The sequence below is a fragment of the Cellvibrio fontiphilus genome, from assembly GCF_042646205.1.
Taxonomy (GTDB): Bacteria; Pseudomonadota; Gammaproteobacteria; order Pseudomonadales; family Cellvibrionaceae; genus Cellvibrio; species Cellvibrio fontiphilus_A.
On record NZ_JBHRTF010000015.1, the window covers coordinates 1 to 57,671 of the forward strand.

A 57,671-nucleotide genomic window follows, 5' to 3' on the forward strand; every position below is an offset into this window, starting at 1 on the left:
CATTTGAGCCTCGGGATGAAAACTCCGGAAGAAATGCATGAAAAAGCCAGCTCTTTGTAGGAGCTGGCTTAAACAAAAACCGTCAACTTATTTTAGGACGGGACATCGATTAGCTGTCAATAAGTTTGTTGCAGTGCAATCGCAGCCAGAAAGATTACGAAGTTCTACTAGCCTGCATATGCAGGGCCAAAACCAAAACTCCAAATCAACACGGTAATTGCCATCAGCGCGACAAACATTACCAGCCCGATGGTGAGGATGGAGCTGGCATACACAAACCCTTCGTCTTCCGGGATTTTCATAAAAATAGGGATGCCGGTGTAAAGCAAGTAGACGGTATAAAACACGGCTCCTATGCCCACCAACATAACCAGAATAACGTTGGGATAAAGCGCACATAGCCCCGCCACAAACAGAGGGGTTGCAGTATAGGCGGCAAATACAATCGAACGGGCAAGGCCAGGCGATGAATCATAAGTGCGCGACATCCAATCGATAAATGCGCCCATAACCCCAACGCCAGCCAATAGCGCCAGGTACATTAAACTACTCATGATCAAGGCGCTGGATTCGGTAAGTGTTACCGGATCACCATTACCCACCACCCAGCCAACTTTGGTGGTGCCTATATACATGGAAACCGGAGGGATTAACGCCAGAAATAACACATGGGCAAAATACAAATGGGAAACCGATTCTTGGGTATCGCGAATTTCTTCCCATTCTTTATGAGGATGGGTAAACAGCCCTGCAACATGAGAAATCATACTTTCCTCCAGCAACTCTGCGACAGTTATTCACTATTAAAATCTTGAGCATTTGTGTGGCGTATAAAAACATTAGTCTCACAATTTCAGTATATAGCCTTAATAGAAACGCCTCCTCCGCCTTACTAGATCAAATACTGTTAAAAAAATTATCAGAGATAACCGCGTCATACAGCGACTGATATTTCTCTTCTAACACACCGCCTTATAAAAATTTATACAGCTAAAAAACTACTATCAATTCTGCAGCATCACATTCATATCGGCGGCCAGCTCCGCCACCGCAAAGGGCGGCGCAAAGCTGCCCGCGTATTCCCCCTGAGGGTTGACGATAAACACCCGGGTAGAGTGATTGACCTGATAGTGCTCACCACTGCCCTGCGGCATATCGATGCCCCAAGGGACTCTTAATAATTTACCGTCAATAATGGCAGAGCGATCATAGGCGGCACCAAAAAATTGCGCAGTTCGCGCCAGCTCTGCATTAGCGCCGCTCAGCGCGATAATATCGGGGTGGAAAAAATTCACGTAATCGCCCAACTTTTCCAGGCTGTCGCGCTCCGGGTCGACACTGATAAATACGATTTGCAGGCCAGAACTATCGCCCACCTCACGCAATAATTTTCCTAACTTTTGCAATTCCAGCGGGCAAATATCCGGGCAGGAGGTAAAACCAAAAAAAATGAGCGACCATCGCCCGCGCCAGAGTTCCGGTGTCAGTGGCTTGCCCTCTTGGTTGCGCAAATCCAATGCGGGGATTTTTTTGGCAGATGGTAATAATTGTGCGTATTCATAGCCAGGCGGCGTTTGGCGGCTGGCAACATAAATGCCTAGCACCAGGCCAAATACAATAACGGCAAGGTAAAGCAAGTGGTGGGGCGACCATAGGCCGCGAGTTTTATTGCTCATCGGCAGCCTTTTTTACCGGAACACGCAGAGTCAACTGCGTACTGTCAGAAAAATCAAAAACGATATTGACACTGTCATTGAGGCGCAGCGGTGTTTTGGCTCCCACCAACATCAAATGCAAACCGCCGGGTGTTAACTGCAATTCGCTCTGCGCAGGAATATAAAGTGTATCGCGATGGTCCATATAAACCTTGTCGCCCTCGCGTCGGGTTTGATGCATCATCACCTGCGCACAACAATCTGCGGTCACTGCCACAATCACTTTTTCCTCCTGCGCGCGATTGTGAAAATCCATATAAGCAGCATTAACCGCGGCTCCCGGCGGCGCTAATTTAATCCAGGCATTGGTAACCAATAATGAATCCGCTGCATCAGCCTGAGCAAAAGCAATTGCCAGCGATAAAAAAAACCAACCAAAAGAAAAAACAATACCCCGCTTAAATAGCCGGTTAAAAAACCTTGCTCGCAATAAATAGTTAATTCGCAATAAATGGTTAATTGGCAAAGTACGCAAGCACATAATGGTCCACCAATAGCGCCACGAATAGCAGCATTAAATGCACAATAGAAAAACGGAAGGTTGCAATGGCGGCATTGGCATCCGGCGAGAATTTCAACCGCCATGCATGGCGAATAAAAACACCGTTTAAATACAAACTTGCCAGCAGGTAAACCACGCCTGCCATACCGATTAAGTAGGGCAACCAACAGACGGCCATCAATAAAAAGGTGTAGAGCAGAATAAGCGTTTTAGTAAATTCTATGCCGTGAGTGACCGGTAACATGGGAATATTTGCTTTGGCATAATCATTCACGCGATGTATAGCCAAGGCCCAAAAATGTGGTGGAGTCCAGGCAAATACAATCATCATCAACAGCAGCGCTTCGCTGGTTACACTGCCAGTAATTGCCGTCCAACCCAACACTGGCGGCAATGCACCGGCGACACCACCAATCACAATATTCTGTGGTGTAGCGCGTTTGAGTAGCAGCGTATACACCACCGCGTAACCAAATAATCCCAACAACGTTAAATAGGCTGTCAGCGGGTTAACCGCCAAAAGCAGCAATAAAAAACCGGCAACCGCAAGCACACAGGCAAAAATAATGGCCTGCTGATTGGTTAGCCGGCCTTTGGGCAGAGGGCGCATATAAGTGCGCGCCATTTGCGCATCAATTTTTTGATCGAGTATGTGATTAAACGCGGCGGCAGCACCGGACACCATGGCGATGCCAATACTCGCCGTTGTTATTAACCAAAGGTCGGGCAACCCAGGCGACGCTAACATCATGCCCACCCCCGCCGTTAGCACGAGCAGTGCAACTACCTTGGGTTTGGTTAACTGATAGTAAGCGCGCGCGTAGCTATTAATGTCCGCGCGCCAACTAACACTCGGCGATATATTTTTGATTGTGGCCATAAACCTTCTCCGGATTACGCAAAACCATTTGCCGTAAAAATACCAAGAGCAACATCAACAAATTAGCGGCGACCAGGTTGTGCGCTACCGCGTTCCACAGCGGCACCAGCGCAACAATATTGATCAAGCCCAAGGTGATTTGTAACAGTAATAAAAAACCCATGGCGAGCACCAAGCGCTGCATCACTCGCGTTTGTGCATTGCGCCAGCACACGCATAAAAAACTTCCCAACACCAACAGCGTCACAATCGCACCTATGCGATGCAATACATGAATACTCATGCGCGCCTCATAAGGCAAGACGCCATATTCATAAGTCTCATGCCCAAGCGGTAAATGAAATACTTGTGCGAACGAAAAACGCTCCTGCCAACCCGGCTCACAAAACGGCAATTGATTGCACACCGCGGCGGCGTAATTTGTGGATGTCCAACCACCCAAGGCAATTTGCGCAATAACCACCAGCAAGCTAACCACACCAAATCCTATCCATTTAGCCAAGGCCGGCTCAGCCAATGTTTTGGCAGCAACGGCAGATGATGATTGAGCCTCCCAACTTATTTCAGCGCGCAATAATGCAAGTAAACACAACAGGGTGAATCCACCCAATAAATGAGCCAGCACAATCAGCGGCAACAAATTTAATGTCACCGTCCACATGCCTAATGCCGCTTGGAAAATGACCAACAACAATAACGAAGATGCCAAGATGCGATAGCGCTTTAACCAATGACTGGCGATAAAAATAGCCAGCACGGCAAGGCCCAATACACCAGCGATATAACGATGCAACATTTCATTGCGCGCCTTGTAAGGATCAACTTCTAGATGCGGATATTTTTCCTGGGCATCGGCAATGTGATGATCCAATACCGGTGCGTGAAATTTCCCATAACAACCGGGCCAATCCGGGCAGCCTAACCCCGCATCGGTCAAACGGGTGTAGGCGCCCAGGGCGATAACGGCGAGCGTCAACACCAGGGTAAAATTCACCAACGCCGAAAATATTTTCATGTTCCGCTCCTGTCGTAATTCATTAAACGCAACAGGTCGGTGCGAATATCCTTGGCAATATGCTGCATTTGTTGCGCATCTTCACTGACGGGATAACGCAATAGCGCAAGTCCATCGCGATTAACAATGACAATTTGGTTTTGTAATTGCTGCGCAAGAATATTTTTTTCCAACCAATGGAGCGCAGAAAATTCATGTAACCCTTGGGGTGTTTGTGGTGCCATCACCAAGGGCTGAATTTGCAATTGTTTGCGCCCAAGGCCGGTATAGAGTTGCTGCAGGCTATACAACGCTTGTTGGCAGGCTTGGGCACAAGTTTCAGGGGCGACATAAACCAAGCGCCAGGCAGCGGCATTGGCTTCTGCATTTGGCAACAGCTCGATTTCATGCTCCAGCCAATAACCTTTATTGACCGCGTGGTGACTAAACCAACCCATCGCCAAACTAAGTTTGGCAGCTGCAAGTGGAACCAAGGCGCAAAGTAAAAATAAACTGAAAAATTTACGGCTGGTCATGACTCAGCTCCTTGGTTGAACTGGCGGCCAAACTGATCACTACCACCGCGAATGCCAATAAACCCCATTGCAATGCATAAGCCTGATGCCGCTCTGGAGGCAAAATCACCGGTTCATAGTGCACAACAAAAGGCGATTGCTGTTGCTGAAAAATAACTCCCGACGTATTTAACACCGGCAAATATGCAGCCAGGTTTTTTGCATCCAACTGTTGAATACGCATAGGCCAGGTGCCTTTATCTTCAATATTAGTTCCCAATAACAAACCCGTGGGTTTTGTGCGAAAAATTCCTTCAATAATCAATGAGGCAGGAATATGAACCCGGGGTAATTCTTCACGCCGTGCAGGTGCAGCGACCCACCCCAAATTAACCAACACTGTCGAAGAGTTGTTATGCACATCGCTATGACTGGAGGTTTTTTTTACAACAATTGGCGATGCAACTTCCTCTACGGCAACAATGACATCGTAACCAATGCGACCATCAACTAATTGATTATCCAGCAGCCAGACCATTGGGCTAATCCAGCGCGCAGAAAACTTCAGGGAAACACCATCCAGTTCTTGGATATCAAATGCAGTCAATTGGTTAAACGCAAAGGGGCCAGCAGAATTCCACTGGGCAATACGCTCCAGCGTTTGTTTCTTTTCACTCGCACGCGACAATTGCCACAGCGACAATGACATCAGAAATGCCGTAGCCAGCAAACTTACAACAACCCAGTGCCAGCGAATTACCCAATAGCGATTGAAGGCTATAATTGTCATACCTCCACTCCTGCATAGGATTTATTATGTTCATTAAAATTGTGCTGATCGTTTTACTGGCGCTGGTGGTTATTAGTCTATTTCAAGCTTTATTTGTCATGATCAAAAACGATGATAAAGCGCCGCAGATGTCGAAATTTTTAGGGCGACGCCTATTTTTCTCTGTAGCTGTTGTATTGCTGCTTATTATTCTGTTACTAACCGGTGTAATCACACCACACCCACGGCCTTATTAAGGCTGCACTTTATTGTGTAATACACCAGCAATAGCACGCACAAAAAATGTTCCTGTTCTTAGGGGCATTTTTATACAACTTTATAAAACATACACAAACACAAACAAGTTAAGCCAGACCACATCCACAAAGTGCCAATACCAGGCTGCGGCCTGAAAACCAAAATGACGCTCGGGGGTAAAATGGCCTTTGATTAAAATGCGTAAAAATATAATGAGTAAAAAAATTGTTCCCAAGGTAACGTGTAAACCATGAAAACCGGTCAGCAGAAAAAAGGTATTGCCGTACACACCAGAATCCAAACGCAAACCTAAATCATTATAGGCATGCATATATTCGTATCCCTGCAAGGATAAAAATAATACCCCCAGCACTATAGTTAACATCATAAAAAAGCCGAGCTGGGTATGTTTATTGTTTTCAATACCTATATGGGCAATTTGCAGGGTAATAGAAGAGGCCAATAAGATCAGGGTGTTGTACAGGGGAATCCCCTCCCAAGGCATAGCGTTGGTCTCCAACCCGCCTGGTGTTTTTTCCAACGGCCAGATAGCTTCAAAATCCGGCCAGAGAATTTCTCCCGTCATCACGTTATTTCCTGCTCCATCCAGCCAAGGTACAGAAATAATACGGGCATAAAAAAGTGCGCCAAAAAAAGCGCCAAAAAACATTACCTCTGAAAAAATAAACCAACTCATACCCTGGCGAAAGGAGCGATCCATCTGCGAACTATAAAGTCCAGCCATGGATTCATCGATAACATTTTTAAACCAGCCAAATAACATATAACACAGGAGTGCAAGACCAATGATAAGTAAATAGCCGCCTGCACCATGCTGATCTTTAGCCAGGTCATTCACCAGCAAGGCAGCTCCAATGCCAATAGTAAATAAGGATATAGCCCCAACAATTGGCCAGACACTCTGCTCGGGAACATAGTAACGCTCATGATCAATTTTCATCGTGAATTCTCCTATCGGCCATGCGAACTAGCGCCCGACTAGCTGTGGGGTATTTTTATATAAGCGGTACGAAAGCGTGATGGTGGAAAAATGCGCAGGCAATTTTGGATCCACATAAAATTGCACTGGCATCGCCCTGCGCTCATGCGCATCCAAGGGTTGCTCGGTAAAACAAAAACATTCGATTTTAATAAAATATTTTGCTGCCTCACCCGGCGATACTGAAGGTACCGCCCGCCCTACCATCGCCATATCGGTAGGGTTCTCCACCATAAAATTAATGACTTGTACCTGCCCTGGGTGAATGCTGATATGCGCCACCTCTGGAGCAAACGACCAGGGAATTGCGTCGTCGCGATTTGCTAAAAACTCCACTTTAATAGTGCGTGTCTCATCCACCGCGGCACGGGTTACCGCAGGCTGGTTGCTGGTTTTACCGTTAATACCTGTAATTTCACAAAACACATCGTAGAGCGGCACCAAGGCATAGCCAAATGCAAACATAGCGATGCATATAATGACTAACCTGCGCACTAATCTAGTGTTGGAAACCATGCGCCCTCCCCACCCCTGGCAAAGAATTCGCCGTTTTATTTCACCTGCGGTGGTGTTTGAAAGGTGTGGTAGGGCGCAGGCGATGGCACTTCCCACTCCAACCCCTGAGCCCCCTCCCACACCCTGTCAGTAGCCTTTTCACCTTTGCCTCGCATACAGCGCACCACCATCCATACAAAAATTAATTGCGATAAACCAAAGAGGAATCCACCAATACTGATAAAGGCGTTCATATCGGCAAATTGCAGCGCATAATCAGGAATGCGCCGCGGCATCCCCGCCAGGCCAACAAAATGCATGGGGAAAAACAGCATGTTGACGGAAATAATTGAACACCAAAAATGGAGCTGGCCAATTTTTTCGCTGTACATCACACCAGTCCATTTTGGAATCCAATAATAAACACCGGAGATAATGCCAAACACAGCTCCCGTCACCAGCACATAGTGGAAATGCGCCACAACAAAATAGGTGTCGTGATATTGGAAATCCGCTGGCACTATCGCCAACATCAAACCGGACAGCCCACCAATAGTGAAGAGCACTATAAAGGCGAGCGCAAACATCATAGGCACTTCAAATGTCATAGCACCGCGCCACATAGTCGCCACCCAATTAAATACTTTTACACCCGTGGGAACGGCAATCAGCATGGTGGCATACATAAAAAATAATTCTGCAGCGACAGGCATGCCTGTGGTGAACATGTGGTGCGCCCACACAATAAATGACAAGAGCGCAATGCTCGCGGTTGCAATCACCATTGATTCATAACCAAACAGAGGCTTGCGGGCAAAAGTAGGGATAATGCTGGAGACTATGCCAAAGGCCGGCAGAATCATGATGTACACTTCGGGGTGACCAAAGAACCAGAAAATATGCTGGAACATGACTGGATCGCCACCACCGGCAGCATCAAAAAAGCTGGTGCCAAAATATTTATCCGTTAGCACCATAGTCACTACGCCAGCCAGCACCGGCATTACTGCAATTAATAAAAATGCAGTGATTAACCAGGTCCACACAAATAGCGGGAGCTTCATCCAGGTCATGCCCGGTGCACGCAAATTAAAAATAGTAACAATGACATTCATCGCCCCCATGATGGAGGAAATCCCCATCAAATGAACCGAGAAGACAAAAAAAGCAGTGCTGTCACTACTATAAGTAGTCGAGAGCGGCGCATAAAAAGTCCAACCTGCTGCTGGCGCTCCGCCTTCCATAAAAAAAGTCGATAACAAAATCGTAAAGGCAAATGGCAGTATCCAAAAACTCCAATTGTTCATGCGTGGCAATGCCATGTCAGGCGCACCAATCATGAGAGGGATCATCCAATTCGCCAAACCGACAAATGCCGGCATAACTGCACCAAATACCATTACCAATCCATGCACAGTGGTTAGTTGGTTAAAAAAATGGGGATCAACGAATTGCAGGCCGGGCTGAAATAATTCAGCGCGAATCATCATTGCCAAAATACCACCCGTAAACAGCATTAATAGCGAAAACAATAAATACAAGGTGCCAATATCTTTGTGATTGGTGGTGAATAACCAACGGCTAATTCCACGCGGCTTGTGATCATGCGAATCATGGGAATGATCTGCATGCTGCTGATGTGAACTGATATTTTCTCTGCTCATTATTATTCTCCTGCCTTAACAGCGGCGATATCCGCAGCTTGTACCAATTCACCGGTATTGTTGCCCCAGGCATTGCGCTCATAGGTGATAACCGCAGCCAATTCACTATTGGTCAGCTGCTTGGCAAATGCTTGCATGGCAGTTCCCGCTTTGCCATTAACAACAATTTGAATATGCGCGGGAATGTCAGTAGTTGCCATGATGCTGCCCTTAAGTGCGGGAATAACGCCGGGCAATCCCTCACCGGAAATTTGATGGCAGGCGGCGCAATGTGTCTCATAGGTTTTTTGGCCGAGGCTCATCAACTCATCCATGGTTAAATTACCGCGCGCCAATTCAGCTGCTTTTTCCTGAGCCTGACGCTCCAACTCCTGCGCGACCCATTGGTCAAAATCTTCCGGGCTACGCACATCCACAACGATTGGCATAAAAGCATGATCTTTTCCGCATAGCTCTGCGCACTGCCCGCGGTAAATACCTGGCTTATCTACTTTGGTCCAGGTTTCGTTGATAAAACCCGGGTTCGCATCTTTTTTAACGGCAAAAGCAGGCACCCACCAGGAGTGAATAACATCATCGGCAGTCACTAAAAAACGAATTTTTTTACCCGTCGGCAACACCAAAGGTTTATCTACATCACGCAGATAGAGATCGGTTTTTTCAGCTTGATTATTGATAGCTTCACGCGGAGTAGCGAGCAGGGAATAAAACTCTATAGGATATTCCAAATATTTATAATGCCACTTCCATTGCGAACCGGTAATTAATACGGTGAGATCCGCCTCAGAGGTGTCTTCCATTGCAATCAAGGTTTTACTGGCAGGAATAGCCATGGCAATCAAAATAAGAACGGGAATAGCCGTCCAAATAATTTCTATTTTCAGACTGCCATGAAATTGGGCAGGCGCTGCGCCTTTTGATTTGCGATGATGCAGGATAGACCAAAACATCAAACCAAAAACAATCGCGGCAATCGCACAACAAATATAAAAAATTATCATGTGCAGGTTATAAACCTGACCACTGATGTCAGTTACGCCGGAAGTCATATTGTATTTTGCTTCTAGCGCAAACAATTGTTGGGCAAAGGAAAGAAGCACAACAACCAATGGGTATCGAACAAAACGCAGGCTGGATGGGCAATGTTTCACTGCACAACTCCTTTATCACGAGGGTTAGCGTTTTTTATTAAAACAACCACGAAACATTTAAATTAACGACATCCACTAGACCAACTAGATCCAGAAATAATTGATGAACAAGAGCGTCCAGCATGTGAAAGCCGGAAAACCAAGGGCTGAACGCCCGAGCCATTTTTAGTGTTCAACAATTAATAGACGCTGGGCCATAACCCAACACAGGAATCAGGTGTTCATAACCAAAGAGGTGCGACCTGACAACAGAAAAGCCAACTGGCAAAAACGGGGGGAGGTATATTTGGCCGCCATGTCAACGGCAACCTCCCTAACTACACAGCCAGAACACAGGACGAACCAGAACCAACTACCGGTCACCTCAATTCCACGGCCTTTGGGTGCATTTTTAAATTAAAAATAACTGACAAAAAATAGCCACCCGGCAAATTAACTATAAACCCAAGGCTATAAAACGCAAGAAATAAAATAAAAACAAAAAAACATGTAAAAAGTATTTTTTATATAACAAAAAGCCAGCTTATCCATAAGCTGGCTTCCGGAGTGCTCCACATAAAATATTGAGACTAACGCACAAACACTAATTAAAAACGAATTGTGCCGCCGACCAATAAACTGTTTTCAAACTCACCATCCACATAACTCAGCTCAAGGCTGGCTTTATCGGTAAAGAAATTGCGTGCGCGGACAAAATAGTCAGTATCAGCATTGTCAGCAACAGATGAATCGTAAGATGTATTCACAAAACCTGCACCAAGACTCAGATGACGATCAATATAATAATCAGCAGACATAGTGATTGTGTCATCAGCCCACCCCAGTTTGGATTTTTCGTAACTTGCCTCAAGATTCAAGGCCTGCTCACCACGCAAGGGCAATACATATTTGCCGTTGATATTCCATTCATCATTGACATCAATATCTTCGGTAAATTCTGACCAAACCAACAAGCCTTCAATTGGCGCTACGCCGGCTTTTACAAACCAGGCGGATTCCCAATCATAGGATTGGCCCAGCGAAGCTGGCGCTTTGGATTTTACTTCTGCAACGCCCGCACCCAGAAAAAAGATTGTATTGGGAATGTAAAAATCTGCACCGATTACTCGCCCGTACAAATCAGATTTTTCACCGCCAAATTTGTATTCTTCTGTGCCTAACTGCAGGTAAACATTGCTGGCTTTTTCAATAAATGCCGCTTCTGCCAATGGATGCTCACTGGTATTGACTGGCGCAAAATAATATTTCCCTTCAAGGCCAATAAATTTTCCCTCGCCGTTTGAGTCGGCATAATCAATATCTTCATAAGCCGCCGACACTTCTGCTTGATAGTTTGCGGCCAGCGCAAGGGGCGCGCCAACAAGGCCGACAGCAGCAACAATACTGGAGAGTAATTTCATTTTCATAATCTATCCTCTGATAATCACAGCGGCATCTACATTGATGCACAAACTCATACTAGCGATAGAAAATTGAACGAAAACTGAATGTACATTTTTTTACGATTGATAAATGGCGTGAATATTTAGAGACGGAAATAGCTATTTTTTTGAATTTTTTACTATCCACTAATAAAAAATAGGAATAGTTTTTTCAGATGAAACTCAGGCAAGGCAGTTGCATGAAAAATATACACCATCTTCAAGGCGCAGTGCAGTTAGCTCACCACCCCAGACACATCCGGTATCCAGTGCAAAAATATTTTTGGTATTAGCCTTGCCCTCCAAAGCAGCCCAATGGCCAAAAATAATTTTATCATTGCGCATTTTTCGCCCTGCCAATGAAAACCAGGGAGCAAAACCTGTTGGCGCTGCATCTGCACTTTCTTTGGTTTGCAATTCCAATTCACCTTCTGCCGAACAAAAGCGCATACGGGTAAAGTAATTAGTAATTAAACGTAAACGCTCTGCACCTTCAAGGCTATCTTTCCAACGCGAAGGCGTATTGCCGTACATATTTTCCAATAATAATTCCGGTGTTTCACTTTGCAATACTGCTTCGACTTCACGCGAGCGCGCCAGGGCATCAGCCAATGTCCATTGCGGTGGGATGCCCGCATGTACCATAGTGAAATTTAATTCAGCATCGTGATGCACCAGTTTTTGCTGGCGCAACCAATAAACCAAATCGGCACGATCCGGCGCAATTAATAATTGCTCCAGAGTATCGTTTTTACCCGGTTTACGCAGGCCGTAATAGACCGCAATAAAATGCAGATCATGATTGCCTAATACCAAGGTAATAGCGTCGCGTAGTTTATATAACAAGCGCAATGTGGCGAGCGAATCCGGGCCGCGATTAATAACATCGCCGGCGATCCATAATTTATCGCGCGCTGGATTAAATTCGATTTTTTTTAGCAGGCATTGCAAAGGCTCAAGGCAGCCCTGAATGTCGCCAATTGCATATGTCGCCATAATTGTTACCGCTTAATGAATAGCATGGGGAGGGACTAACGCAAACAGGGGAATTTCGGCATCAAAGGTTTCACCGGTTTCAGTGCGCATTTGATAACTACCTTGCATTAACCCGGTTTCCGTTTCCAAAATAACGCCACTGGTGTAGGTGTAACTATCCCCCGGGTTGATGTGCGGCTGCTCACCAACAACACCTACACCCTGCACTTCCTGCCGCTTTTCATTGGCGTCGGTAATCAACCAATGGCGACTGATAAGTTGCGCAGGAACATCGCCCTGGTTTGCAATAGTAATGGTGTAGGCATACACGTAGCGGTTCACCAGCGGTTGGGATTGCGCGGCGATATAAGTGGTTTTTACCGATACCTGAATGGCGGACATCTTATTCATCACTGTGTTTTATGGCAGCGTTTGTGGCGAGATTGCCCAATAAATTACTCATCGCTACATACTCAGCCAAACTAATTTCTTCCGGGCGCATCCCCAAATCAACAGGTAAGGACTCCATTTGTTCAGCGGTTAATAATTGTTTAAGCGAATTGCGCAGGGTTTTACGGCGCTGTTGAAAAGCGACATTTACCAGGGTTTCCAAGGTTTTTATATTGTCTGCCACATGCGGTAACTGTGCATAAGGTGTGAGGCGGACAATCGCGGAATCCACTTTGGGTGCAGGATCAAATGATGTGGGAGGCACATCAAATAAATCCTCCACGGCGCAATAATACTGCACCATTATTCCCAAGCGACCATAGGCTCCATCGCCCGGTTGCGCCGCCATGCGTTTGACCACTTCCTTTTGCAACATAAAGTGCATGTCCTGCACTTTATTGGCATAGGTCAGCAAATGAAAAATAAGCGGCGTAGATATGTTGTACGGCAAATTGCCCACGATACGTAGCGGCTGGTCGTTTTTAATCAGCTGATTAAAATCAAATTGCAACGCATCTGCCTGGAATAATTGAAAGTTTGGATGACGCTCAAATTTTACTTTTAACCAGGGCACCAAATCGCGGTCGAGTTCAATCACGGTTAGATTATCGCAACTATCGGCAAGTAGCTGGGTAATAGCGCCTTTGCCGGGACCAATCTCGACAATCTGATCATTTTTTTGCGGATGAATAGAACGCACTATGTCACGGATAATGCCGTGATCGATCAAAAAGTTTTGACCAAACCGTTTGCGCGCTTTGTGTTGGGATTCCTGCAAAATATTTTTGCTCATATAAAAAAATTACTCATCAAACTTTCAAAAATTTAGCGCGCCTGTTTTGCTTGCACCATGGCCACTGCGTAAGCGAGAGCAGTGTGCAAACTGCCGGAGTCGGCCTTACCGCTGGCAGCCAGATCCAGCGCCGTGCCGTGATCAACCGAGGTGCGGATAATCGGCAACCCCAAGGTGACATTTACTGCCTGACCGAACCCTTTGTATTTGAGCACCGGCAAGCCCTGGTCATGATACATGGCGAGCACCGCATCGGCGTTGCCCAGATACTTTGGCGTGAACAGGGTATCTGCCGGCAGCGGGCCGATCAGGTTCATACCCGCTGCGCGCAGCTGCTCCAGCACCGGCTCGATCACCTCAATTTCCTCGCGCCCCAAATGCCCACCCTCACCGGCGTGGGGGTTCAACCCGCACACCAGGATACGCGGCTGTTTTATACCAAACTGCTGTTGCAGGTCGCGGTGGAGTATTTCTGTAATTTGGGTAAGTTCGTCCCTGGTTATTGCGGCTGCAACATCTTTCAGCGGTAAATGTGTTGTTGCCAGCGCAACACGCAGACCTTCGGTGGCCAACATCATCACCACTTTTTTCGTTGCCGTTTTGTCGGCAAGGTATTCGGTGTGCCCGCTAAACGGAATGCCCGCATCGTTAATCACACTTTTTTGCACCGGGCCAGTCACCAACGCCGCAAAATCGCCAGCCATACAACCGGCGATAGCCGCATCCAGAGTCTGCAAAATATAGGGGGCATTACGCACCTCCAAATGGCCGGCCTGAGCCTCTACCGCCAACGCAATTGGCAGCACCGGCAACTCACCTGCAGGGCTGGGGCGCGGCTTATCTTGCAGATTCACCAGCCGCAACTGCAGTGGCAGCCCTAGCTGCGCGGCCCTCGCCTGCAGCAGTGCAGGGTCTGCAATCGCCACTATTTCATGTTGTTGCGGCTGTTGTGCCAATACAACCGCCAGATCAGGGCCTATACCTGCGGGTTCGCCGGGCGTGAGGGCGATGCGAAAACAGCTTGCCATATTGATGTGCACCTGAAAAATCGATGTAGAAACTATTGGGATTGGAAATATGTTTGCGCAAAAAGCACAGCGGCTGAAAACAAAATTGCACCAGGCAATTCCATTTTCAGCCGCAGGATATACCGGCGTACCGCAGCTGCGGCAGGCTATCTAGAGCTTGATTTCAACATAAGCCTCTTCGCGAATTTGCGTCAGCCAAAGTTGGAATTCCTCGTCAAAGCGACGCGCACGCAATACGTTAGCGGCTTGATTGCGCTTCATTTTATCACTCATGTCCTCTTTGCGACGCTCAAGCACCTGCAATATGTGCCAGCCAAATTGGCTTTTAAACGGGCGACTGATACCGTTGATTGGAGTATTTTTCATCGCCTCTTCAAACTCAGCGACAAACATGCCCGGCATAGACCAACCCAGGTCGCCGCCATTTAACATAGAGCCGGTATCTTCCGAATTATCGCGCGCGAGTTTGGCAAAATCTTCACCTTTTTCGATGCGCGCTTTCAGCTCCAGAAGTTTCTGGCGCGCTTGGGCGTCATCCATGATTTCCGAGGTTTTCACCAGAATGTGGCGCGCGTGGGTTTGCTCAACTAGTTGTTCACCGCCACCACGCTGCTCGATATTTTTGAGGATATGGAAACCTGCACCACTGCGGAATGGTTTGGACACCTGACCGGGAGCCAAACTCAACATTTGGTTACCAAACAATTCCGGCAATTGTGCGAGCTTGCGCCAACCTATATCGCCGCCTTGAAGCGCGGCCTGATCATTCGAATAGCTGATTGCCATTTGCGCAAAATCGCTACCGCCTTGCAGTTTCTGGTAAATATCATTGGCTTGTTTTTCCGCTTCAGCAACCGCATCGGCATCAGCACTGCTGGATACGGCAATCAGAATATGACCAATGCGGTAGTCGGGCGAAGTTGCGTACTTGCCATCGCTGGAAGAGAGGAAGTTGGTGATGTCCTGATCGGTAACTTTAATGCGACTGTTTACTACGCCTTGTTGCAAGTTACTGATGGTCAGCTCGTTACGCAATTGCTTGCGCAGGCCGTCCAACTTAAGCCCCTGGCGCTGCAGGTCAGCCTCTAACTGGGCGAGACTAATCTGGTTTTTTTGCAATATGCGTTCAATCGCCTGATCGATTTCGGATTCTTCGATCTTAATTTCGTAGCGCTCCGCCAGGGCGAGTTCAATACGCTCGATAATCAGTTGCTCAAGAATCTGTTTGTTAAGCACATCCTCAGGCGGCAGCTGCTGATACTGGCCGCGCAAGCGCTCCATAATCGAGGCTTTGCGGTCATTCAGTTCACTTTCCAGCACTACGTCCTGATCGACAATGGCCACCACGCGATCCAGAGAAACAGAGCCGGTCTGTGCCAGGCCAAGCTGACTGCCCATTAATAAAAGGCTGCCCAACATCATGCTCAAGCCCAGAAAGTTTTGACGCTTACTCATAAATTCAATCACTGTTTTATTGTAAAGAAGCTTCACGCTCGCGATAGCCATACATAGCATCATCGAGCAGGTTACTAATACGCTGACTTATTGTGCCAAAACCACGCAGTTGCACTTCGATAAAAACACCGCGGTCATAGTCATCGCTATTAAGGTTTTCCATAAAATCATCGCTGAAATCAAAATCTACCCACTGACGCGCCAGCAAGCGGACTCTGTAACAACAATCGGTATATTCGAGCCCGGCAAAGGTGTCGAGTTCCGCGTCATAGGTAAAATCATAATTGGCCCGGGCAATAACTGCCCATTGATTATTGAGCGGCCAAAGGCTGGTGACATCCAGCTGATTCAGGGTAGCGCCTGTCGCGGTATTGATATCCAAAGGACTCAGGGACACAGGATCGCGGCTGTAGCGATAGCCAACATTCAAAATCCGGTATTGCTCATCGACATAATGCAAACTACTACTGAAGGAGTTCACTTTTTCCGTCTGATGATCGTAAAGCAGATCATTGGTTAAACGCAGGTGTTCGCCAATTTGCGCACTCAACTCACCCGCGATAGCAGAGTTGGTTCGGGTGTTGGCGTAAGCATCCCGAGTATTGAGAATACTGACGCGGCGGTCATCAAAATAGGTCACCTGCCCAATACTCATACGCAAGCGCTCAACCCCGGAGTCAGACTCCACCAGGCGACTGGTCACCCCCAGGGTAAGGTGATTGGCATCATCAATCCGATCACCGCCAGAGAAGCGGGTATCGCGAAACAATTGGTTGTAGGTGAACACTATGTCTGAAGTATCGAAGTTGACATAGCTTGCATCTGTCGTCAGGCCGTAGAGCGATGATTGGTCTTCATAATCGCGGTAGAGATAATAGGCGCGCGGCTCCAATGTCTGGGTAAAATCGGTAGCAAACAGGCTTTTATCCCGCTCAAAGAACAACCCGGAATCCAGACTGACCTGGGGTGCGACAAATTGTGGCTCACTGTCCGCTTGCGCACGCAGGTTGTCCGCTTCCAGTTGATAGCTGAGCGTTTTAACGCCGGCTCCGGGCCGGATAAAACCGGCAGAATATTGTTTATCCCAGACTAACCCGTAATTGGTGCGCAGGCGCTCGCCGACAATCAAGTCACCCAATCGCGCCGCATTGGCTGGATCATCGCTAAAGTAGCGATTCATCGAGAAATGCGTGAACTCATTTTCCAGCGTTAATACCCAGTCATCCAGGCGATAGTTGCCATCAGCACTCAGCCGCGGCAACTCGCGGTAGGGCAACTGCCGGTCAGTGAGCAGGCGGAACTCCTCTGCCTTGGCCCCCAAGCGCCAGTTTTCGCTGCGGTAACTGGCGGCAAATGTTTGGCGTATAAATGCCTGGCGATTGATATCTACCGCGCCTCTGTCCACGTCGCGAATATAGTCGGTATCGCTAACATCGGTGTAATCGATCAGGGTAGACCAGGGCTGGTTGCGCCCGCCGGTTTGAGCCAAATTTAACTGCCAGCGATCCTGTCCACGATAGGGATAAGCGTCCGCCTCAGTGAGTTCGCCCGACTCAATCTGGCTCTGCAAACGCTCACTGAAACCACCGCGATCATTGTTTAACCCGCTGCCACTCAGCACTGTGTCAAAGTAAAGCGACTTGTGGCGAAATTCGCTCTGGAGCATATAGCCGTGATCGGCCAGATAGCGCGGCACAAAAGTAGCGTCATAATTGGGCGCAATATTCCAGTAAAAAGGCACTGAGAACTCATCAATGCCTTCGCCGGTATCCAGCCCGACAGAGGGAAACAAAAACCCGGTTAAACGATCAGGGCCGATGGGAAAGCGAAAATAAGGCGCATAGGCGACAGGTATATCTTTCACCTTCAGGCGCATGTGCTTTGCCGTACCGTAATGTTTGTCGTTATGCAGGGTGATATTCGAGCCTTCAATCAGCCAGGTATTGTCGCCCGGCTCACAACTGGTAAAGGTTCCCTGATTGAGGCTGATGATTTGGTCGCCAAACTTTTGCAGATTTTCGGCGCGCCCCTGAACGCGGGTTTCATAGAGTACGAATCTGGCGTTATCGAGCCGTGCGTTACCGGTCTGGGTATCAACATAAGCACTATCGGCACGCAGCAACAAACCCGGCTCACGCACCTGAATATTGCCCTTTAATTCAGCTTCACGGCTCACCTTGTCGAACATAAAAGTATCGGCGTAAAACGAGCGGCGCCCTTGGGTCAAGCGCACATTGTCACGCATGATAAATTTGGTCTGCTTTTCTGATTCTGAATAGTCCGCAGTGCCCAAGATGCTGGCTTTTTCAGGGTCAAGTTCCGACTCGGCGTCATCGCGGGGCGGTGCTATATAGGCGCCACAACAAGCGGCAGGAACCAATGCTTTCTGCTCCTCCGTCAGCTCCTCGATAGGCACCCAATCCAGTTCGCGCAACTTGTCATTGGGGTCAGGCTTTGCTGTTTTTTTATCGACAATATTGGGGACCGTGCCGGTCAGTTCACCCTGTGCAAACCCTGGCGAGGCGAATGATAAAAGCATGCCGGCGCAAGGCGCGGCAATAAGAAGCGCAAGGCGGGAGCGAGAGAAATGACGAGGCAATTTCTGGTTGGAGTAATTCGAGGTTGGAGCCATTTACCGCGGTCTCGTATACGTGGCGCGGCCGGCGCCACCTAAAAATTGCAGCGATTCTACTGTAAAGCCGCTGCACAGGGAATGAATTGGGGGAAATCAGCGGGCTGGGGTAGAATCCGTGAATTGTCATTCAACCTGCAGATACACCATGCCATCAACCCACACCAACCCGCTAGAGACAATCGATTCAGCGCAAGATTCCCGCACCCTGGCGCTCGCCCACTGGGTGTCGCAACAAATAAGCAGCTTGGCTGCCACCCCCAGATTACGTAGTTTGGGAAGTGATGCCGGATTTCGCCGCTATTTTCGCTTTGACGGCGGCCAGAATTTGCTCGCAGTCGATGCGCCACCCGCCACGGAGGATAGCGCTCAATTTATCGCTATCGCCGACTTTATCGCTCGCCAGGGTGTGCGCAGCCCGCGCATCATCGCCGCCGATGCAAAACAGGGCTTTTTATTGGTAGAGGATTTTGGCGATCAACTACTCTTTAACATCGTTAACCCGGACAACGCTAACAATCTCTACCAGCAAGCAATGCAAAACCTGCTGCAACTGCAACGCAGCGTCGACAACCCTGCACTTATACCGCGTTATGACCGCAGCTTGCTGCGCCGCGAACTGGAACTATTCAGCGACTGGTTTGCCCGGCAACTCCTGGCTTACCCGCTGGCACCGAATGAATTGGCACTGCTGGATCACACTTTCACCCTGCTGGAAAATCTGGCGCTCAGCCAACCCCAGGTTTTTGTGCATCGCGATTACCACGCACGCAACCTGATTCTTTGCCGCGATGGCGACCTGGGCGTCATTGACTTCCAGGGGGCGCTCTGGGGGGGCATTACCTATGATCTGGTATCGCTCCTGCGCGACTGTTATCTACGCTGGCCAGCGGCGCAAGTCAAAGATTGGGCACTGAGCTATCACCAACAAGCCATCGCCACCGGGCTTATTCCCGCTGACACTAGCCCCAGCCTGTTTATGCAGTGGTTCGACTGGCTGGGATTACAGCGGCATATCAAAGTACTGGGCATATTTGCGCGATTAAACCTGCGCGACAACAAACGGGGCTACCTGAAGGATTTACCTTTAGTTATACGCTACACCCTTGAGGTTGCTGACGCCTACCCTGAATTGCAGGACTTTGCCGCCTGGTTTAGGGCCAGGCTGCTCCCGCTGGCGACGAGCCAGCCTTGGTACAGTGATTATGCAACAGCCGGAGAGCATCAATGAAAGCAATGATCCTCGCGGCAGGCTTAGGCAATCGCATGCGCCCGCTTACCGACCACACCCCCAAACCCCTGCTAAAGGTAGGCGACAGGTCGCTGATAGAACATCATTTGTTAAACCTCTGCCGCGCGGGGGTAAAGGATGTGGTTATCAACCTGGCTTATTTAGGCGAGAAGATCCGCCAACATCTCGGCGATGGCAGCGCCTTTGGACTGACAATTCACTACTCACCGGAACCTGAGCCACTGGAAACCGGTGGCGCCATTCTCCATGCCTCCAAATTGCTGGGAGATGAGCCATTCCTGCTTATCAATGGCGATGTCTGGTGCGATCTGGATTTGGGCGAGTTCTGCGCGCGCGGAATGGCAGGAAAAAAAGCAGGTCATTTACTGCTGGTACCCAACCCCGACTTTCATCCGCGCGGTGACTTTGCCCTATCCGACCAAGGACTAGTGCTAGATTCCACTGCCGAGACCACCACGAGCAGATTCACCTTTGCCGGCATCAGCTACCTGAGCCCCGCGCTAATCACCAACTACCCAAACAAGCGGCAAAAATTCCCCCTGGTAGAGGCCTTCCGCCATGCGATTAGCAACAATTTGCTCAGTGGTGAAGTGTTTTATGGGAACTGGAGCGATGTAGGAACACCGGAACGACTTACTGCGCTCAACAACCAGCTTAAGCAGAACAATCAACCAAGACGGGTTTAGCTGGAGGTCTGGCCCTGACTGAACAAAAAATGCTATGTTTGGTTGACAAACCAAGCGGACACGGCATAATGTCGCGTCCTTGAATTTAGACCCTTTTTCGATAGTTTTATCCAGAATTTATATATAGGAGCACTAAGGTGGCAAACTCACCCCAAGCCAAAAAACGCGCGCGTCAAAATGAAAAAGCTCGCAAGCACAACGCAAGCATGCGCTCTATGGGGCGTACTTACCTCAAGAAAGTGCTGAGCGCCATTCAAACTGGTGACAAAGCTGCAGCGACTGCCGCTTACACCTCTGCTGTTGCAGTAATCGACCGCATTGCTGACAAAGGCCTGATCCACAAAAATAAGGCAGCTCGCCACAAGAGCCGTCTGAACGCCAAGATAAAAGCAATGGCTGCCTAATCCAGACTAGGTGCCATTCAAAAAAACCGGCTTATGCCGGTTTTTTTTCGTCCTTAATTTGTTCAAACAACTCCCATACTGCACATAAAGCGCTCGCTCCACTCTATACACTGCTATCAAAACAGATTATCTTCGGCAGCAACTTTTTACTGGAACAAGAATCCCGCGCCATACTGAGAAGCTGCGGGGAGGCGCAGTAGAGAATAGTCATCACAAAGATGACATAGCTCGCCAAGCCTGCCTGCAGAGTGCACATACTAATAATGGAGATACGCTATGCTGCCACGCGAACACTATCTGAAACAGACCTTTCAGGATGCAGTGAACTTTCCCGAAGGATTTGAAAAAGGTGGGTTGTCCGACATACAAGCACGCCTGGTGCGCAAACACGGCGCATTGATAAATGCCATAACCCAGGAAGAGGTCTCTGACCCAACTGCCGATGATCTTCACATACTAAAAGTAGTCGCCAACCAGAGTGTACCCAAAAGCCCTATAGAGCAGGCCTGGGTGAAATATCTGTCAATTGTTAAAACGCGCCAAGCCTCAGCGCCAGCCAAAACCAGTAAACCTAAAGCGACAAAAGCAAAAGCTGCTGAACCTGAACCTGTTGTCGAGCCCGCCGCCAAACCCGCCAAGAAAACCAAAAAAACAGAGGCCAGCTAGGGCGACTGCTTTAAAGGAAAAATCGATCAGCAGCGCAACCGATTTATACCGGGCGCTGCTTGATGACCAGTAGCTTAACCAGCCCTGCGTATACACCCAGAACTGGATCAACCAGCTACTGCCGGCAAAACCACCTCCAAATGATACTCACGCCCCGCTTCAATATTTCGCACGCAGTTATCGGCTAAGCGCTCACCGTTACAACTCAGCATTAATTGATCCACATCGCCACGGCTAATCACCAGATAAAAAGTGGCGCCGCGGAATTCTCGACGGGCTTTTGCCTGTGCCCAATTCGATGGTATTTGCGGCGCAACCCGCAGCCCCTGCTCGCAGCCTTGCAGCCCGAATAATCCCTCCACCAAACAGCGATACACCCAGGACACCGTACCGGTATTAAATAACTGCGACGAACGCCCCGCCGTGCGCGGATATTGGTGATAGGCGCCGCGATAATAATTGGGGATATACACGGGTAACTGGCCGCGCTGCAGGTAATCCGCCTCGCTGGGGCCGGGAATCATCTGCCGCAATAATTTATACGCCTTGTCTGCATGCGCGGGGCTCTGCTCAGCAATGGCAAATAAACTGTAGATATAAAACACCGCCGCGTGGTTATAGACCGAGCCATTTTCCGCCGAGCCTGGATGTTTTTGGGTAACCCTACCAACATCGTCACGCATAGCCGTATAGGCTGGCGCCAACATGGCGACACCATAGGGCGTTTCCAATTGCTGCTCTATTGCGGCGATCATTTTTGCGCGCTGCTCTTCGTTGGCGGCACCACCGAGAATCGCCCAGCTTTGCGGGTTTAAAAAAATGCGCCCTTCGTCATCTTTACTAACACCAAATACCACATCGTCATCGGTGATACCGCGCCCAAACCACTCACCATCCCACAGGTATTGATTAACCGCCGCATTAATTTCCCGCGCGCCCGCACTGAATTCATCGCGCAACTTTTCCTGTGCTTTTTTGCTACAGACTTCTGCCCACAAATTCAGTGCATAAGCCGTGGCGACCGACAACCAACCCGATACACCTTTGCCCTTATAACCCACCATATTCATAGGGTCACACCAATCGCCCTGGGCGATGAAACTCAAGCCGCGATAATCGCGCGCGTGCAACAACCAACGCATGGCATTGCTGATACGCTCAAATACCGACAGGGTTTTGCCATCGTGCCCGACAACCAATTCATCCAACAACGCATAATCATTGGTTTCATCCAGATAGGTTTTTAAACATACCGGCAACCACACGCAGTGATCGGTATGGGGAATCTGGTTGATGTATTTAAGCTCCGCCTCTTCACTCAGTAAAATTCCATCGGGCATTGCGCCTGATGCTTCCTGCTGACTGAGTGCATGTAAAAACGCCGCGCGGGTAACCTGTGGTTTGATAAACGTCATACCCATATTGTCCTGCAAATAATTGCGGGTTTGTGGGTCGGTAGTCAGGCGATTAACGTCGCCGTGATAAAACACCTGGCGCGGCAACCAGTGATTCACAAAATTATTTAATTCAGCGTCGGGAGTTTCAATCTGCAAGCAGCCGCTACCACTGGCCACATAAGCAGCATATTCGGCTTTTGCTTTGGCAAAAGCCTGCGCAGTTAAATAAGTCGCACGTATTTTTTTTATTTCATCCTCATCAAACGCAGGGCCAAAAATAAACCGGTAGTTTTCTGCAGCTCCTGCGGCTAATTCCAAACGATATTGCAACACCGCGGCCGGTGTTTCATAGCGCGCATCACCACCTTGCAATAGCTCTGCTTGCAATGCCGATGGATTATGTAGCCCGCCTTCGCCCTCAAAAGTTTCCTGCTTTGCCTCCCACGCCGCGGGTATTTTTTCGTGCAGGAAAAATGTTTTGTCTTTAAAGAATTTATTTTTAAAGTGATCGGCTACTTTTTGATAGGGCGTGACACAACTAGCGACTATTCCCCCCAAATCTGCACGGTACTCCGCCGACTGATTCATCCATGACATATAGCCAACCGGGAAATAGGGATAAACACTAATACGTCGCGCGCGCGATGAGCGGTTGGTGACTTTCACTTCCCACAATTCAACAACATCCGCTACCGGTAGCGAAAGCGTTAATTCAATTTCAATGCCTAGTGCTTGTAACGTCCAACACAAATCGCTCTTACCCACCGAGAAGCAGTAAGCCTCATAGCTAGCGCGCACTGGCTCATAGGGCGCAGAAAAAATCTCACCAGTCTCTTCATCTTTCACATAAAAAAAACGACCGGGGTGATGCGCATAATAAGGCTGCTCCGGCTGCATAAAGGTTTTTGCTTCCAGGTTGGGCGCATAGGCATATTTGGCCGGCTCTGGCTGCATAAATTGGGCAACCGCGTAACCGCGACAGGTGGCCTGAATCATCATGCGCTGATTCCATAAAAAGCCTGCAGCGCGCGGCATGGCTGTCGGTGAAAATAACTCATAACGCTGCCCCTGCTCGGCAGGCTGCAATAACGGCGTGGACATAAATCCCTCCAAAAAAGCGCAACAAATAAAAGGCATATTGGTTGGTTAACACTGCAGTTAACCAACCCAAAAAATTAACGGGAATCCGCTGTGCGCTGATTCAAATCGCTTTGAATACGCGCAAGCATGGCGTTGGTGAGCGGATAAAAACTGATAATCGCAGCGGCAATCAGCGCAATTACACCGGGAATAATGGTTTGCAGCAGCGCGATGCCGGTTTGCGATGCATCGGACTGCGCCTCTTTGGCGACATAACCAATAGCGGCCAAAACCCACAGCATTACCGCTGAACCCAGCGCACCACCCAACTTTTGCGCAAAGGTTGCAGCAGAAAAGGTCATACCGGTGGCGCGTCGCCCGGTTTTCCACTCGGTGTAATCGGCCGAATCCGCATACATAGACCAAGCCAGTGGCGATTTAGGCCCCAGCGCCAAACTGATTAAAATATTCAGCACAAAAATAACCGAGACATAATGCGGCGGAATAAAATACATGAGGATGGAAAGTACACCGACTATCGACATTAACAACATGAGCAGTTTGGTTTTGTCGATGTATTTGGTAAGTAGCGGAGTAATGGCTGCACCAACACCCAAGGCTATGCCCTGTACAAATAAATAATCCGAAATTAATTCAGGGCGCTGCAAATAATATTTTAGGTAGTAATAACTGGAGCCACCGCGCAAAGTGATGGTCATCATAATTACAATTGCCAAAGCAATTAAAATTAACCAGGGGCGATTGTCGAGCAAATCTTTAATATCGCTCAGCGGTGAGGTTTTTTGTTGTGGCGGCGGCGCAATGCGCTCGCGGGTGGAAAAAAAGGTAATCGCAAATGCGATGGCAGCAACACAGCCATAAAGCGCCATAGTGAGCTGCCAACCCAACTCCTCATCACCTGCACCTAAATATTCCACCAAGGGCAGGGTGAATTTATTCACCAGCGTTGTACCGGCAAAGGCGGCGATAAAACGAAAACTGATGAGCGTGTTGCGCTCCTGCGGGTGCGCTGTCATCACGCCGGAGAGCGACGAATAGGGCGTACTTAAAATGGTGTAACACAACATCATTAACGAATAAGTGATGTAGGCGTAAATAATTTTGCCATTCTCACTTAATTCCGGGGTGCTGAAAGTAATCACGGCGGCGCCCGCCATAGGCACACCGGCAAAAAGCAAATAGGGGCGAAACTTTCCCCAGCGGGTTTTGGTTCTATCCGCCACCGCTCCCATAATCGGGTCAGTAATCGCATCCACAATTTTGGTAACCAAAAACATAGTGCCCGCTGCAGCCGCAGGAATGCCAAACACATCGGTATAAAACACCGCTAAAAAAGAAGCGATGCTGGCCCAATACAAATTGAAACCTAAATCGCCCAATGCAAAACCCATTTTTTCGCGCAGTGAGAGCTGCGCCAAGCGATCATTTGTTGAAGTGTTCATAGACATTCCCGGTGCTGGTTATTAGTTTTTGTAAAAAATTAACGGTTGGTGGAATCGCGCTGCTTGATCACAAATCCCATGTCGATTTGGGTGTGTTCCGGCGGCTGTTGGTTAAGTGATTGGATAATTAATTCCGCCGCTTTCACGCCCATCTCGTAACGCCCTACTGCCACACTGGTGAGCGATGGGTTTACAAACGCCGCAGCTTCAATATCGTTAAAACCACAGATCGCCAATTGTTTGGGGATGGCAATATTCATGCGCTGCGCTTCAAACAGCGCGCCCAGCGCAAGGTCATCGTTAGCACAAAAAACAGCGTCAATTCGCCCCTCGTTGGCCGCAATCAAACTTTTAAATAAGGCGCCGCCCAAGGCGATGGAAGATGGCTCTGGCGAAGTGGCGACCAAGCTTGGCTCAAACAAATTGCGCTCGCTGAGCGCCTGGGTATAACCGCGAATCCGCTGCTGTACCCGCGGGTCCATACGCGCGCCGATAAAACCTATGCGGCTATAACCCTTGCCGAGCAGATGCGCGACCACATCGGCCCCGGCCAGATGGTGGGAAAAACCAATATTCATATCGATGGGGTTGCTGAGCAGCTCCATGATCTGCACCGTGGGGATACGCGATTTACGCAGCAATTGGTCGCAGGCCGGGGTCTGGTCGCCACCGGTGATGATCAGCCCCTCGGGCGATTGACTCAGCAGGGTGCGCACCATCTTCTCCTCCTCAAGCGGGGAGTAATGAGTATCCACCAGCAGCACCTTGTAACCCGCCGCACCCATAACTTTGTAGATACCGCGCAGTACATCGGTAAACACCACGTTGCTCAGGGAGGGAATAGCAACCCCGATAATGCCCGAGCGCGCCGATGCCAGGGAGCTGGCGTGTTGGTTGGGAATGTAGCCCAGCTCGTCGATGGCTTTCTGCACCTTGAGCTTTACCGCGTCGGACACCTTTTCGGGCTGATTGATAACTCGTGATACAGTGATAGGACTAACAGCGGCTATTCGCGCCACATCGACCAGGGTAATTTTGCCGTCGGAACCGCTTTTTTTAGCTTTTTTCATGGTTTTTAGTGCTTTTTGGTTGGTTGTTTTGGTTGATTAGTGTTTATTTTTTTATACCCTATCACGATCAAAATGATTGCGCTATCATTTGCTTGCAAGGTTAGACTGTCATTCACCCGACGCTCAGGAAGATTCAATGCACTCGCCCAGCCACATCCAGCCCAGCAATCCGGACGCCAGCACTCATCTGATTATTCTGATGGGGGTATCGGGCAGTGGAAAATCCACCTTGGCGCAAGCGCTCGCCAAGCACTATGGCTACGAGTATCTGGATGGCGATGACTTCCACAGTCAGGAGGCGCGCAATCGCATGGCGCAGGGCCTGCCGCTGGACGATGCTATGCGCCTGCCCTGGGTGATGAGGATGCGCGATTATTTCAGCGCCGCGGCCAACCAAGGCAAACACGCCACCCTCGCCTTCTCTGGTCTGCGTCGCGCCCATCGCGATGAATTGCGCAAGGCCGGGCGCAAAACACTGTTCCTGTTCCTGCATGGCGACATAGGCACTATTCAACAGCGAGTGGATAACCGCGCCGGGCATTTTATGGCGCCGAGTTTGGTCAATAGCCAATTTGAAAGTTTGGAGCGCCCCTGCAACGAGGCCGATGTGGTAGAAATTGATGTGCGCGCCCCGTTTGCCGAGGTATTACAGCAGGCGATTGCGGTGATTGATCGCCAACTGCTGACTGAAGCCCTCCCCCTACCCGCCTAAGCCAGGCGTTTAACTACAGCCCAACGACTAATTGCGGCCAACACAGAAAGCTTGCATTCGCCCCCACGCAGTAGAGAATAGGAACTTCTGGCAGCTGGTTAAATCCAAACTCCGGTAATACCCGAAAAAGATTTAACCCAATCGCTGAATTAAAATCCTGTTTACTTACATGGAGTGGCCTATGTCAGCCAAACTTTCGCTTGTTAGCAGCTTACTCATCGGCGTTCTCGCGCTCTCCGCCTGTGCCGGTAAAACCCAATACCGCAGCGCCTGCGCATCCGAAGTGGACGCTGCCTGGACTGAACTTTCCATTGCCGATGCGGAAGGATTTAGCGGTACCGTCAGCTACAGCAAGGCTCTGGGTTTAATCACCAGCGCGCGCACCATGCAAACCGTAGAGAATTTTGATAACTGTTATCGACACGCCAAAGACGCGCGTTTTTATATTCGCGAATCACGCAAAGGCCAGTAGTGATTATTTTTAACCAGTAACCATTATTTTTTAACACGGGAAAATTCACTGGCGGGTTTTCACCCCAATCAACCCAGTGAATTTTCACCAACCCACATTTTAGTTAGGGCGCCAGATTCAAAGCGCGACGAATTTTTTCCCAACTCACATATTTAAAATTTTGCGGCGCTTCCGGCATTACTTTATGGCCGTCCTGCACCACCAGCATCCCCTCTGCAAACAAACCGCCCAAATTGCTGCTGGTCACTTCCAGTCCATCGGTTTCAGAAACACCATCAATATTTTTGCCCGCATCCAAAGCGATGCGCACAATACCGCGCAGGCTATAGGGCGCTGTCGCATCCATCACTACAAAACTGTTGTTGCCCTGGCTGGAAACCACTAAGTAAGACTCGGTTTTGCCCGCGTAAACACCAATGCCTTCAATATCAGCCACCAGCAGATCTCCGGCACCAAGAATTTTTTCTACTGAAGTGCCTGCATCGGGTTCCGCACCAATGGTCCAGAGTGCAACATCTTCCTCGCCAACAAATAACCGCTGGTTGTTGTCATCTGCTACACAGCCCTCGGGTTGGCTTTCCACAAAAAAGCGGCGCTTGAGCTCGCCTTGCCACTGTACTTTATTTGTTTGAGAGACAGTATTTTTTTGGACGACATCCTGTGTGGTGCGCAACTGGATTTGCTGGAACTCACCGCTTTTATCGTTGGGGATAGCATAGAGTGCCGCCTCACCTTGTGCGTTTTTGACCGGTGACTGATAAAGACAAAAACCATAAATCTCTTTCATGTCGGTGGCGACACTGCCAGAGAAGGTCAGTTTTCCGCTGCGCGGGTCTATGGTGTAAATGGATAAACTGTTGTCATCGCGATTAGTCGCCACCGCAATATCAACGATTTTTTTACCCAGACGCACACCGTAACGCACATCCACATTATTCAATCGACCAGTATTAAAATGCTGCACCTCGCGGCCCTGCAAATCGTACACAAATAAACCCTGCTGTTTATTGGTGCCCAACACCAAACTTTTGTGTGGACGTTTTTTATTTACCCAAATCGCCGGGTCATCGGCTGCATCGCCAAACCGCAACATAGGTTCTGTTTGCACATCGGCCGTAACACTGACTATCGGATGTGCAGGCGATTTTTGCGCGGCTACTGACCAAGGCAATTGCAACAAATGGTTTCCGGTTTTTTCGTCATTTACCGCAACGGCTACCATTTTTTTATCCGCGTGATAAACCGCTTTAATTACTTCGGGTTCATCGGTTTGCGGCAAATCAACCAATGGCTGTGCGCTAAACTGTGCGCCCGCTGTTTTATAGACAGCCAATTGTTTTTGCTCCGCAATCGCGGCAACTAAACCCTGGGGAATAACCGCGAGCGATTCCACACTGCCCGACAATTTTCCAAAAGGTTGCTGCATATCTACGACAACGCGGCCCGGCGATGACTCCTCACTGGCACCCTGCGCCCAAATACCTACACCCTCTTCGGCAATAAATAATAAATCCTGGGCATCGTCCACAGCGCAGGCTTTGCTGTTGGGTGCTATGGGCACACGGCGCAACAATTTTGCATCCGCCTTGCCCTGCGCATCTACCACCAACCAATGCTCCGCGCTGCCGCGCTCATCAATTAAATACAGCGATAAATGCTCACCGCCTGCATGACTCAAACAAATATTTTCGATTTTAAACCCAGGAATAGGCACTCGCAGTAATTCACGCAGCTCGCCGCTGGCTGTATTTAACATCACTAATCCGGGTTGCTGCTCAGGTAAAAAAACCGTGGCGGCAATTAATACCGATTCACTTTTTCCGCGCGCCGTTATTGTGACCGGATAGCGCCAATCCAATAATTCGGCAGACTGGTTTAGCTGCGCCAGTAATGCGCCCTTATCATCGCGCCAATGAATTTGCTGATCACCCAAGGTTAAATAACCCGGCTGTTGATTTTTTTGTAAAGGCAAAGGGGCAACCAGCTCTGCTGCAAAAGCCAAGGGTTTTATTACCTCCGCCTGCACCGAAGCACAGGCAGTAAATAACAGGCCAAGGCTTACCGCGGCGGCGCCTCTGCAAAAAACATTTTTGTTCATAAAAATTCTCACCTTAAATACCACGCCAAAACTGCATACCTTGAACTGCACACTTGGAACTGCATACCTAGAACTGCATAAAAGTCACACCCAATTTATAAGTCGCACCATAGCGTTCATATTGGGCGTTGTATTGCGGTTTGTTAACGTAGGAGTAATAAACCTCATCGGTTAAATTCAGTGCTTCAAAATGCAGCTTGATGCTATCGGTCAAGAAATAGCGCAGGGAAAAATCCAGTTGGACTTGATCATCCACATAGGTGTCGTAGTTAGCGTCCATTGGCTCTAATACTTCCAACAAATAATTGGATTTATAATTAGCCGATACACGCATACTGATGCGATCAGATTCATAACCCAGCATCAGGTTCGCCGAGCGATCCGATTGACTTGGCAGGGGGATATCACGCGCAACAAAATCACCATCCTCATAGCCGCCAATTTCTGCAGTTGAATCTACCAGGGTGGCATTGGCACCAATTAACAAACCATCCCAAGGTGCCGGTAATTGAGTAAATTGTTTGGAGGCCGCCAATTCAATACCGGTGAGTTCTGCAGTGGCACCATTCACAAAAGTTAAGGCTTTATTAAATTGCTCGTAACCGGCAGTGCCACCCAAATCTGTTTGATAGGCAAAATTTTCTATCTCTTTATAAAAGATGAATGCGGAAATAACACTGGCGACACCCGGGTAGTGCTCAATACCTAAATCGATGTTACTGGCTTCCAGTGACTTTAATTCCGGGTTACCAAATTCCGCCTCAATATCGCCATCGTCCTCTTCAATCAAACGACCGGGAGACAATTGTGCAAAACCGGGGCGCACCACGGAATTGGTCCAGGCGGCGCGCACCTGGGTTTTATCGTCAATACTGTAGCGAATGTGCAAGGCAGGCAAAAAATAATCATCGGAGTTTTCAAACTGCTGCGCCGTTTCAGTTTCGCTCTCTGCATTAAAGGAGAAACCACTTGCACTGAAATCGGTTTTTTCGTAACGCACACCCGTGAGCAAGCGCCAGGCGTTGATATCAATGCGACCCATGAGGTAAGCCGCTGAGGTATCTTCACTGATGTCATAGTCGCCAATAGCTGATTCTTCGGCATCCACTTCCGCGTCATTTATGGCATTTTTTACTGCGCGCGAATCAATGCTTGGGCCAAATTGACCTAATGTGTAGTCCACCGCGGCGCCAGAAAAGTTGGTAAGTGAAGTGTCACCAGCAAAATCTTCTGCGACCCACAGGTTAATATCATTTTCTTTATTACGTGTTTGATGTTTAGCACCAAACTTAAGTTGTGCCGGGTTAACACCTAACTCCAGTTCGCGAGTGAAATCCACATTCACTGCAGCGCTATCATCATTGGTATTGGTACTGCCCAATTCAACTTCATCCAGTTTGTAACTGGATGCTTGATAATATTCAGCCGGTGCTGACAGCCCGATTTTTTTAGTGTTGTTAAACGCAAGTTCAAACACTTCATCGGCAATAACATCATCGTCAATCGTAAATACTGCACCGGCAATATTCTGTGGTTCATCCTCGCTGGATTCACTGTAAGCAACGCGATAATCCACTATCCATTTATCCAATCGCGTTTGGCCACCCAGGGCCGAGGAGAGAATTTTTTGCGTTTCAGTGCGATCTTTTAATTCTCGCTGCACCTCAGCAACGAGAGTGTCACCGGCACTTGCGGCCTCATCAAATTCGATCACATTGGCCAAGCGAATTTCCGCATCGGTGTATTCGCTGTAAAGGTTGCGCCAATACAAATCGGTATCTTCCGTCGGTTTATAATCCAGATTAAACGTTAATCCCGAGCGCTCACGTGTAATGCGATAATCGCGTTGTTCCATTTCTTCCAGGCGCGCTTCGTCTTCATCAAAATCCCAGGCGCCGCCAGTTTCCACGTTGTCGGAACCAAATTCGCGCTTAAAAGAACTCACGCCAAAAGCAACACCCAGATTTTTTTCACTATTGCCAAGGCTAAACTGATTACTCGCTGTAGCCGCGAGCTTGGGGCTGTACTCTTCGGTATTTTCATCAAAACTGCCTTCTGCAGTGAATTGATAAAAAAATCCATCGCGGTCAAACGCGGAGAGACTTTGCACATCAATACTGCCACCGAGGGAATTGGCATCCATATCCGGCGTTAAACTTTTTGTGACGGTCAAATTCTCCAGTAGATCAGACGGGATTACATCCAGCGCTACTGCACGGCGATCTGCATCTGGCCCGGGCACACCCACGCCGTTAATAGTGACGGCGTTGTAGTCCGGACTCATGCCTCGCACACGCACATAGCGGCCTTCACCCTGATCGCGCTCAATCGACAAACCCGGCAAACGCTGCAGGGATTCAGACACATTAGTATCGGGAAATTGGCCAATCGCATCAGCCGAAACCGAGGTAATAATATTATCGGCGCTGCGCTGTTTATTCAGCGCCTTATTCATACCCGCCGCTTGACCAATAACAATTACATTCTCCACCAAACCGGAAACACCTTGTAATTGAAAGTTGGCGCGCGTGGTTTTTAAATCGGTCACCGTGATTCTGCGCGAGATATTATCGGCACCAATGTAACTCGTCTCCAGGGTATATTCGCCCGGTTTTACATCCACAAAAATAAAACGGCCATCGCGCTGACTAGTCGCTTCGCGTTTTAATTCCTTAATGCGTACCTTTGCGCCCTCCAGTGCTATGCCTTTTTCTGTTGCACTGACTTGCCCCTCAATACGGCCATCGGCAAACGCCGGTAATGACATACCAGCAATAACCAAAGCCAAACAGCTTTTCTTAAACAAGCTGCCTTTTTTAAATAGATGGTTTGATTTTTTGTTCACAATAAGCTCCCCAAGCGAGTGATTAAATTCCACTGCGCCAAACTAGGGCGGCTCTGTGACACATCTGTTACCAATTTAACAAAGCCACATAAACCCCCTGAGCTGATTTGCCTCCCAGCAGTATTTTTATGCTATGGCCAGGTTTTTTATCACGCTCAACATATTCACAAAACCGTCATACTTTTTTGTTAAGGGTGTTAGCCAATTTTAATTGCTGGATTCAATCACTATGCTTGGCCTACACAAATGGAAACTGCTTTTTCTGGCGCTGGCTGCCAACATGGCACTGGTCGGCAGCCTTATCAGCGGCGAAATAAAACCTGCCGCGCAATGGAATTGGCTTGACATTATTAGCGAAGGTGGGCTTGCACTACTCGCACTCAGCTGGCTCTTACTCATTTTGCACAGCCGTCCTTCCGGGCGGGTGACGCAGTACCTGAGCTTGGGGTTAAGTGCTATTTTTATCGCCGGCTTGCAGGACTGGCTGGATGAGTTTATTTATTTCCCGGATAACGCGCTGTGGGATCATTGGGTGGAATCGGGCTTTATGCCTATAGGTTTAATACTATTAACCCTGGGCATTTATCACTGGCACAAAGAGCAGCTGTTAATTACCGAACAATTGCGCAAGCGTGAGCGTTTATTTCGCGAACATCGCGGCTTGGATTCCACCACCAATTTAAGCGGCGCCACATATTTGCGTCAGCAGTTGGAATATGAGCTGAACAAAAATCCGCAGCAAAACCCTTTGGCACTGGTATTTATTGATATAGATAATTTTTCACAGATCAATCGCCATTACGGTAAACGCGAGGGCGATAGTTTATTGCACGCGCTGGGCGAATTATTGCTACTCAATATTCGCCATAACGACTTACTTTGCCGCTATGCGGGCGACCGTTTTGCGCTGTTACTGCCCAACACCGGCCGGCTAATGGCCACCAGCATTGCCAATGAACTATCCCAAGCGGTGCGCCACTTTGCATTCAAATCCCAACAGCAACAAAACAGTATTTTTCATTCCGTTAGCATTGGCATAGCCTTTAGCGAATCAGCCAACACAGAAAAAGATACTGCAGCAAAAGATCCTATTGTAAAAAACACTATTGCAAAAGGTAGCACCACAAAAGACAGTGCAGAAAATTTGATTAGCCGCGCCACACAATCACTATTGCAGGCCAAACAAATACGCGACCAACAAACACGACATGCCGCGTAATATGAACAGCAGCTCTTTACCAACTAACTGCTTGCCCGCCGTTTATTTACCCCAGCCCTACTATGAGCGGGACAGCGCGATTATTCGCTCAGCTTGGTGGGCGGCAGGGTTGATTGACTTGGCACAAAGCTGCGCACTGCCCGAACATAAAATGCTGCGTCACACCGGTATTTTTCATGAAGATATAATTCAACAACAGCACAGTATTTGCCCTGAACAGTTGCTGCAGCTAATCCACAACATAATAAAATATTCAGGGCAAAATGATCTGAGCTTTTTATTTGGCCATCAACTTTTACCGGGGAATATTCCCCACCTTTCGCACAAGCTAAACGCAGCGAATAACCTCAGCGAATTAATTGACTGCCTTGTACAAGATCAAATGTTATTTAGCCCGCTTCTGAATCTGAGGCTCTGCTATGAAGGTGATGAATTAGTAATTTATTGGCAGGACGCCTGCGGCGCTGATGACTGCTTTGTGTTTTTATTGGAAGCACTCTGCACCGCTATTAGCAGTTTTAGCCGTTGGCTGAACGGCGAGCGCCACCCCTGGAAATTTTATTTTGCCCACAAAGCGCCTGGCTATATTGAACAGTACGAAGTACACCTGCAGGGCGAAATTCACTTTGAATGCCAGCGTAACGCCATGGCAATTCAACGCGATTATTGTTTTCAACCCTGGCAGAAAAAATCAAACTACCGTTCACCAAGCACAGCTGACGCTGACGCTGACGAATGTTATTTTCATTTATCCCAACAACCTCAACCCGAAGGACAAAAAGGCTTTCTCACAGAAGTCTACAACTACCTGCACCACAATATTAGCCACACCCCCAACCTGGAAAAAACTGCCGCCGACTTTGGCATGAGCAGCGCCAGCTTTAAGCGCAAACTAAAAAAACACCGCAGCCACTTTCAGGCGATTTACGATCAAGTGCGCAAGGATTTAGCCGTATTCTGGATAAATCAGGAAGGCTGGAGCAGCGAACAAGTTGCAAAAAAATTACATTTCCACGACGTCGCCAACCTGCGGCGCGCCTTTAAAAAATGGACGGGGATGACGTTGTGGGCTGCAAGAAATTAGCTCAACAATTAACGATCAGATGGATGATTTACACCATCATTCACCGGCACATTAGCAATGTGAGCCGCCTTGATTATAAAAACCACTCCATCAAGGCCGCGATAACTCAATTAAATTATCGGTATGACTGTAAAAATCTGCGCCCATTTTTCCCACACTCGTTAATTGCATTTGGTTGATAAAACCATCCTGCCAGAGTGCATCATCTACAAAAATGGTTTTTACATCCAGGAGCACCGCGCTGCCGCCCATGGGTAGGCTGTTGAAGCGCAGTACTTCGCGCAGTGTGCATTCATAACGCACCAGAGTGCCGCGCACCGAAGGTGGCTTAACGCTATGGCTTGGGCATTGCTCTAGTTGGGCGAAAGCAAATTCGCTTTGGTCGGCGGGCAGTGCGGCGCAGGTTTGGTTCATTTTTTCCAGCAGTGGTTCGCTAACGATATGCACTACACATTCTTTGGTGTCGAGCAAATTAACCAGCGTATCTTTATCGCCGCCCTCGCGCGGGTTCACTTGGGAATACCAGAGGATGGGTGGATTGCAGCTGGCCACATTAAAAAACGAATAAGGCGCAATATTGGCCACACCGGTTTTGGAAAGTGTGCTGATCCAGGCAATAGGCCGTGGGGTTACGCCACCTACGAGCAGGCGATAAATTTCCTGCGGGCTTAGCTGTAAAGTATCGAACAACATAATAAAAATCCGAACAAGGTTTATGCGAGTTGATGGCGATACTAACAAAAAAGGAGCCTTGCGGCTCCTTGGTAAGGCGGGTCAATATTACTGTTTATCGCCCGGTAGGGAGTTGAGCGAGACAATACGTGTTTTGCTGATTTTATGGCGATAAATTTCACGCAGGTATTTGATGGCTTTTTTCACGCTATCGCGCGATAAACGGATGTCGTTAATCGAGCAGAACTTTTCCGAGTCGTTGATAAGCTCGCGGTATTTTTTCTCGTACATGGGCTTGATGGCGTACCAGTTGGTATCGAGAATTTTGGCGGGGTTTTCATACTCGTTAAGCATTTTATCCACCAGAGCCTCATCAAACTCATCGGAGCGGATAAAGTCCAGCATGGCCGCATCCAGCTGTTCATCAAAACGATAGGCGTCTTTAGCAAAGCAGCGTTTGATAAAGGCAACAATCAAGGTGAGGAAGTCATCGCTTAAACAGGGGCTTTTTACGATGAGTGTTGTCAGCGAGATATTGGCCGAAGCGCCAATCACCAAGGCATAACGCTTCAGTGTGGTATTGGGGAAAAGTGCATTCAAATGGGATTTGAGTTTGTTCAAATCCATGTAGCTGAGTTTGTAATCTTTGGGTAATGAAATAATGGACACAACCGACGAGCAGTTTTTAAAGAAGTGCAGGTCTTTGAGTTCGTTGGCGTCGTAGCCTTTTTGTAAATAGCGTGCCAGTGCTTCGCGGTAGCGCGCGGATTCAATGGGCAGCAAACTGATGCCTTCAATTGCCTGGGTGACTTTATTGAAGTGCGGCAAATCGATGGAGCGATAAAACAAATCGTCGATATTCAGTTCGCCAATTTTTTTCACGTCTATGCCGCGCAGCTTATCTACGCCTTGCGGAATATTCGCGGGAATGACCGATTCGGCATAGGCAACGGCAACGGGGCCGGCGAGGCTCATAAACAAATCGTTAGCATCCAAACGAATGGTTTCACCAATATCGATGCCGGCGCGGCGGAAATAATTTTCGTCGTAATCGGTGGTGACCGCTTGTGCGGTGAGGATGTTAAAAATTTGCTGGGAAATATACTGGTTGGCGTATTTCTCCATGGCGTTGACATCGATGTGCTGGATGGCGCCTTCATCGGTTTCTTCAGCGTAGCGCATGATGTCGTTGGAGATCAGCATCATCGCATTCCAGGGGCGAATACGGTGCATCACACTCGCTTCACTGCTGTCTTCGTTATCGAAGTTGTAGGAGAAATCCCACTCTTCCGATAAATATTTACACAGCAAACGTCCGGCATTGATGTGCAGCGCTTCGGACATTTCCACACCGTGGTCGGAGATATTGGGCAGTATGCAAATACCGCTGGTAAAAATAGGCTCAAACACAAAGGAGTGGCCGCGATTGCTGTTGTCCTGGGTTTGCGCGCGCACATCAAAGGTTTTGCTCATGTAGGCGTATTGCTGGGCCAAACCAAATTCACTCGCCATACCCGAACCGGTGCCGCCGCCCGCGCTGAAAATATAGAAATACAAGCGCGATTGGTTGGCTTTAATGCCGCAGGAATCGATAAGGTAGGAGTGAATAAAACGCCAATCGGCATTGGAAAAATGCTGCGTATCTTTGTTGAGAATAATCTTGGCGAGATATTGGCCAAGGATGGGCGCATTACCGGAACCACCGGCATGGACTTCCGACAAGTCCATGATTTTCATTTTGGTGTAATCCTTGAGGAAACCGGCGCGCTCACCTTTGTGGGAGAAACGAATGCGACCTTCAATGTCTTTGTCCAAATCCCCCAACATCACCAGCGGCTCGATCAAAAACACCGGCTTGAGTTGATGCGCGCCTTTTAAATGCAGGCTGCGCTTGATCCAGCGCATGGGCATGTGATCCGGCTCGCGCACCACTTTTTCTTCAACATTAAATTCGTTCAGGTAAAAGTTGCGCGCGTTGTACACCAGGCTCGCTACATCCAGCGCAATATTGGAGCCGCAGCGCCCCAAACCAATCAGGCACACCGAGGGAAATTGCGGCTGCTTTTGGGTGTCGGCGTCCTGCTGATTTACCAGATAGGGGTAAACGTTTGTGCGCAGGGTGTCCAGGTTATGCAAGATCTTGTTCAGATCGCGCTCGGTAAAGTACATGTAGCTGCTGCCGTTGGCGCTGGTCAGCGGGCGGCTGATGACCTCCTCTTCCACATCGGGGCTGGCGGTAATCAGATCATCCTGCTCAGCTGCTTCGGCGGTGCGGGTAGTTTTTTTGGTGGCCATCGAGTGAATCCTTTTGGATGTGACTTAGGCGCCGGAGCTAACCCCGGCGCGCTGAATTTGCGTCATAAATGATATTTATTGTGCTTGCCGGTCAGTTTTTATAAATCGCAGACCTAAACACTATTAACGCTAGCTGCGACTGGCGATAAATACAAATATCGCCAAGCCTGTCACATTAAAAAAACCACTAAATTCGCTAAAACCTAGTCTTCTGCCTTTATCTGGATCAGCGGCTGGCTCACGCGCCGATTCAACGCCGCGAGCACCGCGCCATCGCGCGCGTAAATATCCGGCTTAAAGGCCACTTTGGTGTCGCTCACAGCATCCACCGTCCAATAGGCAAGCATGATGGGCACCCGTTTGGCGAGGGTGACGTTGCGGGTTTTGCCGGTCGCCAGGGTTTTGTTGATGGTCGCCTCATCCCAGCCCGGGGTTTGCTCCAGCAGCAACTCCACCAACTCCAACGCGCGCTCTACGCGGATGCAACCCGAACTAAACGCGCGCTGGCTTTTATTGAATAGCTTTTGGTGGGGGGTATCGTGCAGGTAAACCGCATAGGGGTTGGGGAAGCGAATCACCGCCTTGCCCAGCGCTGCGTCATCACCCGCATCCTGGCGCAGGGTAACGTTGCCGGGGCGCGACCAGTCGATAGTTGCCGGGTCCAGCTGTTGGCCATTGCTGTCGAGCACACGGATATTGTGCTCGCGCAGGTAGCTGAGATCCTTGCGCAACTTGGGCAGTATATCCTTGCGCAAAATCGTGGGCGGCACCGTCCAGGTGGGGTTGAGGGTGATGTAATTTACCTCGGACTTGAATACCGGCGTGGTGCGGTACGACATGCCCACCTGCACGCGGGATTTCCACAGTTCTTTGCCGCCGCGGAAATAAGTCACCTTGAAGCCGGCGATATCCACCAACAGCAACTCCTCGGGGATGTGGTGCAACAACCAGCGGGCGCGGTCCAGGTTGACGCGAATTTGCTCTACCCGCGCATGGGCAGAAATATTCAGTGCGGCGCGGGTCGCCGGGCCTACGGCACCGTCGTCCTCCAAATACTGATCGCGCTGGAACTGCTTCACCGCATTCACTAGGTACTCATCAAATACCTCATCGGGGTTGATTGGCGGGGCACTGCTAGCGGCGGAGCTAGCGGCACTTGTGGCATCGCCCAACTGCTCGCCTAATTCCGCGCTTACTGCCGGATCGAGCGCGTAACCGTCTTCACTGGCTGCCGCCGAGCTGTTATTTGACGCAACGCTGACTGAATCATCAGCACTGCTCAAGGAGTGGTCGCTCGCACCGGTGCTGCTGTTCTGGGCTGCGGCAGCGGCCTTGGCACTGGAGGCCGCATTTGCCGCCAGGCAGTTGGCAACCGCCTGCTGCTGATCTGCTTCCGCTACCGGTTGATACTCGCCCGTCACGCGCAAACGCGCGCGCAGTTGTGCAACCTGGGGGTCGACCATACAGGGCTTGAGAGTCGGGCCTGCGGGCAGCGCAAACCAGCCGCCTTGGGCAGCAAATTCGCGGTAGCGGCTCAAACCGGCCTGCAAACTGGCATAAGTGGGGTGCTGCGGCCGGGTTTGGGCGAAACTTTGGGCGATATTGCGCGAGCTGATGCCATCATTCATCAGCCCTGCCACCCATTCAGGCGCCAGTTCATGCAATTCGAAGTTCCATTGGGGATCGAGGCCAGCGGGATCAACCTTGCCGTTAAAAAGATGATAGAGCGCGCGCAGGTAGGCATTGGTTGCCAGCAATTCCCACTCCACTAACTCACTCAACTCCGGCGTGCGGCCGGCGGCCAGCAGTTCATACATCTGCCGCAAAAAGTTGATGGAGTAGTCCTCCGGGTCCAGACCATCGGCGCTCAAACCCTCCAAGGCAGTGATCAACTCCTGCAAACGGGGCGTTTCAGTCCATACCGGCTGAAAACCGCGCTGCTGATAAAAGCTGCTGACTGCAGGTGCTACCGGGCTGACGGGCGGAGCTACATTCGGGTCATCGGCAGCTGTTTGCAGCCCCAGAATCCGGGTTTCCAACGCCGCTGCCAGCAACCCATTGGCCGCACCGCGCAATTGCGCACCAGAATCCCTGGCCGATTGCGCCACTACTGATTGCGCCACTACAGAAAGGCTTGCCACCAAGCCCAAGGCGAATAACACCAACCGCATAACACTAACGCTCCTGCATGCTTAAAAAACAACAAAGTATTTCCCAATAAAACTAAAAACGGTCTAGAAACGGCATATTTTTTGATCAATTAATATTTGCCGCTGCTTTTTCATGATGCTAGCATTCCAAGATCTTACCCCTGTTATCGGGTAAAACATAATTCACCGAGCAAGGCCGCTACAACTTCAATAACCCAGATAGTCCGGGGTGTGCATGCTGTATTCACCATTGAAGGCCTTGTTTTTCTCGGCCGGCCTGAGCGTTTTGCTCGGTTTTTGTCCAAACCTGATCGCGGGTCAGGCACAACACCAGAACCTCGTTAAAACCCATTCTGCCAACCCTTTTACGCACCCTGCGTTTGGCAAAGACCAATCCTTTTTAAATTTGCTGGATCGCCTTACCCGCGCGGCACCCGGCGCCAACCCGCAAGTTATTTCCATGGCGCTGACCGCGCTCGATTGCGCGCTCAAAAGCGGCATGGAACCGGCGCGCAACCTGACCATGATCGACTACTCGCTGGTCTCAACCCAAAAACGCCTCTGGGTGTTTGATTTGGTGAGCGGCAAATTGCTGTTCCATGAGCTGGTCGCCCACGGCAAAAACACCGGCGAAAACTTTGCCCGTCACTTCTCCAATACTTATGGCAGCCTGCAAACCAGCCTGGGGTTATTTCGCACCAAGGAGACCTACATGGGCGCGAACGGCTATTCGCTGCGCATGGAGGGATTGGAGGAAGGCTTTAACGATAAAGCCATGGAGCGGGCAATCGTGTTCCACGGCGCGCCTTACGTGGATTTAAAACTGGCGCAAAAGCTGGGCCACTTGGGGCGTAGTTACGGCTGCCCGGCGGTCCGCAACGGCATAGCGCGCAAGGTGATAGATACCATCAAGGGCGACCAATTTCTGTTTTCCTACTATCCTGATAAACACTGGCTGGCATCCTCCAAGTTTTTAAATTGCCAGGGCCGCGAACAGCTGGCCCGGCAGGATATTCGCTAGGCCGCTGCACCCTCCTCCCACGCGGTTGGCGGTGCAGCATGATGCACCTGCCAGCCAGCGTCTGTTAAGACGTGTTAATCAACACGTCATCTATCAGATAAATGATCAAGCTGTGTAAAACCTGTCGCTGATTGGCAGGGGAGCAGCTATATAGCCTGTCTCCACACAAAACATAACAACGACCTGAACTCCCAAGGGAAAACACACCATGAAAAAAACTCTACTGACCAAGGCGCTGGCGCCGACTGCTGTTGCGTTTGTCGCCTGTGCATTTGGCAGCCTGGCAATGGCGGCTGAAACCAAAAAAGAACCCTGGCAATTGGCACAAGAAACCGAAGTCTGGGAACCCGTTCCGCCGGTAGTTTCTGCCCCGGCAAAAGGCGTACCTTCTGATGCAGTGGTACTCTTCAACGGCAAAGACCTGAATCAATGGGAGTCAGTAAACGGCGGTGCCGCGGCCTGGACTCTGGGCAAGGGTGCAATGACCGTTGCCGCCGGTAAAGGCGACATACGCACCAAAGAATCCTTCTGCGATGTGCAACTGCATATCGAGTGGAAAACCCCCACCGACATCAAAGGTGCCGATGGCAAATTGCTGGAAGGCCAGGGCCGCAGTAACAGCGGCGTGTTCTTCCAGGAGCGTTATGAAATCCAGGTATTGGATTCCCATAACAACAAAACTTACCCCAACGGCCAGGCCGCATCGGTTTATAAACAAACCATCCCACTGGCTAACGCTACCCGTGCGCCGGGTGAGTGGCAAACCTACGACATTATTTTCACCTCGCCCAAGTTCGATGGCGACAAACTTGCCAAACCCGGTTACGTGACCGTACTGCACAACGGTGTGCTGGTACAGAACCACGTGGAAATCCAGGGTGCCACCGAGTGGATTGGCAAGCCCTCTTACAAAGCCCACGGTTGTGCGCCGATCCGCCTGCAGGATCACGGCAACCCGGTGAGTTTCCGCAACATTTGGCTGCGCAAACTCTAAGGCCTACCGGATTTTCATCTGTCCGCTGACAGTTTTTGTTTTGCCTGAACTGTCACTTTCTTTGCGCCGCAGCTAACCCTGCGGCGCTTTTTTCATAATTGGTATCGGTATTGATCATGTCTCTACGTAAAAAAAGCACATTGCTCTCGCGCAGCGCGTTGCTTGGCTCCCTGATCGCCTGCAGCCTGCCGCTCTATGCGCAAAACCCGGCGGATTTTTTTAAAGAAAACAAGGCGTGGGTAACTACCACCAAAGCCAGCGCCGTGGGCAACAAACTGCAACTGGCTCCCAACAGTAAAGAAGGCAATATACTCGCGCTGAGCGCCAGCAATGGCGAGCACCTGATCGCCCACGAATGGCTGGGCGATTCGGTCTTGGATATGGAGTTTTTGGTCACTGAAGGCAGCGATGCGCAGTTGTTTATCCAAGGCCGTTACGCCGTCCCACTGAAAAACGTCACCAACGAGTGGCAACATTTGCGCGCCAAATTCCGCGCCCCGCGCTACAACGAGGCGAGCATCAAAACCGAACCGGCGCTGATTCTGGAAGTCACCATCAACGGTGAGCCAGTGCTCACTAACGATATACGCACCGGCCTGAGCGAAGGCTCCAGCATTCCTTGGGAAGGCACCGGCGGCCCCACCAGCTTATTGGTGAAAAAAGGCCAAATGGCGCTGCGCAATTTCACCCTGGCAGGCGCGGATTTCTCGTTAGTAACAGTGCCCAAAAATTCCGGCGAAGCCACCAATGAAAAAGAGCTGGTGGATTTTGTCGCCCTGGGTAAAGAAACCTTTGGCGCTGTAGGCTGTAACGCCTGCCATTTGGTGTCCGCAGATGACAGCGGTGTCAGCACCGGCCCTAACCTCTACGGCCTATTTAAACGCGAGCCGCGCAACCGCGAAGTGGTCGAGGGCGGCGAAGGCCATCGTTTTACCGTAAAAGCGGATCGCCAATACCTGCACCGCAGCCTGCGTGAACCCGAAGCCCAGCTTGCAATTTCAGAGAGTGGCGCCAAAAAAGGCGAGCCCTATTTGCCGATCATGCCCGCCTTTTCCGCCCAGGTATTAAGTGATGTACAAATCGATGCCATTGGCGATTACCTGGCCACACTGAACCCGCCCGCCGAACAAGGCCCAGCCATCAAACTACTGGCGCAGACTGGCGCGGAAGAATACGACCCGGTAAAAGACCGCCTGCAATTTTTGGTGGGCGATGAAGTGCGCATCCAGCGCGGCCCTATGGTGCTGAGCGATGGTTTTGGCAGCTCCGGTCGCGCCATCCACGTTGGCACCCCTTGGGGCGTGAACTACACCTTTGACCCGCGCCTGCTGGCCATCACCAAAATCTGGCAAGGTGGCTTTTTGGATATGAGCGGCGAGTTTTTGAATCGCGGTGGCAAGGGTTTGAAAATGGGCTTTGAAAGCCGCGAGATCAGCCTGGGCAGCAAAGCCTTTTTGCTGGCGCCACTCAATGCCAAAGGCGAAGTGATCGATTTCTCCTTTAAAGAAGCCCAGTATGGCGATGCCGCCACTGTAAAAGCCTCACTGGAGAGCAAAGAGGACCACCTGCCCCGCGTGGCCGCGATGGACGCACAATTTTTGGGTTATTTCCGCGACTCCAAACAGAAGCAGCAACTGCCCAGCTTCAAATATCGTGTAGGCAAAAACACCCTGGAGATCCAGACCAGTATCGCTGCCGATGGCAATGTGACCGTCACCGTTAAGGGGGAGCTGGCCAGCCCACAAAGCTTCGCGCTCAATGGCGATGCACTGCAAAACATCAGCAGTAAACAAGGCCAAATCGCCAACCAACAATGGACTTTGCCCGCCGGTAAAATCAACGCCAGCCTGAGCGCCAAAATGACTCTGGCAAACAACCCTTGGCGCCCGGAAGTAGTGAAGTTCAACCACTATAAACAACCGGTAAAAATCACCGAATCCAAAGCCAATATGCCTACCGGTTACAAAGTGGAAAGTTACTACCCGCCCAAAGATAATTTTGGCCGCGAGCAATTGTTTGAAGCCCTGGGTTTAAGCCTGACGGAAGACAACACAGTCGTAATCGCCACCCGCACCGCCGGTATTTGGCGCATGGTGAAAGGCCAATGGCAATTGTTTGCCGAAGGCACTTTTGACAGTTTGGGCGTAATCGCCGAGGACAAAAAAGGCCTTACCGTTGTTGTCGGCCAAAAAGCCGAATTGACGCGCATCAGCGATACCAATGGCGATGGCGTGGCGGACAAGTTTGACACCCTGTTCGATGCCCACTCCTACCACGGCAACTATCACACCTATATGCACGGCCCGGCACGTGGCAGCGATGGCGCCTATTACATTAGCCTCAACCTCGCCCACAACGAAGCTGGCTCCAGCTACAAGGCCGGCGGCCAGTACATGGGCACCGAGGGCGGCTTGGGCGGCTGGAATATTCGTGTAGAACCCAACGGCAAATTCACCCCCTGGGCTTATGGCCTGCGCAGCCCCGCCGGTTTGGGTACCTCACCGGACGGCCGCCTCTGGTACTCGGATAACCAGGGCGAGTACATGAGCACCTCCAAGATCTTTGTGATCGAAAAAGATGCCTACTACGGCCACCCATCGGCCTTGGTTGACCTGCCGGGCGTAACCCCGGAGATGGCAGAAAAAACCCGCGATAGCATGTTCGATAAACGCGCCGATGCGATCATCCTGCTGCCACACAACCGCGTTGCCAACTCACCCGGCCACCCGGCGTGGGACACCACCAAAGGCAAGTTCGGCCCCTACGCTGGGCAGATGTTGATGGGCGATCAAACCCAATCCAACCTGCTGCGCATTGCGGTGCAAAGCGTGGATGGCAAAGAGCAAGGCAGTGTGATGCCGTTTATCGATGGTTTGGAATCCGGCGTTATGCGCCCACTGTTCCTGAAAGATGGCAGCCTGTTACTCGGCCAAACCGGTCGCGGCTGGCAGGCGAAAGGTGGTCACGTCGCGAGCTTGCAACGCATAGTCTGGGATGGCAAAACCGTCGCACCGGCGATTACCGAAATGCTGGCAACACCCACTGGCTTTAGCCTGCAATTAACCCAGCCACTGGCCGCGCAAATCACCGCCGAGCAATTGCAATCACTGCTGGCGCTGGAGTCATGGGTATATCGCGATGCTGCCGAATACGGTTCGGATGAGTTGGGCATGCAAAAAGAAACCATCAAAGCTCTGCGCATCAGTGCTGACCGCAAATCTATCGAGATAGATTTAGCTTCGCTCGCGCAAGCCAAGGTTCACCCACAGCAAACCGCACGGGTGTATCATGCCAACCTCAACAGCAAAACACTGTTTGCGAAAGATGCACCGGAGAAAATGGAGGCTTATTACACACTCTATAAATTTCCCGCAGCGAAAAAATAGTTTCTCGCTGTTGCACCTTGTAAGGTAGAAGCCGGACACCGGTGTTTGCTCAACGGATAGCCCCAGAGCAAACACCGCCATCCGGCTTTTTCACGTCTGATGGATCGGTATTTTTAATTTTATAAAAGGCTTTATATGAAACACTTCCGTTTGACGCCGCTAATTGCAGCACTAGTCACCCTGCCCGCAGTATCCGCCACCGAAGAATTAATCATTACCGGCAGTTACAACCCGGTCACCAACGAACAACTTTCTTCGTCCGTCTCGGTGTTAAATCAAGAGCAATTATTGCGACTGAGCAATCACAGTTTGATTGATGCCCTGCGTCAAATTCCCAGTTTATGGGTGGAAGAACAAGGTGGCCCCGGCGGAGTTACCTCCATTAATTTGCGCGGCGCCGAAGCAAACCACACATTGGTTTTACTCGATGGTGTGCAATTAAATGACCCCACCAATACCCGTGGCGGCGCATTCGATTTGAAAGGTATTAACATCGAATCCATCGAGCGCATTGAAATTATTCGCGGCGCACAATCGGCCATTTACGGCTCCGATGCACTCGCCGGTGTCATTCACATCATCACCCAAACCCCGGGCAAAAAATCCACTACCTTGAATGCCAGTATCGGTGAAGACGATTACGCCAGTACCGGCGTTACGGCAAGTGGCGCCATCGGCCAAGTGGGTTACGCATTCACACTTCAAACCACTGACGCCGGTGAACCGGTTGCCGGTAGCACCGCAAAAAATAAAGAATTTTCAGGCCGCTTGAATTGGCAGCAAGAAAATCACGCACTGAATTTTAGTTATCGCTATTTTGATGGCGAACGCACCAGCTTCCCCGAACAAAGTGGCGGCCCGGAATATGCACAGCAACCGGATTTAGATGAAGGCGAATACACCGATAAAAGTGCAGCACTCAGCTGGACCATGCAGGTCAATAATGTTTGGCAAAGTAAAACCAGCGCGAGCTGGTATCGACGCGATGAAAACCAAACTTCACCCGGCATTTTGCCTTTTGATGCCGTTCCGCCCAACGGCGCCATTATCGATTTTGAACGCACCCAATTTAGCTGGATCAATACCCTCGGTGATCAACAAAAAATCTGGGCAAATATTGGCCTAGAAACCAAACGTGAAGATGGCATCAGCGAAGGTTATTTATTCGCGCCTGAAGTGTTCCCGTTAAATTTTGCATTAGAGCGCGAAATCAACAGCGCCTTTATTAATTTAAATGCTTACGCAACGGATAATTGGTTAATACAAGCCAGTCTGCGCCGCGACGATGCCGATAATGTTGCCGCCAATGACTCGGGCCACATAGGTACGCGTTACAAAATTAACGACAACATTTCCTGGTTTGCCAACTGGGGCCAAGGGTTTAAATTGCCCAGCTTTTTTGCGCTCGGCCACCCGTTTGTCGGCAATGCAGATTTAGTGGAAGAAACGGTCACTACCAGCGACACTGGTTTTGAATACAATCGCGATTTAATCAGCACGCGTTTGAGTGTGTTTCACCACAAATACAAAAACCTGATTGATTACGATGGTGAAAACAATACCAACGTTAATCGTTCACCGGTAAAAACCCAAGGCGTGGAGGCGGAACTCAATTGGCAATTGCTGCAAAACCTGCACTGGCGCGTTCACGGCAGTTATGCCGATATCGACATGCCCAGTTCGGAAACACACCTCTTAGGCCGCCCACAAGCCACCTACGGCAGCGCGTTTTACTACACCATCAATAATGTCTGGTCACTTAACCTGAATTATTTGCGCGTAGATGAACGCTTTGCCGTAAGCCGCTACACCGGCACCGGCGCAGAAGAAATTCTGGATGCCTACCACCGCATCGACGCCAACATCCGCTGGAATATTAATGCCAACACCCAGCTGGGTTTAACCCTGGAAAACCTCGCCGACGAAACCTACTACACCGACATAGGCTTCCCTGCGCCCAGCCGTTTGGCCAAGTTGAATTTGCGTTTGAGTTTTTAAGATTTAACGGCATAAATAAAAACGCCCAAGCAATTTTTTGCTTGGGCGTTTTTTTGGTTTTGGAGCGAGCCTTGCGAAACAAGCAACCAGTTAATAATTAACTGCAATAACAACACTAGGCTTCAGAAAAGGCATACTCGAATTCGTAGAAGTGTTTACCATTTTCTATTTTGATCAGCATTTTTCCAGAAATACCACTCAGCTCTCCCGCCCCCGAAGCACGTCGGCACCGCATGAGGTGAGCGTTAAAGCCCGGCAATTTAATACTGGCCACCACGCGGCTCAGCAGCTCAATATCATTCATCACCGACGTTTAATCCCCACACCTGAAAATTGCGATAGCGGAAATGGCTCCACTGCATTTGGCGGAAACCGATTTTTCCGCCGGCCAGCGGGCCGCCGGTATCGACATCGTTAATGAGCGATTGGTTATCGATGTAATCAATCACGCTGCGCCCATCAATTAGCAGACGAATATGCGCGCCCTGTTTTATCAGGGTGATTTTATGGATGGCGGTGGATTGGGTCGGAATGCCCTCGCTGCCGGACTGTAGCAAACTGAAGGTGTTATTTTTGCGCAAGTTAGCGTGGACTCGCCCCGGTTCATGGGCGACATTGGCGTAATAGGAGATGTGATAATTTTTTATCTTGCCGTTGGTGTATTGGGTAAAAGTGCCGTCGCGCGCGGGTAAGGTGGGCGCAAAAATATCCTCGCCGTTTTCGCCGCGTGCGGCAAAAAATACAATCAATAATCCGGCATCAGTCGCGAGGTTTTGTACCTCCCAGCTAGCGATAAAACTGTCGGGAAAATCCTGCGGGCACCAAAACACATGGTGCGCAGATTGTTGCGGGGAAAACATTTCCATCCAACCAGCGCGAAATTTTACCTGCGCATTGCCTTCCATTATCCAGTTGGCCACCGATTCTTTATCGCGCATGCTTGATTGATAAAGCAACTTGCCTTTGGCGGGAAAAGCATTGGCAGGCAAAGTAAAAAATAACGCCACCAACAAGATAAACAAGCGTGAAAATAGCGGTGTCATAACGGCCCCGTGAATAGCATTTGCCGCAGTATTTCAAATAATCACGCGTGATTCATCCCTATTTTTTGGTGATTCAATCAGCGTGAAAGCGAGGCATAGACTCCATCCATCTGCTGCGCCAGCGCCAAATCCTTGTCGCTAACACCACCTGCATCGTGCGTGGTCAGTTGTACATTGACCCGATTGTAAACATTGCTCCACTCCGGGTGATGATTCACTTTTTCACAATAAAGAGCGCAGATAGTCATAAAACCAAAGGCATGTTGAAAATGAGTAAATTTATATTCTTTAGTGAGTTTTTCATTGTGAAGTGACCAACCACTTGCAGTTTGATTCAGCGCGACCAATGCCCCGGCAAGTTGTTCAGGCGTTAATTTTTGTGTAGGCATATTGATAAGTACTCTGCATTTAGAAAAATCAACTGATTAGCTACAAACAAAAAGGCTTCCACTGTGGGAAGCCTTTTTGCAATTCACTAACGCTATTTATCCAACACCATAATTTTTCGTATCTCAGGCAAAATAAATTCCCCCTGCTCCGCTTCGGCCTGCGTTTTTTGCAGGTTGCGGGTGACGGTGGCGGCGCAACTTCCTGTTGCGCGAAAGCGCAGTGCGGTGGCGAGCATAGTTTCATTGGCGTCGCCGAGTTGGCGGGTCAGATCATCCTCTGCGCTGCAACCTTTAATCCGCGTGGTGCCGTTGTCGCTATTGGATGGAATAAAACCATCGCTGTACTCACCAAAACCTTTGGCGTTAGCCCCTTTAAGTTGGATGGTGTAATAGGTGGTGCCGCAATTATGTTCCGGGTAAAAGCCATAGGGTTTACCACACGTAGTTCCGCCAATTAAGAACACCTGCACATTGGCACCGCGCAAGCCGTTAATAATGGCCTCGCTCGCCGAGCAAGTGGATTCACTGGAGAGAATGTAAACACGATTTAAATTTAATGTGGGCAAAGCCAGGTTGCGATTTAAACCGTAAATACCTTCATCCAAAAACGGGAATGGCTCCAGCCGTGGCTGTTTGGAATTTTGAATTTGTTCGTAAAACACTTTACCGGCAACATTGCTGCCGCTAATCATGTAGGAGGCAAGGCTGGCAATGGATAACAAACCGCCACCGTTGTAGCGCAAATCCAACACCAAATCACTCACGCCGGCTTGTTGTAATTGATTGATGGCAACAACCCATTCATCCTGGGATTTTTCCACGTGGGTGTTAAACACCAGATAACCCACGGGGCCAGTGCTAGTGTCCAACACCGCTGTTTTTAATACAGTTTTGCTATCGATTTGGGCAGATTGCAAACTGACATTTTTGGTGGTGCCGTCGGTTGCTTGCAATTCAAAATTATGCGCGGCGCCCAATACACTGGGAAATAAACCTTCATTCAGCGCGTTTAAACCTGCATCGCTATTTTCATTAATTAAATCGTAGTTATCGATTTTTATAACGCGATCACCGCGCTGCACGCCGGCATTTGCGGCCGGCGAACCCGGCTCCACATAGGCGATATAAAAGCGGCGCGGCGGCGTACTGGAATAAACTTTCAGGCGATAGCCATAGTCGTAGCTAATGCCTGCCTCCCAGGCTTCGGCATCCGCCGTTGGCTCATAAAAATGGAAATTATCTTTGGGCGCACCTGAGCTGGTAGTGCGATTGGTTTTTAACAGCATGAAATAATCTTGCGGGGTTTCACTTGCCACAGTGGGCGAGCGATCCGTCACTTCGTCGAACCACAAATAGGTTTCATTGGTCCAGGAGCGCAGAAAGTTCTTTTCGTCCGTGCGCGTACCTCTTTTATCGGGGAAGGCGATGTTAGTAAATTGGCTGCGCCCGCTGCGCGGTGCTTCGCAGAGATTGGCAAACTTATCTGATGACTCATAGACACCTGATGACCCGCCGGTGTCATTTTTCACCGGCTTGGGGCCAAGCACTGTGCTGTTGCCCCCGCCACAGGCAGCCAAGGTAAATATCAACCCGCCAAGGGCTATAGCTTTTACGCCACACACTGACAATTTGGGCAGAGTTAATTTGGATGAGGCGAATCTGGAGGATGTGGCCGCTTCCGGTAATGCGCTGATTTTATTCACTGGAGATTCCTTTTGTGCTCGCGATGGATTCTGGTCATGCCGGTTTGCCAAAACAGCATAAAAGAGCCGCGCACAAGACACCAGAGCCCACACAACAGTCTGCGAAATACAAAGCAAAAAAAGCCGCTAGCAACACCCGCAAATTGCAGATGCTGTAGCGGCAGAGGCTTTGCTAGAGCATTTGGTGCAGGCAGTGCCCGCACCAAAAAAAGCGAATAAAAGCCAGTGATTAACGAACCGGCAATTAACGAATGTAGCGGTTGATAATGTTTTCGTAGAGTTCCTGACGACCACTTTGCAGGGTGACTTCGCCACCTTTGTTGCCAAGCTCAGCCAGTTGTTGCAGGGTCAGTTTGCCTTGCTCGTAAGCAGCACCATTGCCTGAATCAAAAGAGGCATAACGCTCTTTACGCATGCCTTCCAGTGGTGACTTTTGCAACAAATCATCAGCAATCAACAGCGCACGAGCGAAGGTGTCCATGCCGCCGATATGGCCGTAGAACATATCTACTGGGTCCGGTGAATTGCGACGCACTTTTGCATCAAAGTTCACACCGCCACCTTGCAGGCCGCCAGCGCGCAGGAATACCAACATCATCTCAACGGTTTCGTTGATGTTGTAAGGGAACTGGTCAGTGTCCCAAGCGTTTTGGTAATCGCCACGGTTGGCATCCAGTGAACCCAACATGCCGGCATTAGCAGCGGCTTGCATGTCGTGACACATGGTGTGGCCAGCGAGGGTCGCGTGGTTGGTTTCCAGGTTCAGTTTGAAATCTTTATCCAAACCGTGGTGACGCAAGAAGCCGATAACGGTTTCCGCATCAAAATCGTATTGGTGCTTGGATGGCTCCATCGGCTTTGGCTCGATGAAGAAGTAACCTTTAAAGCCTTGGCCGCGCGCATAATCGCGAGCCATGGTCAGGAAGCGCGCCAAGTGTTCTTGCTCGCGTTTCATGTCGGTGTTGAGCAAGCTCATGTAGCCTTCACGGCCGCCCCAGAACACGTAGTTTTCACCGTTCAGGGCAATGGTTGCATCCAGTGCATCTTTCAATTGTGCACCGGCGTAAGCCACTACGTTGAAATCGGGGTTAGTTGAAGCGCCGTTCATGTAGCGTGGGTTAGAAAACAGGTTGGCAGTGCCCCACAACAATTTCACACCAGAGGCTTTTTGTTTCTCTTTGGCGTATTCAACGATGGTTTGCAAACGCTGTGAAGTTTCTGCACGGCTGCTGCCTTCATCAACCAAGTCGATATCATGGAAGCAGTAATAAGGGGTGCCCAACTTGGTGATAAATTCAAACGCGGCATCCATTTTTTCGCGCGCGCGCGCGATTGGATCTTGTGTTGCCATCCAGGGGAATACTTTAGTGCCTGGGCCAAACGGATCGTGGCCGGCGCCGCAGAAACTGTGCCAGTAGCAGGTGGCAAATCTGAAGTGCTCTTTCATGGTTTTACCGGCAACTACACGATTCTCGTCGTAGTATTTAAAAGCCAGTGGGTTATCGGAATCAGCGCCTTCGTAACCAATTTTTCCGATACCGGGGAAGTATTCTTTACTACCGAGAACAATACTCATAGGGTTCACCTTGTTGGGTTTTGCTGTAAAAAAATTCGCTTACTGCACCAGTTTTTTTGCGCGCACTTAACGCGGCAAAAGTTCACACCAGTGTTGGTAGGCATCCTGATATTGCGCAAAAAACTGCGCTTGCGGTTCAATCACATTCAAGCGATGTAAACCGGTAAAAGCTTCACTGGCCGAGGCGTAATAACCACTGCCTAACGCGGCGGCGCGCGCAGCACCTTCGGCGCCGTCGGTTTCAAACATTTCTACTGCTGCTTGTGTGGTGTTGGCAAAAGTTTGTGCAAACACCTCACTCAAAAACATATTGCCCTTGCCGGCGCGCACTACCTCGCAGCTGCCACCTAATGACTTCAATACATCAAAGCCCTGATTGAGCGAGAACACTATCCCCTCTTGCGCGGCGCGTACCATGTGCCCCAAACCGTGGCGGTTGAAATCCAGATTGCGCAATTGCGCACCTGGATTTTTATTTTGGAAAATTCGCTCGGCACCATTGCCAAAGGGATGGAACAACAAACCTTCACTACCCACAGGCACGGCTTGCGCCAGTGCGTTTAATTGCGGGTAGGAGGGAGTTGCACCGGCTTCGCCGAGGGTTTGACGCAACCAGGAATACAAACGGCCGCAGCCATTCACACAGACCAATACGCCGTTGCGTTTTTCGGCTTCGGTATTGGTGACATGCAAAAATGTATTTACGCGCGATTGCACATCGGCTGCCGGTTGATCGGTCACACCGTAAATCACGCCGGAGGTGCCCGCGGTTGCCGCGACTTCACCGGGCTGCAATACATTCAAACTAAAAGCGTTGTTGGGCTGATCGCCGGCGCGATAACAAATTTTCACGCCGCTGCGCAAACCCAATTCAGCGGCGACGGCATCGCTCACTATGGATTGCACACCAAAACTGGGCACTAGATCAGGAATTAAATCCGCTGAAATACCCCAGTGATTTAACAATTCAGTGGCAACACGGTTGTGTTTGAAATCCCACAGTGTGCCTTCGGATAAACCTGAGGCCGTGGTGTTGATCACGCCGGATAATTTCATCGCAATAAAATCACCGGGCAGCATCATTTTGTGGATGCGCGCAAAAATATCCGGTTGGTTTTCCTGCACCCAGCGCAATTTGGCGGCGGTGAAATTGCCGGGGGAATTTAATAGATGCTCAAAACAGTAATCGCTACCCAATTCAGCCAGGGCTTTTTCACCCAGCGGCACAGCGCGGCTGTCACACCAGATAATTGCCGGGCGCAGCACCTGTTGGTGGTTATCTACCAACACCAAACCGTGCATTTGGTAGGAGATGCCAATGGCATCGATCTGCTCCAATTTGATCTGGTCGCGCGCGGCCAAACGCGCCAAACCCTGACGCACACAATCCCACCAGGTGTCCGGGTGTTGCTCAGCAAAACCCACGGCGGGGCTGGCAATCGCCAATTCAGATTCAGGGTGCGACAGCGCGCCCAGGCTTTTGCCGGTGGCGCCATCCAGCACCGACAGCTTTACCGAGGAGCTACCAACATCAATACCAAGAAACAGCATAGAGACTCGTTTGTTTTATCAATTTATAGGCTGCGGAGGGGCGCACATCGGCCAATACCGATGAGATAACGCCAGTCATGTAATTAGAATATCTTATTGTCCATCTGACAACAAGAAGCTGGATGTTAATTTTTATCAATCCAGAAGCTATTTACTGGCGCAAATGGGGGAGGATCACCTATATAGATTCAACAGGACTATATGTCAGGATCAAAAACGGGTCAGTCAGGGCCTGGAATAGGCCCCAACATCTAAGGCTCGACCATTTTGGGCATGACTTATACAATGCCGCGCTTCGGGCGCAGCGCGTCCAGCTACTTCCTACAACATGCAAAGCCCTTGAGGACATTGCTCGTGCCTAACAACCATATTCCCGGCAGTCTCAGCACTACTCACTCAGCGCACCTTGATGACAACATCATCAAAGCACTATCCATCGATAACCTGATTTTTGGCTTGGATAATGACGAGTTAAAAATCCTGCTGGTCAAACAAACCGACCCGCTGCACCAAGGCAAGTGGGCGCTGCCCGGCGGCTGGATTCGCTACGATGAGAACCTGCGCGACGCGGCCTATCGCCTGCTGGAAGAACTGACAGGCGTGCGCGATTTGTTTTTGGAACAGCTGAAAACCTTTGGCCGGGTTGACCGCTTCCCGAACGAGCGGGTAGTGACCATTGCCTATTACGCTCTGGTGAGCGCCGACAAATTCTCGCTGGTCGCCGGCCAAAGCGCTGCCGATGTGAGCTGGCAAAGCGTGAACAAACTGCCCGAATTGGTGTATGACCACGCCGAGATTGTCGCGCACGGCTTGAAAGTGCTGCGCCACCAGGTCTGTCATCAACCCATCGGCTTTAACCTGCTGCCGGAAAAATTCACCCTGCTGCAACTGCAGGCGCTGTATGAGGCGATACTCAACACCAAGCTGGATAAACCCAACTTCCGTCGCAAGATCATGAAAATGAACCTGCTCAGCCCTTGCAATGAAAAACAGCAGGGCGTACCTCACCGCGCGGCCAGCCTTTACCGCTTTGACGCCGAAGCCTATAAACACCTGAGCGAATCAGGTTTCGCGTTTGAGATATAAACAGCGCCATCAAGCACCCCACCACAGCCATATAGTCTACAAAACCATAATGGTTTAGTATTCGCCAGCACCAAAGCGCCGGATCACCAGATCGGCGCTTTTTTGTATCGCCGTTTAACCTTTATCACCATCAGCCCCTGCGGAAACAGAATGCCGGCTCGTTATAGCTAGCGCGGGAACCTGCCGGGAAATAATCAGGTGTGATAAGGTCTTGGCCGTTTCAATCCAACCAATGCCCCGGTTAATCACCCGACAGGGGCAAACACAACGACAGGCAACGCCAGTAGCAACACCATAATTTTTATAACAGGAATAACCAATGAATCAGACCATCACCAACAACCAGACAAACATGTCGTTTGTCGTTCTTATCAGCTTGATTGCCACCATCGGTGGTTTCTTGTTTGGCTACGACAGCGGAGTTATTAACGGCACCGTTGACGGCCTGCAAAAAGCGTTTAACTCAGACTCCATGGGCACCGGCTTCAGCGTTTCCTCCATGCTGCTCGGCTGTGCGGTTGGTGCTTTTTTTGCCGGCCAGTGGGCTGACAAGTACGGACGCTGGTGGGTGCTGATGGTGTCATCCATCCTGTTCATCATTTCAGCCTGGGGCTCAGGCATAGCAACCGGGTCGGTTGAATTTATTATTTACCGCGTAATTGGCGGCTTGGCGGTAGGTGCGGCGAGCATCATCTGCCCCGCTTATATCAGTGAAGTAGCACCGGCAAAATATCGCGGCAAACTCAGTTCCATCCAACAAATCGCCATTATCAGCGGGCTGTTTTTTTCATTCCTGAGCAATTACCAATTAGCGGAAACCGCAGGTGGCTCCACCGAAATTCTCTGGCTGGGTTATGAGACCTGGCGCTGGATGTTCTGGATGGAATTGATCCCGGCAGGCATATTTTTCCTGGCACTCTTCCTGATTCCGGAAAGCCCGCGCTTTTTGGTCGCCAATGGCAAAAACGATAAAGCCAAACAAGTGCTGAGCAAACTCTATGGCGACAAAGCTGACGACAAAGTAAAAGAAATCTATGACACCCTGGCCCACGACCACAAACCCAGCTTTGCCGACTTACTGGACAAAACAACCCGCAAAATCCGCCCGATTGTGTTGGTGGGTATCGGCTTGGCCATATTGCAACAATTTGTCGGCATCAACGTAGTGTTCTACTACGGTTCAGTGCTCTGGCAGGCAGCGGGTTTCTCTGAAAGCGATGCGCTCTTTACCAATGTAATCTCCGGCGCGGTGAGCATCGGCGCCTGTTTTGTCACCTTTTTCCTGGTCGATAAAATTGGCCGCAAACCCCTGCTGTGGGTTGGCTCCATCGGCATGACCATCACCCTGGCATTGGTGGCTTTCGCTTTTGCCGGCGCACCGGTTGATGAAGCGGGCAAATTACAGCTGTCATCCACCAACGGCCTGTTGGCACTGATTGCGGCCAATGTCTACGTGGTGTTTTTCAATATGTCCTGGGGGCCAGTGGTGTGGATCATGCTGGGCGAGATGTTCCCCAACCAAATGCGCGGTTCTGCCCTGGCGATTGCAGGCCTTGCCCAATGGGGCGCTAACTTCCTGATCACCTGGACCTTCCCGATGCTGCTCGCCTCGGCGATTGGCCTGGCAGGTGCCTACAGCATCTATACCTTCTTTTCACTCTTCTCTGTATTTTTTGTTATGTGGTACATCAAAGAAACCAAAGGCAAAGAACTGGAGCAAATGGAAGGTTAATTACCGCCCTATCGCCCACCAAAAAAACCACCTTCGGGTGGTTTTTTTATGCATGAAATCAGTTTCGCGCCGATTGTGAAAAAAACATCGCGAAAGCGACCGCCGCATCTCCCCAGCTGTGTACAGCTCAAATTTTGTTATGGTTTAATTGACTAGAACAATACCAATAACTAGCAATACACAGGAAAAAAACCATGCAGCAAGTTCATCAACTTTTATCAATCGGCATATTTACCCTTGCACTCAGTGCCTGCGGCGGCTCCGGCAATGGCAGCTCCAGTTCCAGTGCCAACAACTCCAGCGCACCTGCCAGTGTCGCTGCCAGCTCTGAAGCCCCCAGCTCCACCGCACCAAGCTCTAGCCCACTCAGCTCGGTTGCGCCCAGCTCAGTGGCCCCCAGTTCCGTAGCCGCGAGCAGTCAGCCGGCCAGCTCCAGCAGTGCTGCAAGCGCCACAGTCTTAACTCTGGATATGACCACGGGCTGGCGCGGCAATGGCAACAACAACAGCGGTGTTACCTACAGCGGTAATGGCGTGAGCTTTAATGCCAGTGGCGATGACATAGGCGCAGTGACCGATATGCTGAAACCTATCGCCCTGGAGGATGCCGTTATCACAATGGTGATTAACGTCAGCAGCGAATTCAAAGCCAGCGGCGCCAGCTTGCAACCACTGGTGCAAATCAAAGGTGGCAGCTGGGCCGGCGAGTGGGGTTGCTGGGCGGGCAATGAGCTATTCACAGCCGGGGAAGATGCAACCATCTCCTGCACCGTTACTGAAAGCGACAAAAAGTTCAATCAGACAGAGTTTGACGTGCAAGTCGGCGTGCAAGCCAAAGGCACACCTACCGGCGTCGTAACCATCAAAAGCGTCACAGTTACCCTTGCACAAGCAGCCAGTAGCTCATCGCTGCAAAGCTCAAGCACTGGCA

At 49.9% G+C, this 57,671-nt stretch carries 48 protein-coding genes (1 of these 48 running past the window's edge); 16 read left to right on the plus strand and 32 right to left on the minus strand.

Annotation, left to right across the window (positions count from 1 at the left end; translation table 11 throughout):
* Positions 1-167: 167 nt before the first annotated feature.
* From ACFODX_RS16230 to ACFODX_RS16260, 7 genes are all read right to left on the minus strand, one after another.
* Positions 168-767 carry a Yip1 family protein gene (locus ACFODX_RS16230; protein WP_378121091.1) on the minus strand — a complete coding sequence of 200 codons (600 nt, stop codon included), beginning with the start codon at positions 765-767 and terminating at the stop codon, positions 168-170.
* 237 nt (positions 768-1,004) lie between these two features.
* On the minus strand, positions 1,005-1,676 hold the full coding sequence (locus tag ACFODX_RS16235; protein ID WP_378121093.1) for an SCO family protein: 672 nt from the start codon (positions 1,674-1,676) through the stop codon (positions 1,005-1,007).
* Positions 1,666-2,031 carry a copper chaperone PCu(A)C gene (locus tag ACFODX_RS16240; RefSeq protein ID WP_378121095.1) on the minus strand — a complete coding sequence of 122 codons (366 nt, stop codon included), beginning with the start codon at positions 2,029-2,031 and terminating at the stop codon, positions 1,666-1,668. The genes ACFODX_RS16235 and ACFODX_RS16240 overlap by 11 nt, the downstream gene beginning before the upstream one ends.
* A gap of 139 nt (positions 2,032-2,170) precedes the next feature.
* The gene (gene cyoE / locus ACFODX_RS16245) at positions 2,171-3,097 is read right to left on the minus strand and encodes a heme o synthase (RefSeq protein ID WP_378121097.1); all 927 of its coding nucleotides are present in this window, start codon (positions 3,095-3,097) and stop codon (positions 2,171-2,173) included.
* Entirely contained in the window at positions 3,063-4,112 is a 1,050-nt protein-coding gene (locus tag ACFODX_RS16250; protein WP_378121099.1) for a COX15/CtaA family protein, read from the minus strand. The genes cyoE and ACFODX_RS16250 overlap by 35 nt, the downstream gene beginning before the upstream one ends.
* Positions 4,109-4,627: a hypothetical protein gene (locus tag ACFODX_RS16255; RefSeq protein ID WP_378121101.1), complete on the minus strand. Its 519-nt coding sequence runs from the start codon at positions 4,625-4,627 to the stop codon at positions 4,109-4,111. The genes ACFODX_RS16250 and ACFODX_RS16255 overlap by 4 nt, the downstream gene beginning before the upstream one ends.
* On the minus strand, positions 4,614-5,396 hold the full coding sequence (locus ACFODX_RS16260; protein ID WP_378121103.1) for an SURF1 family protein: 783 nt from the start codon (positions 5,394-5,396) through the stop codon (positions 4,614-4,616). Before ACFODX_RS16260 ends, ACFODX_RS16255 begins: the two co-directional genes overlap by 14 nt.
* Before the next feature lie 26 nt (positions 5,397-5,422).
* Here ACFODX_RS16260 and ACFODX_RS16265 point away from each other — a divergent pair, with 26 nt between their 5' ends.
* On the plus strand, positions 5,423-5,632 hold the full coding sequence (locus ACFODX_RS16265) for a DUF2909 domain-containing protein (RefSeq protein ID WP_378121105.1): 210 nt from the start codon (positions 5,423-5,425) through the stop codon (positions 5,630-5,632).
* An 80-nt stretch (positions 5,633-5,712) separates the two neighbouring features.
* On the opposite strand, the gene ACFODX_RS16270 is transcribed toward ACFODX_RS16265, so the two are convergent.
* From ACFODX_RS16270 to ACFODX_RS16320, 11 genes are all read right to left on the minus strand, one after another.
* A complete protein-coding gene (locus ACFODX_RS16270; protein ID WP_378121107.1) occupies positions 5,713-6,594 on the minus strand; it encodes a cytochrome c oxidase subunit 3 in 882 nt (293 codons plus the stop codon).
* A gap of 27 nt (positions 6,595-6,621) precedes the next feature.
* Positions 6,622-7,149 (minus strand): cytochrome c oxidase assembly protein, encoded by a 528-nt coding sequence (locus tag ACFODX_RS16275; protein WP_378121109.1) that lies wholly within the window; start codon positions 7,147-7,149, stop codon positions 6,622-6,624.
* A gap of 35 nt (positions 7,150-7,184) precedes the next feature.
* A complete protein-coding gene (gene ctaD / locus ACFODX_RS16280) occupies positions 7,185-8,792 on the minus strand; it encodes a cytochrome c oxidase subunit I (RefSeq protein WP_324259782.1) in 1,608 nt (535 codons plus the stop codon).
* A 2-nt stretch (positions 8,793-8,794) separates the two neighbouring features.
* Complete coding sequence (coxB, locus tag ACFODX_RS16285) at positions 8,795-9,943, minus strand: cytochrome c oxidase subunit II (RefSeq protein ID WP_378121112.1); 1,149 nt, start codon at positions 9,941-9,943, stop codon at positions 8,795-8,797.
* 587 nt (positions 9,944-10,530) lie between these two features.
* Positions 10,531-11,349, minus strand: coding sequence for a putative porin (locus ACFODX_RS16290; RefSeq protein WP_378121114.1), 819 nt, complete (start codon positions 11,347-11,349; stop codon positions 10,531-10,533).
* Positions 11,350-11,547: 198 nt separating this feature from the next.
* Positions 11,548-12,360: a symmetrical bis(5'-nucleosyl)-tetraphosphatase gene (locus ACFODX_RS16295; RefSeq protein ID WP_378121116.1), complete on the minus strand. Its 813-nt coding sequence runs from the start codon at positions 12,358-12,360 to the stop codon at positions 11,548-11,550.
* A 12-nt stretch (positions 12,361-12,372) separates the two neighbouring features.
* Positions 12,373-12,741 (minus strand): Co2+/Mg2+ efflux protein ApaG, encoded by a 369-nt coding sequence (gene apaG / locus ACFODX_RS16300; RefSeq protein ID WP_378121285.1) that lies wholly within the window; start codon positions 12,739-12,741, stop codon positions 12,373-12,375.
* A 1-nt stretch (position 12,742) separates the two neighbouring features.
* Positions 12,743-13,582, minus strand: a complete 840-nt coding sequence (rsmA, locus tag ACFODX_RS16305) for a 16S rRNA (adenine(1518)-N(6)/adenine(1519)-N(6))-dimethyltransferase RsmA (RefSeq protein ID WP_378121118.1) — start codon at positions 13,580-13,582, stop codon at positions 12,743-12,745.
* Positions 13,583-13,614: 32 nt separating this feature from the next.
* Complete coding sequence (gene pdxA / locus ACFODX_RS16310) at positions 13,615-14,610, minus strand: 4-hydroxythreonine-4-phosphate dehydrogenase PdxA (protein ID WP_378121120.1); 996 nt, start codon at positions 14,608-14,610, stop codon at positions 13,615-13,617.
* Positions 14,611-14,760: 150 nt separating this feature from the next.
* Complete coding sequence (locus ACFODX_RS16315; RefSeq protein ID WP_378121122.1) at positions 14,761-16,065, minus strand: peptidylprolyl isomerase; 1,305 nt, start codon at positions 16,063-16,065, stop codon at positions 14,761-14,763.
* 16 nt (positions 16,066-16,081) lie between these two features.
* On the minus strand, positions 16,082-18,697 hold the full coding sequence (locus ACFODX_RS16320) for an LPS-assembly protein LptD (RefSeq protein ID WP_378121124.1): 2,616 nt from the start codon (positions 18,695-18,697) through the stop codon (positions 16,082-16,084).
* A gap of 148 nt (positions 18,698-18,845) precedes the next feature.
* Between ACFODX_RS16320 and ACFODX_RS16325 the strand changes: the two genes are divergently transcribed.
* The 4 genes from ACFODX_RS16325 (at position 18,846) to maoP (ending at position 21,705) form a co-directional block, all read left to right on the plus strand.
* On the plus strand, positions 18,846-19,928 hold the full coding sequence (locus tag ACFODX_RS16325) for an aminoglycoside phosphotransferase family protein (protein WP_378121126.1): 1,083 nt from the start codon (positions 18,846-18,848) through the stop codon (positions 19,926-19,928).
* Positions 19,925-20,635 carry an N-acetylmuramate alpha-1-phosphate uridylyltransferase MurU gene (gene murU, locus ACFODX_RS16330; RefSeq protein WP_378121128.1) on the plus strand — a complete coding sequence of 237 codons (711 nt, stop codon included), beginning with the start codon at positions 19,925-19,927 and terminating at the stop codon, positions 20,633-20,635. The genes ACFODX_RS16325 and murU overlap by 4 nt, the downstream gene beginning before the upstream one ends.
* 137 nt (positions 20,636-20,772) lie before the next feature.
* The gene (gene rpsT / locus ACFODX_RS16335) at positions 20,773-21,039 is read left to right on the plus strand and encodes a 30S ribosomal protein S20 (RefSeq protein WP_324259771.1); all 267 of its coding nucleotides are present in this window, start codon (positions 20,773-20,775) and stop codon (positions 21,037-21,039) included.
* 276 nt (positions 21,040-21,315) lie between these two features.
* Positions 21,316-21,705: a DUF413 domain-containing protein gene (gene maoP, locus ACFODX_RS16340; protein ID WP_378121131.1), complete on the plus strand. Its 390-nt coding sequence runs from the start codon at positions 21,316-21,318 to the stop codon at positions 21,703-21,705.
* 107 nt (positions 21,706-21,812) lie between these two features.
* Here the strand turns inward: maoP and ACFODX_RS16345 are convergent, their stop codons facing one another.
* The 3 genes from ACFODX_RS16345 to ACFODX_RS16355 form a co-directional block, all read right to left on the minus strand.
* Positions 21,813-24,203, minus strand: coding sequence for a GH36-type glycosyl hydrolase domain-containing protein (locus ACFODX_RS16345; protein ID WP_378121133.1), 2,391 nt, complete (start codon positions 24,201-24,203; stop codon positions 21,813-21,815).
* Between the two features lie 74 nt (positions 24,204-24,277).
* The gene (locus ACFODX_RS16350) at positions 24,278-25,651 is read right to left on the minus strand and encodes an MFS transporter (RefSeq protein WP_378121135.1); all 1,374 of its coding nucleotides are present in this window, start codon (positions 25,649-25,651) and stop codon (positions 24,278-24,280) included.
* Between the two features lie 32 nt (positions 25,652-25,683).
* A complete protein-coding gene (locus ACFODX_RS16355; RefSeq protein ID WP_378121137.1) occupies positions 25,684-26,715 on the minus strand; it encodes an HTH-type transcriptional regulator GntR in 1,032 nt (343 codons plus the stop codon).
* A gap of 136 nt (positions 26,716-26,851) precedes the next feature.
* Between ACFODX_RS16355 and ACFODX_RS16360 the strand changes: the two genes are divergently transcribed.
* A complete protein-coding gene (locus ACFODX_RS16360) occupies positions 26,852-27,427 on the plus strand; it encodes a gluconokinase (RefSeq protein ID WP_378121139.1) in 576 nt (191 codons plus the stop codon).
* Positions 27,428-27,608: 181 nt separating this feature from the next.
* The gene (locus ACFODX_RS16365) at positions 27,609-27,899 is read left to right on the plus strand and encodes a hypothetical protein (protein ID WP_378121142.1); all 291 of its coding nucleotides are present in this window, start codon (positions 27,609-27,611) and stop codon (positions 27,897-27,899) included.
* Positions 27,900-28,002: 103 nt separating this feature from the next.
* On the opposite strand, the gene ACFODX_RS16370 is transcribed toward ACFODX_RS16365, so the two are convergent.
* The gene (locus ACFODX_RS16370) at positions 28,003-29,997 is read right to left on the minus strand and encodes a phytase (protein ID WP_378121144.1); all 1,995 of its coding nucleotides are present in this window, start codon (positions 29,995-29,997) and stop codon (positions 28,003-28,005) included.
* A gap of 67 nt (positions 29,998-30,064) precedes the next feature.
* Positions 30,065-32,842 carry a TonB-dependent receptor gene (locus ACFODX_RS16375; RefSeq protein ID WP_378121146.1) on the minus strand — a complete coding sequence of 926 codons (2,778 nt, stop codon included), beginning with the start codon at positions 32,840-32,842 and terminating at the stop codon, positions 30,065-30,067.
* A 229-nt stretch (positions 32,843-33,071) separates the two neighbouring features.
* On the opposite strand from ACFODX_RS16375, the gene ACFODX_RS16380 reads away from it, so the two are divergent.
* Positions 33,072-34,061 carry a GGDEF domain-containing protein gene (locus ACFODX_RS16380; RefSeq protein WP_378121148.1) on the plus strand — a complete coding sequence of 330 codons (990 nt, stop codon included), beginning with the start codon at positions 33,072-33,074 and terminating at the stop codon, positions 34,059-34,061.
* 1 nt (position 34,062) lies between these two features.
* Positions 34,063-35,145 carry an AraC family transcriptional regulator ligand-binding domain-containing protein gene (locus ACFODX_RS16385; RefSeq protein WP_378121150.1) on the plus strand — a complete coding sequence of 361 codons (1,083 nt, stop codon included), beginning with the start codon at positions 34,063-34,065 and terminating at the stop codon, positions 35,143-35,145.
* Positions 35,146-35,235: 90 nt separating this feature from the next.
* Here the strand turns inward: ACFODX_RS16385 and ACFODX_RS16390 are convergent, their stop codons facing one another.
* The 3 genes from ACFODX_RS16390 to ACFODX_RS16400 form a co-directional block, all read right to left on the minus strand.
* Positions 35,236-35,838, minus strand: a complete 603-nt coding sequence (locus ACFODX_RS16390; protein ID WP_378121152.1) for a flavin reductase family protein — start codon at positions 35,836-35,838, stop codon at positions 35,236-35,238.
* An 87-nt stretch (positions 35,839-35,925) separates the two neighbouring features.
* The gene (locus tag ACFODX_RS16395) at positions 35,926-38,112 is read right to left on the minus strand and encodes a hypothetical protein (RefSeq protein WP_378121154.1); all 2,187 of its coding nucleotides are present in this window, start codon (positions 38,110-38,112) and stop codon (positions 35,926-35,928) included.
* A gap of 203 nt (positions 38,113-38,315) precedes the next feature.
* Complete coding sequence (locus ACFODX_RS16400) at positions 38,316-40,283, minus strand: L,D-transpeptidase family protein (RefSeq protein WP_378121156.1); 1,968 nt, start codon at positions 40,281-40,283, stop codon at positions 38,316-38,318.
* 214 nt (positions 40,284-40,497) lie between these two features.
* On the opposite strand from ACFODX_RS16400, the gene ACFODX_RS16405 reads away from it, so the two are divergent.
* The 4 genes from ACFODX_RS16405 to ACFODX_RS16420 all read left to right on the plus strand — a co-directional run bounded on the left by ACFODX_RS16405 (position 40,498) and on the right by ACFODX_RS16420 (position 47,661).
* Positions 40,498-41,283, plus strand: coding sequence for a murein L,D-transpeptidase catalytic domain family protein (locus ACFODX_RS16405; protein ID WP_378121158.1), 786 nt, complete (start codon positions 40,498-40,500; stop codon positions 41,281-41,283).
* Between the two features lie 208 nt (positions 41,284-41,491).
* A complete protein-coding gene (locus tag ACFODX_RS16410; RefSeq protein WP_378121160.1) occupies positions 41,492-42,277 on the plus strand; it encodes a 3-keto-disaccharide hydrolase in 786 nt (261 codons plus the stop codon).
* A 116-nt stretch (positions 42,278-42,393) separates the two neighbouring features.
* Positions 42,394-45,663, plus strand: a complete 3,270-nt coding sequence (locus tag ACFODX_RS16415) for a DUF7133 domain-containing protein (RefSeq protein WP_378121162.1) — start codon at positions 42,394-42,396, stop codon at positions 45,661-45,663.
* 135 nt (positions 45,664-45,798) lie between these two features.
* Positions 45,799-47,661 carry a TonB-dependent receptor plug domain-containing protein gene (locus ACFODX_RS16420; protein ID WP_378121164.1) on the plus strand — a complete coding sequence of 621 codons (1,863 nt, stop codon included), beginning with the start codon at positions 45,799-45,801 and terminating at the stop codon, positions 47,659-47,661.
* A gap of 115 nt (positions 47,662-47,776) precedes the next feature.
* Here the strand turns inward: ACFODX_RS16420 and ACFODX_RS16425 are convergent, their stop codons facing one another.
* The 6 genes from ACFODX_RS16425 to ACFODX_RS16450 form a co-directional block, all read right to left on the minus strand.
* Complete coding sequence (locus ACFODX_RS16425; protein WP_378121287.1) at positions 47,777-47,965, minus strand: DUF3224 domain-containing protein; 189 nt, start codon at positions 47,963-47,965, stop codon at positions 47,777-47,779.
* Positions 47,958-48,704, minus strand: coding sequence for a DUF1961 family protein (locus tag ACFODX_RS16430; RefSeq protein ID WP_378121166.1), 747 nt, complete (start codon positions 48,702-48,704; stop codon positions 47,958-47,960). Before ACFODX_RS16430 ends, ACFODX_RS16425 begins: the two co-directional genes overlap by 8 nt.
* Positions 48,705-48,781: 77 nt before the next feature.
* Positions 48,782-49,093, minus strand: coding sequence for a 4a-hydroxytetrahydrobiopterin dehydratase (locus ACFODX_RS16435; protein ID WP_378121168.1), 312 nt, complete (start codon positions 49,091-49,093; stop codon positions 48,782-48,784).
* 92 nt (positions 49,094-49,185) lie between these two features.
* Positions 49,186-50,796, minus strand: a complete 1,611-nt coding sequence (locus ACFODX_RS16440; RefSeq protein ID WP_378121170.1) for a S41 family peptidase — start codon at positions 50,794-50,796, stop codon at positions 49,186-49,188.
* A gap of 244 nt (positions 50,797-51,040) precedes the next feature.
* Positions 51,041-52,372 carry a xylose isomerase gene (gene xylA, locus ACFODX_RS16445; protein ID WP_378121172.1) on the minus strand — a complete coding sequence of 444 codons (1,332 nt, stop codon included), beginning with the start codon at positions 52,370-52,372 and terminating at the stop codon, positions 51,041-51,043.
* A 66-nt stretch (positions 52,373-52,438) separates the two neighbouring features.
* A complete protein-coding gene (locus ACFODX_RS16450; protein ID WP_378121174.1) occupies positions 52,439-53,923 on the minus strand; it encodes a xylulokinase in 1,485 nt (494 codons plus the stop codon).
* 354 nt (positions 53,924-54,277) lie between these two features.
* Here ACFODX_RS16450 and ACFODX_RS16455 point away from each other — a divergent pair, with 354 nt between their 5' ends.
* The 3 genes from ACFODX_RS16455 to ACFODX_RS16465 form a co-directional block, all read left to right on the plus strand.
* Entirely contained in the window at positions 54,278-55,009 is a 732-nt protein-coding gene (locus ACFODX_RS16455) for an NUDIX hydrolase (protein WP_378121176.1), read from the plus strand.
* A 319-nt stretch (positions 55,010-55,328) separates the two neighbouring features.
* Positions 55,329-56,741: a sugar porter family MFS transporter gene (locus ACFODX_RS16460; protein WP_378121178.1), complete on the plus strand. Its 1,413-nt coding sequence runs from the start codon at positions 55,329-55,331 to the stop codon at positions 56,739-56,741.
* A 194-nt stretch (positions 56,742-56,935) separates the two neighbouring features.
* Positions 56,936-57,671 carry the 5' portion of an endo-1,4-beta-xylanase gene (locus tag ACFODX_RS16465; protein ID WP_378121180.1) on the plus strand. Its footprint extends 1,082 nt past the window's final position, so only the first 736 of its 1,818 coding nucleotides appear in the window; its start codon is at positions 56,936-56,938; its stop codon lies beyond the right edge, outside the window.

What these genes read in the sequence shown, in the direction of transcription:
- ACFODX_RS16270 (WP_378121107.1), bottom strand. Translation starts at nt 6,594, where the DNA reads ATGAAAATTGATCATGAGCGTTACTATGTTCCCGAGCAGAGTGTCTGG.
- ACFODX_RS16395 (WP_378121154.1), bottom strand. Translation starts at nt 38,112, where the DNA reads ATGGCCACCAAAAAAACTACCCGCACCGCCGAAGCAGCTGAGCAGGAT.
- ACFODX_RS16405 (WP_378121158.1), top strand. Translation starts at nt 40,498, where the DNA reads ATGCTGTATTCACCATTGAAGGCCTTGTTTTTCTCGGCCGGCCTGAGC.
- ACFODX_RS16360 (WP_378121139.1), top strand. Translation starts at nt 26,852, where the DNA reads ATGCACTCGCCCAGCCACATCCAGCCCAGCAATCCGGACGCCAGCACT.
- ACFODX_RS16420 (WP_378121164.1), top strand. Translation starts at nt 45,799, where the DNA reads ATGAAACACTTCCGTTTGACGCCGCTAATTGCAGCACTAGTCACCCTG.
- ACFODX_RS16315 (WP_378121122.1), bottom strand. Translation starts at nt 16,065, where the DNA reads ATGAGTAAGCGTCAAAACTTTCTGGGCTTGAGCATGATGTTGGGCAGC.
- ACFODX_RS16400 (WP_378121156.1), bottom strand. Translation starts at nt 40,283, where the DNA reads ATGCGGTTGGTGTTATTCGCCTTGGGCTTGGTGGCAAGCCTTTCTGTA.
- cyoE (WP_378121097.1), bottom strand. Translation starts at nt 3,097, where the DNA reads ATGGCCACAATCAAAAATATATCGCCGAGTGTTAGTTGGCGCGCGGAC.
- ACFODX_RS16370 (WP_378121144.1), bottom strand. Translation starts at nt 29,997, where the DNA reads ATGAACAAAAATGTTTTTTGCAGAGGCGCCGCCGCGGTAAGCCTTGGC.
- rsmA (WP_378121118.1), bottom strand. Translation starts at nt 13,582, where the DNA reads ATGAGCAAAAATATTTTGCAGGAATCCCAACACAAAGCGCGCAAACGG.
- ACFODX_RS16275 (WP_378121109.1), bottom strand. Translation starts at nt 7,149, where the DNA reads ATGGTTTCCAACACTAGATTAGTGCGCAGGTTAGTCATTATATGCATC.
- ACFODX_RS16450 (WP_378121174.1), bottom strand. Translation starts at nt 53,923, where the DNA reads ATGCTGTTTCTTGGTATTGATGTTGGTAGCTCCTCGGTAAAGCTGTCG.
- ACFODX_RS16425 (WP_378121287.1), bottom strand. Translation starts at nt 47,965, where the DNA reads ATGAATGATATTGAGCTGCTGAGCCGCGTGGTGGCCAGTATTAAATTG.
- ACFODX_RS16380 (WP_378121148.1), top strand. Translation starts at nt 33,072, where the DNA reads ATGCTTGGCCTACACAAATGGAAACTGCTTTTTCTGGCGCTGGCTGCC.
- apaG (WP_378121285.1), bottom strand. Translation starts at nt 12,741, where the DNA reads ATGTCCGCCATTCAGGTATCGGTAAAAACCACTTATATCGCCGCGCAA.
- ACFODX_RS16410 (WP_378121160.1), top strand. Translation starts at nt 41,492, where the DNA reads ATGAAAAAAACTCTACTGACCAAGGCGCTGGCGCCGACTGCTGTTGCG.
- ACFODX_RS16415 (WP_378121162.1), top strand. Translation starts at nt 42,394, where the DNA reads ATGTCTCTACGTAAAAAAAGCACATTGCTCTCGCGCAGCGCGTTGCTT.
- ACFODX_RS16390 (WP_378121152.1), bottom strand. Translation starts at nt 35,838, where the DNA reads ATGTTGTTCGATACTTTACAGCTAAGCCCGCAGGAAATTTATCGCCTG.
- ACFODX_RS16250 (WP_378121099.1), bottom strand. Translation starts at nt 4,112, where the DNA reads ATGAAAATATTTTCGGCGTTGGTGAATTTTACCCTGGTGTTGACGCTC.
- ACFODX_RS16355 (WP_378121137.1), bottom strand. Translation starts at nt 26,715, where the DNA reads ATGAAAAAAGCTAAAAAAAGCGGTTCCGACGGCAAAATTACCCTGGTC.
- ACFODX_RS16365 (WP_378121142.1), top strand. Translation starts at nt 27,609, where the DNA reads ATGTCAGCCAAACTTTCGCTTGTTAGCAGCTTACTCATCGGCGTTCTC.
- ACFODX_RS16385 (WP_378121150.1), top strand. Translation starts at nt 34,063, where the DNA reads ATGAACAGCAGCTCTTTACCAACTAACTGCTTGCCCGCCGTTTATTTA.
- ACFODX_RS16295 (WP_378121116.1), bottom strand. Translation starts at nt 12,360, where the DNA reads ATGGCGACATATGCAATTGGCGACATTCAGGGCTGCCTTGAGCCTTTG.
- pdxA (WP_378121120.1), bottom strand. Translation starts at nt 14,610, where the DNA reads ATGGCAAGCTGTTTTCGCATCGCCCTCACGCCCGGCGAACCCGCAGGT.
- ACFODX_RS16235 (WP_378121093.1), bottom strand. Translation starts at nt 1,676, where the DNA reads ATGAGCAATAAAACTCGCGGCCTATGGTCGCCCCACCACTTGCTTTAC.
- ACFODX_RS16345 (WP_378121133.1), bottom strand. Translation starts at nt 24,203, where the DNA reads ATGTCCACGCCGTTATTGCAGCCTGCCGAGCAGGGGCAGCGTTATGAG.
- ACFODX_RS16325 (WP_378121126.1), top strand. Translation starts at nt 18,846, where the DNA reads ATGCCATCAACCCACACCAACCCGCTAGAGACAATCGATTCAGCGCAA.
- ACFODX_RS16430 (WP_378121166.1), bottom strand. Translation starts at nt 48,704, where the DNA reads ATGACACCGCTATTTTCACGCTTGTTTATCTTGTTGGTGGCGTTATTT.
- ACFODX_RS16350 (WP_378121135.1), bottom strand. Translation starts at nt 25,651, where the DNA reads ATGTCTATGAACACTTCAACAAATGATCGCTTGGCGCAGCTCTCACTG.
- ACFODX_RS16265 (WP_378121105.1), top strand. Translation starts at nt 5,423, where the DNA reads ATGTTCATTAAAATTGTGCTGATCGTTTTACTGGCGCTGGTGGTTATT.
- ACFODX_RS16320 (WP_378121124.1), bottom strand. Translation starts at nt 18,697, where the DNA reads ATGGCTCCAACCTCGAATTACTCCAACCAGAAATTGCCTCGTCATTTC.
- maoP (WP_378121131.1), top strand. Translation starts at nt 21,316, where the DNA reads ATGCTGCCACGCGAACACTATCTGAAACAGACCTTTCAGGATGCAGTG.
- ACFODX_RS16460 (WP_378121178.1), top strand. Translation starts at nt 55,329, where the DNA reads ATGAATCAGACCATCACCAACAACCAGACAAACATGTCGTTTGTCGTT.
- ACFODX_RS16255 (WP_378121101.1), bottom strand. Translation starts at nt 4,627, where the DNA reads ATGACCAGCCGTAAATTTTTCAGTTTATTTTTACTTTGCGCCTTGGTT.
- ACFODX_RS16230 (WP_378121091.1), bottom strand. Translation starts at nt 767, where the DNA reads ATGATTTCTCATGTTGCAGGGCTGTTTACCCATCCTCATAAAGAATGG.
- murU (WP_378121128.1), top strand. Translation starts at nt 19,925, where the DNA reads ATGAAAGCAATGATCCTCGCGGCAGGCTTAGGCAATCGCATGCGCCCG.
- ACFODX_RS16435 (WP_378121168.1), bottom strand. Translation starts at nt 49,093, where the DNA reads ATGCCTACACAAAAATTAACGCCTGAACAACTTGCCGGGGCATTGGTC.
- xylA (WP_378121172.1), bottom strand. Translation starts at nt 52,372, where the DNA reads ATGAGTATTGTTCTCGGTAGTAAAGAATACTTCCCCGGTATCGGAAAA.
- ctaD (WP_324259782.1), bottom strand. Translation starts at nt 8,792, where the DNA reads ATGAGCAGAGAAAATATCAGTTCACATCAGCAGCATGCAGATCATTCC.
- ACFODX_RS16290 (WP_378121114.1), bottom strand. Translation starts at nt 11,349, where the DNA reads ATGAAAATGAAATTACTCTCCAGTATTGTTGCTGCTGTCGGCCTTGTT.
- ACFODX_RS16260 (WP_378121103.1), bottom strand. Translation starts at nt 5,396, where the DNA reads ATGACAATTATAGCCTTCAATCGCTATTGGGTAATTCGCTGGCACTGG.